General features: G+C 35.5%; 52 protein-coding genes (2 of these 52 cut by a window edge). 37 read left to right on the top strand and 15 right to left on the bottom strand.

Translation table 11 applies throughout. The features are described 5' to 3' along the window. The 3 genes from BUA89_RS18545 to BUA89_RS18535 form a co-directional block, all read right to left on the bottom strand. Nucleotides 1-68: the 5' end (the start) of a MotA/TolQ/ExbB proton channel family protein gene (locus tag BUA89_RS18545; protein ID WP_072962021.1), read on the bottom strand. It extends 796 nt beyond the left edge of the window; 68 of the gene's 864 nt are visible here — the first part of the coding sequence; its start codon is at nucleotides 66-68; its stop codon lies off the left edge, out of view. A gap of 240 nt (nucleotides 69-308) precedes the next feature. Continuing rightward, nucleotides 309-3,122, bottom strand: a complete 2,814-nt coding sequence (gene leuS, locus BUA89_RS18540) for a leucine--tRNA ligase (protein ID WP_072962017.1) — start codon at nucleotides 3,120-3,122, stop codon at nucleotides 309-311. A gap of 178 nt (nucleotides 3,123-3,300) precedes the next feature. Further along, nucleotides 3,301-3,774, bottom strand: a complete 474-nt coding sequence (locus tag BUA89_RS18535; RefSeq protein WP_072962013.1) for a lipocalin-like domain-containing protein — start codon at nucleotides 3,772-3,774, stop codon at nucleotides 3,301-3,303. A 198-nt stretch (nucleotides 3,775-3,972) separates the two neighbouring features. Here BUA89_RS18535 and BUA89_RS18530 point away from each other — a divergent pair, with 198 nt between their 5' ends. Genes BUA89_RS18530 through BUA89_RS18520 form a run of 3 tightly spaced genes read left to right on the top strand, consistent with a single transcriptional unit; the run spans nucleotide 3,973 to nucleotide 6,352 of the window. Beyond that, entirely contained in the window at nucleotides 3,973-4,950 is a 978-nt protein-coding gene (locus tag BUA89_RS18530; RefSeq protein ID WP_072962010.1) for an acyltransferase family protein, read from the top strand. A gap of 8 nt (nucleotides 4,951-4,958) precedes the next feature. Beyond that, on the top strand, nucleotides 4,959-5,717 hold the full coding sequence (locus tag BUA89_RS18525; RefSeq protein WP_072962007.1) for a glycosyltransferase family 2 protein: 759 nt from the start codon (nucleotides 4,959-4,961) through the stop codon (nucleotides 5,715-5,717). Nucleotides 5,718-5,725: 8 nt separating this feature from the next. Further along, a complete protein-coding gene (locus BUA89_RS18520) occupies nucleotides 5,726-6,352 on the top strand; it encodes a deoxyuridine 5'-triphosphate nucleotidohydrolase (RefSeq protein WP_072962004.1) in 627 nt (208 codons plus the stop codon). Here BUA89_RS18520 and BUA89_RS18515 read toward each other — a convergent pair. The 6 genes from BUA89_RS18515 to BUA89_RS18490 form a co-directional block, all read right to left on the bottom strand. Continuing rightward, nucleotides 6,344-7,579: a 3-deoxy-D-manno-octulosonic acid transferase gene (locus BUA89_RS18515; protein WP_072961999.1), complete on the bottom strand. Its 1,236-nt coding sequence runs from the start codon at nucleotides 7,577-7,579 to the stop codon at nucleotides 6,344-6,346. The two genes, BUA89_RS18520 and BUA89_RS18515, sit on opposite strands and share 9 nt — an antisense overlap. An 11-nt stretch (nucleotides 7,580-7,590) precedes the next feature. Continuing rightward, a complete protein-coding gene (locus BUA89_RS18510) occupies nucleotides 7,591-7,929 on the bottom strand; it encodes a cupin domain-containing protein (protein ID WP_072961996.1) in 339 nt (112 codons plus the stop codon). Further along, nucleotides 7,926-8,393, bottom strand: a complete 468-nt coding sequence (locus BUA89_RS18505) for a DUF1648 domain-containing protein (protein ID WP_072961993.1) — start codon at nucleotides 8,391-8,393, stop codon at nucleotides 7,926-7,928. Before BUA89_RS18505 ends, BUA89_RS18510 begins: the two co-directional genes overlap by 4 nt. A gap of 20 nt (nucleotides 8,394-8,413) precedes the next feature. Continuing rightward, nucleotides 8,414-9,130 (bottom strand): C40 family peptidase, encoded by a 717-nt coding sequence (locus tag BUA89_RS18500; protein ID WP_072961990.1) that lies wholly within the window; start codon nucleotides 9,128-9,130, stop codon nucleotides 8,414-8,416. Nucleotides 9,131-9,214: 84 nt separating this feature from the next. Continuing rightward, the gene (locus BUA89_RS18495) at nucleotides 9,215-9,862 is read right to left on the bottom strand and encodes an O-methyltransferase (protein WP_072961987.1); all 648 of its coding nucleotides are present in this window, start codon (nucleotides 9,860-9,862) and stop codon (nucleotides 9,215-9,217) included. A 395-nt stretch (nucleotides 9,863-10,257) separates the two neighbouring features. Continuing rightward, nucleotides 10,258-11,091: an OmpA family protein gene (locus tag BUA89_RS18490; RefSeq protein ID WP_072961985.1), complete on the bottom strand. Its 834-nt coding sequence runs from the start codon at nucleotides 11,089-11,091 to the stop codon at nucleotides 10,258-10,260. An 86-nt stretch (nucleotides 11,092-11,177) separates the two neighbouring features. Between BUA89_RS18490 and tilS the strand changes: the two genes are divergently transcribed. From tilS to BUA89_RS18455, 7 genes are all read left to right on the top strand, one after another. After that, entirely contained in the window at nucleotides 11,178-12,503 is a 1,326-nt protein-coding gene (gene tilS, locus BUA89_RS18485) for a tRNA lysidine(34) synthetase TilS (protein ID WP_072961980.1), read from the top strand. A 1-nt stretch (nucleotide 12,504) separates the two neighbouring features. After that, nucleotides 12,505-14,583 (top strand): protein-disulfide reductase DsbD family protein, encoded by a 2,079-nt coding sequence (locus BUA89_RS18480; RefSeq protein WP_072962074.1) that lies wholly within the window; start codon nucleotides 12,505-12,507, stop codon nucleotides 14,581-14,583. Between the two features lie 285 nt (nucleotides 14,584-14,868). Next, nucleotides 14,869-15,393, top strand: coding sequence for a biopolymer transporter ExbD (locus BUA89_RS18475; RefSeq protein WP_072961976.1), 525 nt, complete (start codon nucleotides 14,869-14,871; stop codon nucleotides 15,391-15,393). A 61-nt stretch (nucleotides 15,394-15,454) separates the two neighbouring features. Next, nucleotides 15,455-15,964: a hypothetical protein gene (locus BUA89_RS18470; protein WP_072961973.1), complete on the top strand. Its 510-nt coding sequence runs from the start codon at nucleotides 15,455-15,457 to the stop codon at nucleotides 15,962-15,964. An 11-nt stretch (nucleotides 15,965-15,975) separates the two neighbouring features. Next, nucleotides 15,976-16,758, top strand: a complete 783-nt coding sequence (locus BUA89_RS18465; protein WP_072961969.1) for an alpha/beta fold hydrolase — start codon at nucleotides 15,976-15,978, stop codon at nucleotides 16,756-16,758. 5 nt (nucleotides 16,759-16,763) lie between these two features. Further along, a complete protein-coding gene (locus BUA89_RS18460) occupies nucleotides 16,764-17,588 on the top strand; it encodes a hypothetical protein (protein WP_072961966.1) in 825 nt (274 codons plus the stop codon). A gap of 48 nt (nucleotides 17,589-17,636) precedes the next feature. Beyond that, nucleotides 17,637-18,434, top strand: a complete 798-nt coding sequence (locus tag BUA89_RS18455; protein WP_072961961.1) for a patatin-like phospholipase family protein — start codon at nucleotides 17,637-17,639, stop codon at nucleotides 18,432-18,434. On the opposite strand, the gene BUA89_RS18450 is transcribed toward BUA89_RS18455, so the two are convergent. Further along, the gene (locus tag BUA89_RS18450) at nucleotides 18,435-19,442 is read right to left on the bottom strand and encodes a DHH family phosphoesterase (RefSeq protein ID WP_072961958.1); all 1,008 of its coding nucleotides are present in this window, start codon (nucleotides 19,440-19,442) and stop codon (nucleotides 18,435-18,437) included. Between the two features lie 237 nt (nucleotides 19,443-19,679). Here BUA89_RS18450 and rpmH point away from each other — a divergent pair, with 237 nt between their 5' ends. Both rpmH and BUA89_RS18440 read left to right on the top strand, forming a co-directional pair. Next, the gene (gene rpmH / locus BUA89_RS18445; protein ID WP_007843334.1) at nucleotides 19,680-19,838 is read left to right on the top strand and encodes a 50S ribosomal protein L34; all 159 of its coding nucleotides are present in this window, start codon (nucleotides 19,680-19,682) and stop codon (nucleotides 19,836-19,838) included. Between the two features lie 153 nt (nucleotides 19,839-19,991). Beyond that, nucleotides 19,992-20,702 (top strand): cell division ATP-binding protein FtsE, encoded by a 711-nt coding sequence (locus tag BUA89_RS18440; RefSeq protein WP_072961956.1) that lies wholly within the window; start codon nucleotides 19,992-19,994, stop codon nucleotides 20,700-20,702. A gap of 122 nt (nucleotides 20,703-20,824) precedes the next feature. Here the strand turns inward: BUA89_RS18440 and BUA89_RS18435 are convergent, their stop codons facing one another. From BUA89_RS18435 to BUA89_RS18425, 3 genes are read right to left on the bottom strand one after another with little or no spacing between them, the layout of a single operon-like run. Then, nucleotides 20,825-21,520 carry a tRNA1(Val) (adenine(37)-N6)-methyltransferase gene (locus BUA89_RS18435; protein WP_072961953.1) on the bottom strand — a complete coding sequence of 232 codons (696 nt, stop codon included), beginning with the start codon at nucleotides 21,518-21,520 and terminating at the stop codon, nucleotides 20,825-20,827. Further along, nucleotides 21,520-22,974: a sensor histidine kinase gene (locus BUA89_RS18430; protein ID WP_072961950.1), complete on the bottom strand. Its 1,455-nt coding sequence runs from the start codon at nucleotides 22,972-22,974 to the stop codon at nucleotides 21,520-21,522. The genes BUA89_RS18435 and BUA89_RS18430 overlap by 1 nt, the downstream gene beginning before the upstream one ends. Before the next feature lie 3 nt (nucleotides 22,975-22,977). Continuing rightward, nucleotides 22,978-23,562, bottom strand: coding sequence for a riboflavin synthase (locus BUA89_RS18425; RefSeq protein ID WP_072961947.1), 585 nt, complete (start codon nucleotides 23,560-23,562; stop codon nucleotides 22,978-22,980). A 48-nt stretch (nucleotides 23,563-23,610) separates the two neighbouring features. Here BUA89_RS18425 and pdxA point away from each other — a divergent pair, with 48 nt between their 5' ends. The 16 genes from pdxA to BUA89_RS18345 all read left to right on the top strand — a co-directional run bounded on the left by pdxA (nucleotide 23,611) and on the right by BUA89_RS18345 (nucleotide 37,471). Further along, complete coding sequence (gene pdxA / locus BUA89_RS18420) at nucleotides 23,611-24,702, top strand: 4-hydroxythreonine-4-phosphate dehydrogenase PdxA (RefSeq protein WP_072961945.1); 1,092 nt, start codon at nucleotides 23,611-23,613, stop codon at nucleotides 24,700-24,702. 84 nt (nucleotides 24,703-24,786) lie between these two features. Next, nucleotides 24,787-25,311, top strand: coding sequence for a YceD family protein (locus BUA89_RS18415; protein ID WP_072961943.1), 525 nt, complete (start codon nucleotides 24,787-24,789; stop codon nucleotides 25,309-25,311). A 59-nt stretch (nucleotides 25,312-25,370) separates the two neighbouring features. Further along, the gene (rpmF, locus tag BUA89_RS18410; RefSeq protein ID WP_039365059.1) at nucleotides 25,371-25,574 is read left to right on the top strand and encodes a 50S ribosomal protein L32; all 204 of its coding nucleotides are present in this window, start codon (nucleotides 25,371-25,373) and stop codon (nucleotides 25,572-25,574) included. Between the two features lie 126 nt (nucleotides 25,575-25,700). Next, nucleotides 25,701-26,183, top strand: a complete 483-nt coding sequence (accB, locus tag BUA89_RS18405) for an acetyl-CoA carboxylase biotin carboxyl carrier protein (RefSeq protein WP_072961939.1) — start codon at nucleotides 25,701-25,703, stop codon at nucleotides 26,181-26,183. A 98-nt stretch (nucleotides 26,184-26,281) separates the two neighbouring features. Then, nucleotides 26,282-27,637 carry an acetyl-CoA carboxylase biotin carboxylase subunit gene (gene accC / locus BUA89_RS18400; RefSeq protein WP_072961936.1) on the top strand — a complete coding sequence of 452 codons (1,356 nt, stop codon included), beginning with the start codon at nucleotides 26,282-26,284 and terminating at the stop codon, nucleotides 27,635-27,637. Between the two features lie 124 nt (nucleotides 27,638-27,761). After that, nucleotides 27,762-28,271: a hypothetical protein gene (locus BUA89_RS18395; protein WP_072961932.1), complete on the top strand. Its 510-nt coding sequence runs from the start codon at nucleotides 27,762-27,764 to the stop codon at nucleotides 28,269-28,271. Between the two features lie 16 nt (nucleotides 28,272-28,287). After that, the gene (locus BUA89_RS18390) at nucleotides 28,288-28,806 is read left to right on the top strand and encodes a hypothetical protein (protein ID WP_072961929.1); all 519 of its coding nucleotides are present in this window, start codon (nucleotides 28,288-28,290) and stop codon (nucleotides 28,804-28,806) included. Between the two features lie 186 nt (nucleotides 28,807-28,992). Further along, on the top strand, nucleotides 28,993-30,237 hold the full coding sequence (rocD, locus tag BUA89_RS18385; RefSeq protein ID WP_072961926.1) for an ornithine--oxo-acid transaminase: 1,245 nt from the start codon (nucleotides 28,993-28,995) through the stop codon (nucleotides 30,235-30,237). Nucleotides 30,238-30,244: 7 nt separating this feature from the next. Next, the gene (locus BUA89_RS18380; RefSeq protein ID WP_072961922.1) at nucleotides 30,245-31,042 is read left to right on the top strand and encodes a glycosyltransferase family 2 protein; all 798 of its coding nucleotides are present in this window, start codon (nucleotides 30,245-30,247) and stop codon (nucleotides 31,040-31,042) included. 2 nt (nucleotides 31,043-31,044) lie between these two features. Next, nucleotides 31,045-31,827, top strand: a complete 783-nt coding sequence (locus tag BUA89_RS18375; RefSeq protein ID WP_083531738.1) for a glycosyltransferase family 2 protein — start codon at nucleotides 31,045-31,047, stop codon at nucleotides 31,825-31,827. A gap of 59 nt (nucleotides 31,828-31,886) precedes the next feature. Next, nucleotides 31,887-32,291, top strand: coding sequence for a sugar 3,4-ketoisomerase (locus BUA89_RS18370; RefSeq protein ID WP_072961918.1), 405 nt, complete (start codon nucleotides 31,887-31,889; stop codon nucleotides 32,289-32,291). Next, entirely contained in the window at nucleotides 32,288-33,502 is a 1,215-nt protein-coding gene (locus BUA89_RS18365) for a glycosyltransferase family 61 protein (RefSeq protein ID WP_072961914.1), read from the top strand. Before BUA89_RS18370 ends, BUA89_RS18365 begins: the two co-directional genes overlap by 4 nt. After that, nucleotides 33,499-33,945 carry an acyltransferase gene (locus tag BUA89_RS18360; protein ID WP_178362473.1) on the top strand — a complete coding sequence of 149 codons (447 nt, stop codon included), beginning with the start codon at nucleotides 33,499-33,501 and terminating at the stop codon, nucleotides 33,943-33,945. The genes BUA89_RS18365 and BUA89_RS18360 overlap by 4 nt, the downstream gene beginning before the upstream one ends. Nucleotides 33,946-34,887: 942 nt before the next feature. Further along, nucleotides 34,888-35,463, top strand: a complete 576-nt coding sequence (locus BUA89_RS22990; protein WP_143152394.1) for a hypothetical protein — start codon at nucleotides 34,888-34,890, stop codon at nucleotides 35,461-35,463. After that, nucleotides 35,456-36,556, top strand: coding sequence for a DegT/DnrJ/EryC1/StrS family aminotransferase (locus tag BUA89_RS18350; protein WP_072961904.1), 1,101 nt, complete (start codon nucleotides 35,456-35,458; stop codon nucleotides 36,554-36,556). Before BUA89_RS22990 ends, BUA89_RS18350 begins: the two co-directional genes overlap by 8 nt. A gap of 9 nt (nucleotides 36,557-36,565) precedes the next feature. After that, nucleotides 36,566-37,471, top strand: coding sequence for a glycosyltransferase family 2 protein (locus BUA89_RS18345; protein WP_072961900.1), 906 nt, complete (start codon nucleotides 36,566-36,568; stop codon nucleotides 37,469-37,471). Between the two features lie 4 nt (nucleotides 37,472-37,475). On the opposite strand, the gene BUA89_RS18340 is transcribed toward BUA89_RS18345, so the two are convergent. Next, complete coding sequence (locus BUA89_RS18340) at nucleotides 37,476-37,820, bottom strand: phosphomannose isomerase type II C-terminal cupin domain (protein WP_072961898.1); 345 nt, start codon at nucleotides 37,818-37,820, stop codon at nucleotides 37,476-37,478. Between the two features lie 95 nt (nucleotides 37,821-37,915). On the opposite strand from BUA89_RS18340, the gene BUA89_RS18335 reads away from it, so the two are divergent. The 3 genes from BUA89_RS18335 to BUA89_RS18325 are packed head-to-tail and all read left to right on the top strand — an operon-like array spanning nucleotide 37,916 to nucleotide 41,614. Beyond that, nucleotides 37,916-38,830, top strand: coding sequence for a glycosyltransferase family protein (locus tag BUA89_RS18335; RefSeq protein ID WP_072961894.1), 915 nt, complete (start codon nucleotides 37,916-37,918; stop codon nucleotides 38,828-38,830). Nucleotides 38,831-38,883: 53 nt separating this feature from the next. Beyond that, complete coding sequence (gltX, locus tag BUA89_RS18330; RefSeq protein WP_072961891.1) at nucleotides 38,884-40,608, top strand: glutamate--tRNA ligase; 1,725 nt, start codon at nucleotides 38,884-38,886, stop codon at nucleotides 40,606-40,608. A gap of 49 nt (nucleotides 40,609-40,657) precedes the next feature. Then, the gene (locus BUA89_RS18325; protein ID WP_072961888.1) at nucleotides 40,658-41,614 is read left to right on the top strand and encodes an acetyl-CoA carboxylase carboxyltransferase subunit alpha; all 957 of its coding nucleotides are present in this window, start codon (nucleotides 40,658-40,660) and stop codon (nucleotides 41,612-41,614) included. A gap of 61 nt (nucleotides 41,615-41,675) precedes the next feature. Here BUA89_RS18325 and BUA89_RS18320 read toward each other — a convergent pair whose 3' ends face one another. Continuing rightward, nucleotides 41,676-42,386, bottom strand: a complete 711-nt coding sequence (locus BUA89_RS18320; RefSeq protein ID WP_072961885.1) for a DUF6759 domain-containing protein — start codon at nucleotides 42,384-42,386, stop codon at nucleotides 41,676-41,678. A gap of 146 nt (nucleotides 42,387-42,532) precedes the next feature. Here BUA89_RS18320 and tsf point away from each other — a divergent pair, with 146 nt between their 5' ends. From tsf to BUA89_RS18290, 6 genes are all read left to right on the top strand, one after another. Then, nucleotides 42,533-43,357 carry a translation elongation factor Ts gene (gene tsf / locus BUA89_RS18315; RefSeq protein WP_072961882.1) on the top strand — a complete coding sequence of 275 codons (825 nt, stop codon included), beginning with the start codon at nucleotides 42,533-42,535 and terminating at the stop codon, nucleotides 43,355-43,357. A gap of 194 nt (nucleotides 43,358-43,551) precedes the next feature. Next, nucleotides 43,552-47,133, top strand: a complete 3,582-nt coding sequence (locus tag BUA89_RS18310; RefSeq protein WP_072961880.1) for a T9SS type B sorting domain-containing protein — start codon at nucleotides 43,552-43,554, stop codon at nucleotides 47,131-47,133. 195 nt (nucleotides 47,134-47,328) lie between these two features. After that, nucleotides 47,329-50,685, top strand: coding sequence for a T9SS type B sorting domain-containing protein (locus BUA89_RS18305; protein WP_072961876.1), 3,357 nt, complete (start codon nucleotides 47,329-47,331; stop codon nucleotides 50,683-50,685). Between the two features lie 78 nt (nucleotides 50,686-50,763). Beyond that, a complete protein-coding gene (locus BUA89_RS18300; RefSeq protein ID WP_072961873.1) occupies nucleotides 50,764-53,913 on the top strand; it encodes a T9SS type B sorting domain-containing protein in 3,150 nt (1,049 codons plus the stop codon). A 243-nt stretch (nucleotides 53,914-54,156) separates the two neighbouring features. Then, entirely contained in the window at nucleotides 54,157-56,985 is a 2,829-nt protein-coding gene (locus BUA89_RS18295) for a T9SS type B sorting domain-containing protein (RefSeq protein WP_072961870.1), read from the top strand. A 112-nt stretch (nucleotides 56,986-57,097) separates the two neighbouring features. Next, nucleotides 57,098-57,671, top strand: the beginning of a protein-coding gene (locus tag BUA89_RS18290) for a T9SS type B sorting domain-containing protein (RefSeq protein ID WP_072961866.1). Its footprint extends 2,828 nt past the window's final position; 574 of the gene's 3,402 nt are visible here — the first part of the coding sequence; the start codon lies at nucleotides 57,098-57,100; its stop codon lies beyond the right edge, outside the window.

Raw genomic sequence — 57,671 nt, 5'->3', positions numbered from 1 at the left:
GCCGGGTTTAAACCTCCTGCTTTTCTAGCAACTACTTGCTCATCATTTTTTGAAACATTCATTTCCATATTTAACTAAATTATATTGTTTTAAAATTTTACAGGGTGTAAATTAAAGGCAAAATTAATTAAAATGCAAGAGTCTGAAATAAACATTTTATATTTTTTTGATAAAGAAAATTTAATACAATTCCGATATTATAATTATTTTTCGAATTTTTAAAAATTTTCTTCAATTTTAACATTTACGTTAAAAAATCAAAAAAATAACCCCTTCATTTTTTTTAAATTACCAATGTTAAATTTTATTTAAATTACTATATTCACAATTCTGTGAGGCACTACAATGATTTTTGTAGGTGTTTTACCTTCTAAAATCTGAACCATTTTTTCGTCCTGAAGTACTAAATCTTCTACTTCCTTCGGTGATAACTGAGCAGAAAGTGAAATTTTAAACTTCATTTTACCATTTACACTTACCGGATAAAGAATCTCGTCTTCCACCAGGTAATCCTCGTTCAGCACAGGGAATTTCTCGAATTCAATAGATGCATTGTGACCTAAAAGACTCCAAAGCTCTTCGCAGATATGAGGTGCATATGGCGAAATGATAACGGCAAGAGGTTCTAAAATATTGCGTTTGTTACATTTTATTTTTTGCAATTCATTTACAGCAATCATAAATGAAGATACAGAAGTATTGAAAGAGAAGTTTTCGATATCGTATACTACCTTCTTTATTAAGGTATGTAAAACTTTGTATTCTGCTTTTGTCGGTTCTTCGTCAGAAACAAAGAAAGTATCCCCGTCAAAATACAGATTCCAGAATTTTTTCAGGAAACCATACACTCCACTCAAACCTTGTGTGTTCCAAGGCTTGGATTGTTCCAACGGACCTAAGAACATTTCATACAATCTTAAACCGTCTGCTCCATATTCTTCACAGATATCATCTGGGTTTACAACATTGTATTTTGACTTAGACATTTTTTCTACTTCACGGCCTGTGATGTATTTTCCGTCTTCTAAAATAAATTCTGCATCCGCGTAATCCGGTCTCCAGGTTTTGAATGCTTCCGTGTCTAATTCGTCAGAAGTTCCTTTTAATAAAGATACATCGACATGGATTGCCTGAGTTGTATAATCTTTTGCTAAATTTTTAGATACATATTGATTAGTCCCATCAATTCTATACACAAAAGCACTCATCCCCAAAATCATCCCCTGATTGATCAACTTTTGGAAAGGCTCATCATGATTAATATACCCTCTATCCTTTAAGAACATATTCCAGAAACGGGAATACAATAAGTGACCAGTAGCATGTTCGCTACCTCCTATGTATAAATCTACCTGTCCCCAATAATCCGAAAGTTCTTTGTTCGTAAAAACTTCTTCATTTTTCGGATCCATATATCTAAGGAAATACCAAGAGCTTCCAGCCCAACCAGGCATTGTAGATAGCTCTAACGGGAAAACCGTTTTTTCGTCAATTAAATTCGTATCAACAACTTTTTGGTTTACTTCGTCCCAGGCAAAAGTTTTTGCATTTCCTAATGGCGGATCACCGTCTTCAGTTGGCAAATATTTTTCAACTTCAGGAAGCTCCAAAGGCAATGCAGAAGTTGGTAATGTGTAAGGCATCCCATCCTTATAATATATAGGAACCGGCTCTCCCCAATATCTTTGTCTTGAAAAAATCGCATCACGCTGTCTGTAGTTCGTTGTTCCGTGACCGATTCCTTTTTTCTCAATCGCATCAATAATTAATGCTTTTGCATCGTTATAATTTAATCCATTTAAGAAATCAGAATTCACGCAAATCGAATCTTTAGAATCAAAAGATGCTTCCTGAACATCTTCGTCAGTTTCTACAACTTTTTTAATTTCTAAATTAAATTTCTTTGCAAATCTGTGATCACGTTCATCGTGTGCAGGAACCGCCATTACAGCTCCCGTTCCGTAACCCATCAAAACATAATCTGAAATATAGATCGGCATTTTTTCTCCGCTGAACGGATTGATCGCATAACTTCCCGTGAAAGCACCGGAAACGTTTTTCACGTCAGACATTCTATCACGTTCTGTTTTTTTGGAAGTTTCTTCAATATATGTATCTACTTCAGCTTTTTGTTCTGATGTAGTAATAGTTTCCACTAAAGGGTTTTCCGGAGCCAATACCATAAAAGTGGCTCCAAAGATGGTATCAGGTCTTGTCGTGAAAACCTCAACAATTTCGTCATGACCATCAACATTAAATTTCACCTGTGCTCCCTGAGATTTCCCGATCCAGTATTCCTGAGAATCTTTCAAAGGTTGTGGCCAGTCCAAAGTTTTTAAACCTTGCAATAATCTTTCAGAGTAAGCCGAAATTCTCATGCTCCACTGCATCATTTTCTTTTGGAAAACAGGGAAGCCTCCTCTTTCGGATTTTCCGTCTTTTATTTCGTCGTTTGCTAAAACTGTTCCTAAAGCAGGACACCAGTTTACAGTCGTTTCTGCTCTGTAGGCTAAACGGTAATTTAAAAGGATATCTTCTTTATCCATTTCAGAAGCATTTTTCCATTCTTCTGCGGTGAAATTCAATTCATCGTTCTGATTGGCATTTAATCCTTCTGTTCCTTTTTCTTCAAAACGTTTAACTAAAGTTGAAATAGCCTCCGCTTTATCTGTATCTTTATTATACCAAGAATGGAACAATTCAATGAAAATCCACTGTGTCCATTTATAATAAGAAGCATCGGAAGTTCTTACTTCTCTGCTCCAATCGAATGAGAAACCGATTTTTCTTAGCTGCTCCTCGTATCTTGTAATGTTTTGCTCAGTCGTAATCGCAGGATGTTGTCCTGTCTGAATCGCGTACTGTTCAGCAGGAAGTCCGAAACTATCGTAGCCAACCGGATGAAGCACATTGAAACCCTGATGTCTTTTGTATCTCGCATAAATATCGGAAGCAATGTATCCAAGCGGATGACCTACGTGAAGTCCTGCGCCTGATGGATACGGAAACATATCGAGAACATAAAATTTTGGTTTGTCTGTGTTATTGGAAGTCTTGTACGTTTGGTTGTCTTCCCAGTATTTCTGCCACTTTTTTTCTATCTGCTGATGATCGTAAAACACTTTATATAATAGATGTTAGATGTTAGACTTTAGATATTAGATTTTTTAATCCCAATTCTAATTTTCACAAAAATAATGAATTTAAAAGAAATGGAAATTTTAATTTTTAATTAAATAAATGAAAACAAAAAAATCTCATCCGAGGACGAGATTTATATGATGTTGATAATTCAGATTATTATAGAGTAACTCTCTTAAGGGTATAGGTTTCAGAATGGAATTCGGTAGGATCTGTTTTATCTTCAAACATAATGTTTACGGTAGTATCGCTGATACTGATAATTTTTCCCTGATCCGGCTCTACAATTCCCTGATATTTTATCTGAATAGCTTTACTATCTTTATCATACGTATAGCTGAAGTTTCTGTCGAAAGTAGGGGTACATGTGCCGGGAGTTGAACTGTCTCCCATATCTTTTCTTTTCCCGTTATTATCGATCCCAAAAACCCATCTTGATGTTTTCTGACAATCCGTATCAAAAGAAATACCGTCCGAAACAGGATCTTCTCCGATAGCAACTACTGTTACTACTTTTTTTACCGGCTGCCAGATCCCGTTAAGAGGAGCTTCCATAACAGTTTCCTCGTCGTCGTTACATCCTGTAGCTACAAATAATGATAAACCTGCAAATAATAATGCTAATTTCTTCATATATCAAATTTTTCAAGCGCTAAAATTATGATTTATTTATATTATTAAACAATTTTTTTAGAAAAATATTATTAAAATTTATTATTTCGTGTCTTTTGACTTTTCAAATGCTTTAATTTACCTTTATTTAACAAACATTCAGGAGCCGGAATAGCCTCTATTCTGTGAAAAAAACTATTTTTGCACAAAACAGTGCAAATGCAAGACATCACGAAAAACAATTTTGACTTCCTCCGCGTTCTGCTGGCTTTTATTGTTTTCCTGGGACATTTAGGAGCTTTAAGTGTTTCTCCGGAACTCAAATTTCTTGAACACAGCCCGATTGAAGTTGCCGTTTTCGGATTTTTTGTTGTCAGCGGATTTTTAATTGCAAGAAGCTACGAAAGATCTTCAAGCCTGAAAAGCTATATTAAAAAGAGAATCAAGAGAATTGTTCCCGCTTACCTGTTGGTTGTTTTTCTGTGTGCTATTTTACTGAGCTTAGTAAGCACGTATTCATTTGCAGAATATTTCAGCAATACACAGGTGTACAAATACCTCGCATGGAATTCCGTATTTTTAAATTTCAAAGCACCCTGGCTTCCCGGAGTTTTCGGAAACCAGGCGGTGAATGGAGCTCTCTGGACTCTGAAAATAGAGATGTGCTATTATTTTGCTGTTCCGTTATTGTTTTTACTTTTCGGAAAGAATAACCAATACAGAAATATCAGTTTAATCATCCTGTATTTTCTTTCGTTGGTTTATCTTAATTATTTCGAATTACAAAATAAAATTTCTTTAGCCAAGCAACTTCCCGGAACACTGTCTTATTTCATTCCCGGAATGCTGATCTATTTTAATTTTGATAAATTCATTAAACATAAAAATTTACTCTTCATCATTGCCATTATTACAGTATGGATTGATCTGTTGATCAACATCCAGCTATTTTCCCCGATGATGATTGGCATTATTACGTTATACATCGCCTATTCTTTTAAATTCTTAAATAATTTCGGAAAATATGGCGACTTCACCTATGGAATCTACATCTTCCACTTCCCCATCATCCGGACTTTTACAACATTAGGCTTATTTAAAGATTACAATCCTTTTGTTATGGCTTTTGCCTGTATGATGGTGGTTATTGCTGTAGGAGTTAGTTCGTGGCATTTTTACGAGAAAAAATTTTTATAAAACACAATATGAAAGAATTAGTTTCCATTATAACGCCATCTTATAATTCCGCAGAATTCATTGAGGAAACCATACAGTCTGTTTTAAGTCAGACCTACGAAAACTGGGAATGGCTGATTTCCGATGACCGTTCGAAAGACAACACCGTTGAAATCATTAAAAAATATAACGATCCCAGAATAAAATTACACGTTCTTGAACAAAACGGAGGTGCAGGAAATGCCCGAAACAAAAGTCTTGAAAGGGCTCAGGGAAGATATATCGCCTTCTTAGATTCCGATGACCTTTGGTATCCTGAATATCTGGAAACCATGACGGATTTTATGAAAAAAAACAACGCAGAATTGGTATACTGCAATTACTCAAGATGCGATGAACATACGATGGAGCCGATCTTGAAAGATTTTGAAGCAGATACAATCGTTACGTTTTCCAATTTGCTTAAAACCTGCAGACTTGCCCCGGTTTCAACGATGTATGACACCAAAAGAGTCGGAAAATTTTTCTTTCCGGTAAAAAGCAAGCGTGAAGATCATGTGATGTGGCTCAATTTGCTAAAAGAAATCCCGAAAGGTTATCCTTTGAAAAAAACGCTCGCAAAATACAGAATGCGCCAGAACAGCGTTTCCAGAAAGAAGAAAAATATTATTAAAGATCAATATTTAGTCTATAAAGATTTTATGGGTTTTTCAACTTTAAAGTCCCTGTACTACACCGCAAACTGGGCGTTGAACGGATTTCTGAAATATTCAAAAATTTTTAATTAAATTTAAAAATGGAATATTCAAAAGAATTCAAAGCGGCGCTCAGCAATTTTTCATCTGTAGAAAAAGACCGTCTGATTTTCAGACTCTTGAAAAAGGATAAACTTTTATCCAAAAAATTATATTTCGAATTAATCGATCCTGAAACCACAGACAACAAACGTGATGCAATGGAAGAAATTGTATCCGAAAAGGTTTTACTGGCTTCAAAATATATCGGCAACCAGAAATATTTTCTGGGAATTATTAGAAAAATCAGTGCAGAAATCACAGAGCATGTAAAGATTACCACCGATAAATTCGGGGAAGTTTCGCTTAATCTGTTACTGATTAATAAGATTTTAGAATACAACGAAGATCTTAGCCGACAAAGGTTTGACAACCTCTACAAACTTTATATTTACCTCATCAATAAAACGGTGAAGTCTCTGCTTTTAACGCAAAAACTGGACGTAGATTACTGGATGGAAATTGATGAACTGCTGGACAGTGTAAAAGAAAAAATTCTTAAAAACCATTATTTATCTAAACTTTTTATCAATAACGGCATCGATTTTAACTGGCTGACGAGCGATAAAATTCCTCAGAATTTTGATGCCATCATTAAAGAAATGAAAATCCAGGGATTTTTAAGATAAAATTTTTCTGATAATCAGTTCTGTAGAATTAGGCTTTTCCGTAATGAATTTTTCTGCATTTTTCGACATTGATTCTAACACTTCGGGATTTTTTAAAAGATAGAGGACAAAATCTGCAGCCATTCCTTCTTTCTCGAAAGCACGCCCTCCGTCTAATGAAATCAACTCATCTGCCTCAGGGTTTTTCTTGTAATGATTTCCAAAAACAACAGGAACTCCAAACGTTGCCGCTTCTAGAATATTGTGCAGTCCCGCATCATGAAAACCACCTCCAACAACAGCAATATCTGCGTAAGAATATAATTTTGAAAGCAAACCTATACTGTCAATTAATAAAATTTCATATTCATGAATGGGCAACTCGGTTTTATGTATTTCGCTATATAAAATAGCCTCAGGAAACAGCTCCTTCAATCTGTTTACTCTTTTCAGATCATGGGGAGCCACAATAAATTTTGTGTAAGGATTTCCCCGAAAAGTTTCCGCCAAAATAATTTCTTCAGACCTCCATGAACTTCCAAAAACAACCACTTTATTATTTTCCCCGATAAATTCTTTAATAAAATCTACATGATTATCCCGGGATCTTAATTGCCTCACCCGATCAAATCTAGTATCTCCGGTTACGGAAGATTTCGTTAAGCCAATACTTTTTGCCAGTGCAAAAGACATTTCCGTTTGATGAAAAAACCAATCAACATTCTTTTGCAGTTGTTTTACAAACCATTTTCCATACGAAGTAAAAAACGATTGACTGTCATAAAACAGAGCCGAAATCACATACGTCTTTGCACCTTGATTTTTTAGTTCACTTAAAAGATGATACCAATAATCATACTTCACCGTAAAATATAGTTCAACAGAAAACTGAGCAACAAATTCTTTTACCAAAGATTTTTTATCAAAAGGTAAATAACAGATGACATCTGCAATATTTTTCTTTTTAATTACATTCTCATATCCCGATGGAGAAAAGAAAGTAACTAAAATTTTGTGTTCAGGAAACTGTTCTTTCAACTGTTCTAAAACCGGCAATCCCTGTTCATATTCGCCTAAGCTTGCAGCATGCATCCAGATCACTTTATCCGACTTATTAAAAGCAGATTTAACCTTCTGAAGAGATTCTTTTCTCCCCTCAACGCCTTTTTTAGTTTTATCATTAAACAACGAAAATACCTTCATTCCGAAGATGAAAAGATTGATGAATATGTTGTAAAGAAAAGCCATCTGATAAAATTTTAAACTTCCTTTCTATCGTTATGGGTTGAAGGATTTGAGATCACTAAAAATTCCAAATCTTCCGCCGATTCATTAGAAATATAATGTTTTGTTTTTGACAAAATAGTAATGCTTTCACTCGCTTTTACAGAAAATTTTTCTTCATTGATATAAAAGATAGCCTCTCCTTTTAAAATATAGAAAAACTGTTCTGTAAATTCATGAAAATGTAATTTTTCCGCAGTACCTGAAGGCATTATTTCCTGCTTAATGGAAAGGTTTTGAGAATCTCTTAAGATCCAGCTGTCGCAGCCGTTTCCCCAAATATAATGTTTGGAATTATTTTTAGATTGGATCATTTGAAAACACCTACAAAAATGAATACTACAATTAAACTTGCAAGTATCGACAAAAATGCCGTTGTCATCGGGATCCTCGGCTTTACCGTTTCATCCACAGCATATCTGAACATATAATCCTGACTGTTTAAAAAGATAATCACAATAAGCAGATAAAGCCATCTCATAAAAATTTTCATGATCAGGAACTGGGCATATTCGTTTTCCGGAGTAATTTCCACAGGATAATTAGCAGAGCCCGGAGATCTCACCGCGTATACAAATAAAACATAAATACCCACCAAGAAACAAGGCATTAAAAAAGCATATTTCTTACTACCAAAATTATCAGCCTTACCGTCAAAATCAAAATGAATGGGAATAGTCTGGGGTAAACTTTTATAGTTTTTTATCGTAAACCACCATAAAAAAACTAATAATCCAAAATTAAAAACATCAAAAACTGTCAATAAAATATCTTCCATTTCAGATTGATTTTAAAAGATTAAAGTACGTTTTTAATCACTCTTAATTTATGGGTATGCTTATTCATTTCTTTATTAAAAATCCCCGTAGAATCCAAGGTATCGATTCTTACTTTTCCTGATGCATGAATGATTCTCTGATTATCCAACATAATTCCCACGTGAATAATTTTCCCTTCAGGATTTTCAAAAAAAGCCAGATCTCCGGGCTGACTTTCTTCAACGAAGCTTAAAGATTCGCCCACATCAACCTGCTGAGAAGTGTCTCTCGGTAATTTTATATTGTGAATTTTGTAAACCAACTGTGTGAAACCGGAACAGTCTACCGCAAAAAAGCTTTTTCCACCCCACAGGTATGGAACATTCAGGAATTCTTTCGCAGTTAAGGCAATACTTTCACGCACATCATGGCTTCTTCTGGAGGCCACCACAGGAAATTCCACTTCGGAACCCATGGAGAGCAACGTTTTTCCGTCATGCATTAAGACAGAAGAAAAATCCTCCGTAACGACCGTAACTTTTCGTTTTGCCAGATTCTCGTCTGTTACAGGCTTTAGCTGTTTCGTATCCATCCATCCTTCATAGCCGTCATAATGCATTTTTATCCTGGTCCAGTTTTTATTTACCTCCAAGATATCTGCACTTTCCCCAAACAATATTTCCGTAACAATTTCCGCTCTGTCAGAACCTTCTGCACGAACGGGCGCTACTGTAACAATACAAATTCCTTTATTCATCTATTTTTTAAATTAAAAGGTTAAGACTTAGTTTCGGTTGAGAAAATAACTTTGTAAAATCTTAACCCTACACTCAACCTCAAATTATTTTCTTCTCAGAAAATTTACCCCATCCCGCAAAGGTAAAATAAGATTTTCAAAATCATCATCCTTCGCAATGATATCATTTAGCTCCTTAATTGCCTGTGTAGACTTCTGCTTCGGATTTTCTTCCAGCACTTTTCCGTACCACAGCACATTATCAAACATGACCACCGAACCGGATTGTGTTCTAGGCTTTATTAATCTGAAATATTCGGCATAATTTTCTTTATCTGCATCGATAAAAACCAAATCGAAAAACTCGTCGGTTTTTTTTAAAAATTCTTTGGCATCTTCAAGCTTAAAATTAATCTGGCTTGAATATTCGCTTTCGGCAAAATATTTTTTAGGTAGATAAGCCAAGTCTTCATTTACATCCAAAGTCGTTATTTTTCCGTCTTTTGCTAATCCTGCCGTAAGACAAAGTGTTGCATATCCCGTAAAAGTACCGATTTCCAGAATATTTTTCGGCTGTATCATTTGGGAAATAATGGTGAGCAATCTTCCCTGCTGATAGCCGGATATCATGTGCGGCTGTGTTGTTTTCTGGTATGTTTCCCTTCTCAGTTTTCTCAGAATTTCAGGTTCAGAGGAAGCGTGTGTTTCCAGGTACCTGTCCATTTCCGGATTTTTTTCTTCAAAAAAGCTCATTCTACAATTTTTAACAGTCAAATTTACTTAAATATAAGCAAAAACTAAGAATAATACAAAAGATTCTAAGCCTTGGGAAAATCCCGATACCAATTACCGTAAAAATACGGATAGCGTCGGATAAAAATAACTGTAACTTTGCAAAGAAGGGTAAAAACACTAATAGGAAAACAAATGAATGCCGGAGAAAAAAAAATTAACCATGAGAATATGAAGAAAACTTCTTTAAAATTTAAAGAAAAAACTTCATCAAAAAAAACTAAGCCGGAAATATCCAATTCATTTTTTCAGAGAATTATTTCTTTATTGAAAAAAGAAGAACTAATTTGATTAATTAAAAAAGAAATCCCGAATGACTTCGGGATTTCTTTTTATTGATTGAATGTTTGTTTTAATTATTTCTTTGGCGCAATGTCCATCAGTTTCATGAACTCATCCAGCTTAGGCATAATGATGATTTCCGTTCTTCTGTTCTCTGCTCTTCCTGAAACGCTCATGTTGGTCGCTTTAGGATTGTATTCGGAACGTCCACCCGCTGTCATTCTTGCAGGATCTACCCCAAACTGGGTCTGTAAAACTTTAGCAACTGCCGTACCTCTCAATGCAGAAAGATCCCAGTTATCTCTTGGTAAAGTTGAAGAATTTAATGCTGCGTTGTCTGTGTTACCCTCGATCAATACAGAATATTTATCGTAATCGTTGATTACTTTAGCTACTTTTCCTAACACTTCCTGAGCTGCCGGTAAAACATTGTAATCTCCTGTTTTGTATAACATTTTATCTGAAAGAGAGATCATTACTACTCCTTTCAATACTTTTACCTGAACATCCTGATCAGTTACATTATCCAAAGATCTTTTCAGCTTGTTTGATAAAGCTAAATTCAAACTGTCATTTTTAGCATTGTTAGAAATCAACTGCTTGATATAAGAGTTTGAAGCATTGATCTCCCCTACTAACTTATCAATATTTGCAGAGCTTTTTCCTGTATTGGAAAGACAGGCATCCAATGAAGATTTTAAAGCATCATGCTGACTTTTTAGTAAATTATTTTCGCTTGTCAGGGCAGAATTCTGAGACTTCAGATCCTGAATTTCTCTCTGTCTTTCCCCTACGTTTTCAATACATTGCTTGTAATTTGAGCTTAGCGCATCGTACTGCTTTTTGCTGATACAAGATGTCATTCCCAGCGCCATTGCAGATACTGCTAAGATTTTAAAAATTTTCATAAATAATCATTTTTAGACCAGCCAAAGGTAGAAAATTCATTTTAATTATATGAATTATCTTTGCATAAAAGAAATTCTCAACATAGATGTTGGAAAAGACAGACTTTAAAAATCGAGTAGAAAATCTAGTTCATTCTTCTGAAAACCACAACTATCTTTTAGCGGTGAGCGGAGGTGCCGACTCCATGGTTTTGGCATATCTGTTTAGACAGTTACAGGATTTTGGATACCCGTTTCAGATTGCACATATCAATTATAAACTTCGGGGAAAAGATTCTGATCTCGACCAAAAAGTGGTTCAGAATTTTTGTGAAAAGAATCATATTAAATTTCATTTATATGAAGTTTCAGATAGGGATCAAAAGCCGGAAAATTCTATTCAGCTTTGGGCAAGGGAACTTCGGTATCGTTTTTTCAAACAAATTCAGAAACAGGAAAATCTGGAGTTTTTAGTGACCGCTCATCATTTGAATGATCAGCTGGAAACTTTCATCATTAATCTTTCCAAAGCGGCGGGAATTAATGGTTTGAGTGGAATTCCTGCAAACGACAATCATATTGTAAGACCTCTTTTACATTTCACAAAAGAAGAAATCTACGAATTCGCCAAAGAAAACAATATTGAATATCGCGAAGATCTTTCTAATAAAAAAAGTGATTACTTAAGGAATAAAATCAGAAATGAGATCGTTCCGAAGCTTTTGGAAACCAACGAACATTTTTTACAGAATTTCAAAAAAAGCAATTCTTATTTAAATCAGACCAAAGATTTTGTTCAGCAGCAGATTCTTGAAATTGAAAATAGACTAACGGTATTTAACCCCAACTACAAAGTCTTATCAAAAGAAAACCTCAACAGGAAAAGCGATTTTGTAAAGTTTGAGATTCTTAAGAAGTATGGCTTTAATCAGGAAGAAGAAATTCATAAAATTTTTAAAGCGGAAAACGGAAGCTCATTTTTTTCAAAAGATTATCAGTTGATTATTAATCGTGATGAATTGATTTTAAAGACGAAGGTGGGAGCTAATAAATTGGAAGATGAAGAAATTCTTTTAATTGAAAATTTTGATTTTTCCGAAAACCAAATTGCCATTAATCTCGAAAATATTATTGACATTGAAGAAATCAATAAAGACCTCGAATGGGAATTTGATGCGGAAAAACTTCGCTTTCCACTGCGATTAAGAAGACAAAAAGACGGCGATGAATTTTATCCCGCCGGATTTTCAGGGAAAAAGAAAGTTTCTAAGTTTTTTAGGGACGAAAAATTATCTATTTTAGCGAGGCAAAAAATCTGGCTCCTGACTGATAACGAAAACTCCGTGCTAGGAATCGTTCCTTTCAGGCAGGACAGAAGAAATTCCAAGGATGAGAATACAAAAAAAATTCTCAAAATTTTTAATAAAAAGTAAAATGAAATTTAGAAACTGGTTTTTATTAGTTCTGTTGTTTTTGGCGACAGGAATTAATGCACAAATCAAAAATCCTGTAAAATTTAAATTTACAATCAACGAATTAGGCGACAACCAATACGAAGCTGTGTTGAATGCCACGATGGAAAGCGGCTGGCATATTTATTCGAAAGACATCCCGGAAGACACAGGAATTCCTACTGAATATAAAGTTTCAGGGAAAAATATTGAACTGATCGGGAAATTCACGGAAGTTGGTAAAAAGCATGAAGAATTTTCTGAAGCTTTCGGTGGAAAAATTATTTTCTATTCCAATTCTGCAGGTTTTAAACAAAAATTTAAACTAAAAGACGGCACAAAGCCAGGAGATGTTGTTGCTGAAATTACGTATCAGACCTGTGATGACAGAGTTTGTCTGGCTCCGAACACCTTAGAATTCAACAAACAGGTTACGCCAAAAGGCGCGACTGAGGAAGCAAAAACAGACGATAAGGCAGAAGCTGCAAAAGATTCTGTTGTCGCTTCGGCTACGACTCAAACTGTTGTTGAAAATCCTGCAAAAGGAGAAATCACTGTAACAGAAACTCCAAAATTAGATCCGAAAAATTTAAAAATCGAATCGATTGACTTCCAAAAACCTTTGACAGATTGCGGAACTGCATCTGCAAAAGTGAGCGAAAATTATTGGACGTATTTATTCTTAGGATTTCTTGGAGGATTAATCGCATTGTTAACACCATGCGTCTTCCCAATGATTCCGTTGACGGTTTCTTTCTTTACCAAAGGAAATAAAAATAAAGCAAAAGGAAAAAGAGACGCTTTGATCTATGGTTTTTTTATCTTCTTAATTTTCGTTTTAATAAGTGTGCCTTTCCATATTATTGACGGAATTGCAGGAAATATTTTTAACGAAATTTCAACCAGCGTTTGGCTGAATATTGTATTCTTCATCATATTCATTTTCTTCGCAGGAAGTTTCTTCGGATACTACGACATTACACTACCAAGTTCAATTGCCAACAAATCTTCAAAAGCGGAAGAAGCAGGTGGAATCATTGGAATCTTCTTCATGGCTTTAACGTTAGTCATTGTTTCTTTCTCTTGTACTGGCCCTATTTTGGGGAGTTTATTAGGAAGTGCAATAACAGGCTCAGCAAACGTTCCGATGCTGTTAACTTTTGCTTTGGCAGGTTTTGGCTTGGCCTGGGCAATTATTTTCGGATTACTGGCTTTATTCCCACAGGCGCTGCAAAGTCTTCCAAAATCGGGAGGCTGGATGAATACCGTAAAAGTAGTTTTAGGTTTTGTGGAATTGGCTTTAGCATTAAAATTTTTATCAAAAGCAGACTTAGTTTCTAAAACATTCTTATTAAAAAGAGAGCTATTCATCGCGATCTGGATTATTGTGGCGTTAGGATTAGCTTTATATTTATTTGGATTGATTAAATTCCCTCACGATGATAAGAAACCGAAAATTTCTATCACAAGAAAGATTTTGGGAGTTTTAGGATTCGGATTTGTTATTTATCTGATTCAGGGATTAATTCCTTCTGACCGTCCAAAACTTCAATTGCTAAGCGGAATTTTACCTCCGTTAAATGTAAGTTATTTCCACGATGAAAAAGACGGAATTTTAGGAATGCATCCGGAACACGACTTCTTCAAAGCCGTTGAATTGGCTAAAAAAGAAGACAAACCGATTTTAATTGACTTCACAGGTTACGGTTGTGAAAACTGTAGAAAGATGGAGGAATTTGTCTGGAGCGAAAGTGATATTTTACCCATTCTTCAAAATGATGTTGTGCTGGCTTCTCTGTATGTAGACGACAAAGAAGAGCTTCCTGAAGACCAGAAAACAAAGATCGATTTGGGTGACGGACAGGTAAAGAAAGTAAAAACTATCGGTGACAGATGGAGCCTGTTCCAGCAGGTTAATTTCAATAATAATTCTCAACCACACTATGTTTTGGTAACTCCGGATGGGAAAGTGATCAACACGCCGGTTTCTGGATACATGCCGAAAGAAGACTTCAAGAAATTCCTGGAATGTGGGGTAAATTATTATAAGAAAAATAAATAAAACTTTAAAATATTATTTTAAAACTCATGTCGAAAGGCGTGAGTTTTTGTTTTTAATCCTTCTTCCTGATAAACAATCATTTATGTTTAAATTTAATTATTAAAGTATCCTAAAATTTTATCGATTTAAAAACATTCAGTTCGCTTTTATGTTAAATTTTAATTGATTTTACAAAATTATTATCATTTTGAATTTTTAGGTATAAACTTTGTATAGTTTCCACCAAAGAATTAGTGAATATTCACGATTCATGATGTACGTTTAACATTTAAAAAACTATTAATTATGGCTGAAGTAATTGCACAAGAGAAGCAAGGAGGAAGCAAACAAAGAAAAAAACTGATTCGGGTTGATATGACTCCCATGGTGGACTTAGGGTTTCTATTGATCACCTTCTTTATGTTTACCACGAATTTCACAAAACCTAATGTGATGGATTTAGGACTGCCCGCAAAAGACCCTAATCATCGTCCAAATGACAAAGTAATTGATGTTAAAAATCAAGTTACATTCATTTTAGGAAAAGACAACAGAGTATTTTATCATCAAAGCAGTAAGGAAGATTTAAATACGGGTAATTTAAAAGAAACCAATTTCAGTGGAATTAATATCACTAAAATTATTTCGGAAGCTTATAACAACGCTCCAAACAAAGAAAATTTCACGATCATTATTGAACCAACAGATGATGCAAACTATAAAAATTTTGTAGATGTTCTGGACAATATTGCAATTTCCAAGAAAGAACGCTACGGAGTTACCGACATCAAGCCTTGGGAAAAGAAAGTTTACGAAGAATTAACCCAATAAAACAGGAAGAGCATTTTCAGGATGCTCTTTTTTTATTTACTTTTGAGTTTAATTTTATTGAATGAAAAACTTTTTAACCGCAATCATCATTTCTGTTATTACTGTTTCATGTTCTAAAAAAGAAGCAACTTCTACCACAAACGCTGTAGACAGCACTAAAATTGTTGATTCCATCAATGCTGCAAGAACCAAAATAAACGACAGCATTAAATCTAAAAATCATTTCAAAGATTTCAGCGGAACTCACAAATTCACTCATAATTTAATTAAAGGCTCAGGAACCATAGATTTCAAAAAAATTGATGGAGAGGCTGATCATTATGATGTTTCAGGAAATATTAAATCGGGAAATAATTCTTTAAAAATCAAAGGCTTCATGGCTGTTGTTTCCGAAAAGCACATTAATTTCACAGGAGAAATTACGCAGAGCATTACCGAAGACAGCAACGGAAAACCTTATGTAAGAAAGAAAACAACGACTTTCATGTCTAAAGACGGCGGTACAACTTACAGGCTACAGGACATGGTAAATGGTTCGGGATTTGTTGATCATATTGATATTCACTTTTAATTATTGAAATTATGTTGAACTTCGAGAGAAAAGGAAACGGAAAAGAAACATTGGTTTTGCTCCACGGATTCATGGAAAACCTTAGCATCTGGAATGATATGGAACCTCATCTTTCCGAAAATTTTTCATTATTAAAAATAGATCTTCCCGGTCATGGCCAGTCGGAAATGTTAGCAGAAGTTCAGACTATGGAACTGATGGCAGAAGAAGTGAAAAAAGTATTGGATGATCAGAATTTAACAAAGGTTCATCTACTGGGACACTCAATGGGAGGTTATGTTTCGTTAGGCTTTGCTGAAAAATATCCTGAACATCTGAAAAGTTTAACCTTATTTTTCTCCACTTATCTTCCGGATGATGCCGAAAAAAAAGAACAGCGCAAAAAAAGCTACAGGATTATTCAGGACGCTTTTGCTCATTATGCAAGAGCAGGAATCCCGAATTTATTTAATCCGAATGAAAGAGATATTCTGGAAGGAAAAATTGAAATAGCCCTTGAGACCGCACTTTCAACAAACAATTTGGGAGCATTGGCGTCAGTAAAAGGAATGGTGGAAAGAACCGACAAGAAGCAGGTATTGGAAAATCTGGATGCCAAAATTTTAGTAATTGCCGGAAAACATGACAATGCGGTAAAAACCGAATTGCTGATTAAAAATCTTCCCGATAAAACCAATATCAAATCGTATATTCTGGATTGCGGGCACAACGGGCACTGGGAAAAACCGGCGATCTGCGCTGCGATTATCAATACAGAACTTCTTCACAATTTACCCAAACATTTAGTTTTTTAGTTTGTATGAAAACAGGATTTTTTTCTCTTCTCTTCGTTGCACTTTTAAGCTGTAAAAAAGAAAATACAGTTTCTGATATGAATCAAAAAGATTCTGCAAAAATTATTTCTGAAAATCGCAAAGATTCTACCACTATTCCGGTTCAGCATAAAGAGGAAATTTTCAATTTCGTGACTGAACTTTGTGAGAATAAAGGACATTTCGATTCCGGAAAATACACCAGAGAAGAACTCGAAGGAACCTATAAGCTCTGGTTCCAAATGGGAGGTATCGCATTAAGTACCCCTTCTGTTTATAATTTTAACGGATTACAAAAAGTCCGTAACGAAAAAGAGGCTATTTTGGCTAAACTTGATCAAGATTTTGCCAGCCAGAAAAGAGTTTTGGAAAACTTAAAACTGGTAAAAGATCCTTATTGGGAAGACATCAGAAAACAGCATTTACAGGAGCTTGCTGAAGAATATGAGTTCAGAAAAACAGAAATTAAAGCTTTTTCTGATCCGTCGGTTCTTGTAAATCATAAGCTTTCTAAAGGATGCGAGAATTTCGTGAAAGCTTTAAATTCAAATGAAGTTCAAATGACTGAAGAATGGCGAAAACTCCGTGAAGAAATGAGCAAAAGAAACAGCGATCCACAAAGGATTTTAAACGAGTTTGAAGAACACTTATATTCATCCGACAAAAAAGATTTCGCTACCATTGATTTAATTACTTTCGGATGGGGAAACTGTGCTAATGATCATATAAAAAGAGTGGAACATGATGAAAAAATGAATAAGAAATTTGAATCACTTTTCATAAAAATCGATTCCGAATGTGACGAACCTTAATATTGCTTTATAAAAATTCTTGTATCTTAGTAAAGATTAAAATTTTCAATGGGTCTATTCTCTTTCAGTAAAAAGAAACCGGTAATCGGCTTGACACTCTCAGGCGGAGGAATGCGCGGAATCGCTCATATTGCGGTATTGAAAGCATTGGAAGAATACGATCTTAAACCGCATATCATTTCGGGAACCAGCGCGGGATCAATTGTTGCCGCATTCTATTCTTTCGGGAAAACTCCTGATGAGATGATGGAAATCGTCAGGCAGACCACTTTTTTCTCAAGGTCATACTTAAGACTTTCGAAAAACGGGATTTTCAGTTCGAATTTCATTTTAAAACTGTTTAAAGATCATTTTCCTGAAGATAATTTTAATATTTTGAAAATTCCCGTCTTTGTAGCTGCCACAGAAATGACGCACGGTATTGTTGATTTCTTTTCGGAAGGAGAACTTTTCACTCCCTTACTGGCTTCTTCAAGTGTTCCTTTCGTGTTATCTCCTGTAAAAGTCGGTGAAAAAATCTACGTGGATGGCGGTGTTTTAGACAACCTCCCTATTGAGCCTATTGTTGATAAATGTGATTTTCTGATTGCTTCACATGTAAATTCTATCAGCTACGACAGCCTTGAAAATATGAGCCTGATGAAGGAATTCGACAGAATACTGCATTTAGCCATCGCAAAATCTGTTTACTCCAAAACAAAATTCTGCGACATCTTTCTCGATCCTCCGAAAATGACCAAATTCAGTCTATTTAACAAAAAATCTTTGGACGTTATGTTTCAGGAAGTGTACGAGTATACTTGTAAAGAATTGGAAAATAAAGGATATAAAAAAACTTTAGGATAATTACAGATTGTCTTCTTCCTCTACCTTCGCTTTAAAAGTAACAATGGTATCCTGCAAAGATTCAAGAGACTTTCCTCCTGCCGCATTAATGTGCCCTCCCCCATTGAAATATTTTCTCGAAAACTGGTTCACATCCATATCATCTTTACTTCTGAAAGAAATTTTAATAAAGTCTTCATACAGATCTTCCATAAAGAAAGCCGCCATTTTTACCCCAAGAATGCTTAACCCATAATTTACAAAACCTTCCGTATCGCCTTTCTGGAAGCCATATTCTTTCAATTCTTCTCTTGTAAGATACAGAACAGCAACTTTTCCATCTTTTACAACCTCAATTCTTCCTAAAATTAAGGCCAATAAATGAAGTCGTGAAACGGTATTGGTGTCCCAGGTATTGGAAGTGATCATTGCAGGATCTGCTCCGTTCTCAATAAGATTTGCCACAATTCTATGCGTCGTTGCGCTGGTAGAACGAAAACGGAAACCTCCTGTATCCGTCATAATTCCCGTGTAAAGACATTCTGCAATATCTTTATTCACCAATTTTTCGTCGTCCATTGCCTGGATAAAATGATAAATCATCTGGCAGGTTGCAGGAATCACCGTATCTGAATAAACGTAATCAAAATTTTCAGGCTGCTGATGATGGTCGATAAGAATTTTCTTAGCCTTTGCCTTTGTTAGCCAGTCTCCCAGCAATCCTATTCTTGAAGGAGAATTAAAATCCAAACAGAAAATAACATCGGCCTCGCTAATCAGATCAAAAGCAACTTTTCTTTTATACTCTGCAATTAATACCTTTTTAGCTTCAGGCATCCACTTCAGAAACTTGGGAAAATCATTTGGAACGATCACTTCGGCAAGAAGTCCTTTCGCTTTTAAATAATGTTTTAAACCAAGGCTGGAACCAATAGCATCACCATCCGGATTGTAATGAGTAAGGATTACTATTTTGCTTTCTGGAGTCAGTAATGTGTTGATTTCTAAAAGTTCTGCAGGTGTAAACATTATTTTTGTTTATTTTTTCTTTAAATTTGGGTTTTCAAAGATAGAGCTTTTAAATAAATCGGGACTATTATTTTTAATTACCTGAGAAATCCGTTTTGTAATCGGGCTTTATAAATAGCTCATTAAAAAAGACATTAAAAATTTCAAAAAAAGATTACTAAAGTTTGCAACTTTTAAAAAAATCCATATCTTTGCAACCTGAAAATTAATAGATAATTACGATTTAAACATATAGTAATGAGTAAAAGAACATTCCAGCCATCAGAAAGAAAAAGAAGAAACAAACACGGTTTCAGAGAAAGAATGTCTACGCCAAATGGAAGAAGAGTTTTGGCTGCGAGAAGAGCTAAAGGCAGAAAGAGCTTAACTGTAAGTGCATCACGCGCTAAGAGATAATCTTTTTATTATCATATACAAATCATGCTTGAAAAGAACTTTTTCAGGCATTTTTTGTTGTTAAAATTTACTAAAATTTAGGTTCTTTATTCTTCTTTTTCCTATTTTTAAAATCTGAAAAAATATTTTAGAAACAGCACTTAAAACCGAATTATGCCACATACCAATATCTCCGGAGATAATATCATAAGTTTACAAAATGCGAAGATTGCACAGAAAAACTTTACCGTTCTTTCTGATGTGAATCTTAACATAAAAAAAGGAAGATTCTGTTATCTTATCGGGAAAACAGGTTCCGGAAAAAGCTCACTTCTAAAGACATTGTACGGACATATTCCGTTGGCTGCCGGACACGGTGCCGTTGTAGGTTTTGACCTTGAAAAGATGAGAACTTCGGATATCCCGAACCTGAGGAGAAAATTAGGAATCGTTTTCCAGGATTTCCAATTGCTTTCCGACAGAACGGTAGAGAAAAACCTGATTTTCGTTTTGGAAGCAACCGGATGGAACGATAAAACAAAAATGGAAGACCGCATCAATGAGGTTTTGGGAAGCGTAAACATGAAAAGCAAAAAGCATAAAATGCCTCATGAACTTTCCGGTGGCGAGCAACAGCGTATTGCGATCGCAAGAGCACTTCTAAATCACCCTGACTTAATTTTAGCAGATGAGCCAACAGGAAATCTTGACCCTGAAACATCCAATGAAATTATGACTTTATTAAAGCAGGTTGCTTTGGAAAACGGAGCCGCTGTAGTAATGGCAACACACGATTACCACATGATCCAAAACTTTCCGGGAGAGGCAATCCGATGTGAAGACGGGAAAGTTTCTGTTTTAGATACTTCTGAATTATTCGAGTAAAAATTTAGCCATTAAGAACATTTAAGGATTAAGTTTCTTCAAGAAAAATAGATTTTTAAAGCAAAGTTCAACTTAATTTCTTAACTCTTAATAATTACCGTTTAATGGTTTAAAAATATAATTTATTTACGAAAAACGTGAAACTCTTTAGTGAGTTCAAGATATTGGTCCGAGTATTGTCTCGGACTTTTTTCTATCACAAAATCAGATTCTTCCAAACCTTTTTCAGTTAAAGAAAACTCAAGAATAAGTCTTTTTGTTTTTGAATTTTCAATGCCTTTGATATTAATTTTTCTTGTTAAAAACAACCGATTTTCCATCGCTATTTTAACGAAATAATTTCCGGCTTCCACAGGAATGATGACCGAAAAAGTTCCGTTTGGGGAAAGCAATACGGAAGATTTAGAAATAAGTTGTTCAAAATTCAACTCGACAGTTTGTCTTGCTATTTTATCCTTCCCGGAATCCGAAACTTCAAAATACGGAGGATTTGAAACAATTAAATCAAAAAGAATATCCGTTTCAAAATTTTTAAAATCCTGATGAATATTTTTTAATCTTGACGAAAAAGGTGAATTTTCAAAATTAAGCTTAGTCAGTTCAGCCGCTTGTTCATTAATATCAATTCCGAAAAATTTTGCCTGAGAATTTCTCTGAGCCAGCATTAATGAAATCAAGCCTGTTCCTGTTCCGACTTCCAACACTTTAGAAACAGTATCAACACTCGCTAAAGCACCCAACAAAACACCGTCCGTCCCTACACGGAAGACATTTTGGGTTTGCTGAATTTCAAATTGTTTAAAAGTAAAAGGTTTCACTATAAATTGGTAGGCAATGTGATGGTGAATGTCGAACCTTTTCCGACTTCAGATTTTACGGTAATTTCGCCTTTATAATCCTCTACCATCTTTCTCACCATGGATAATCCGAGTCCCATTCCGCTATTCTTTGAGGTAAAATTCGGTTCAAAAATTCTTTCGTATATATTTTCAGGAATACCGATTCCGTTATCCTGTACGGATATCATTACTCTTCTCTGATGCTGCTCTATATCGACATTAATGATCAATTTTCTTTCCTCACTCTCCGCCTGCCTCGCATTCGTCACAAGATTGGTAATAATTCTGGCCAGGTAAATCCTGTCCATATTGATCATAATGTTATTTTTATTAGAATGCATGAAAATGCTGTCGTCATTAAAAACCCTCAAAACATCTTCGATTTCATTATTCAGATTGATGATTTCATTATTTTTTTCGGGAAGCTTGGCAAATTCTGAGAAAGCGGAAGCAACAGTCGCAATCAGATCGATCTGGTCTACCATGGTTTTACTCAATTGATTTACCTTTTCCCTGATATTCGGATCTTCCGGATCAAATTTTCTTTCAAAATTCTGAATTGTCAGTTTCATAGGCGTTAACGGGTTTTTCACTTCATGAGCCACCTGCTTTGCCATTTCTCTCCAAGCCTCTTCCGAAGCCTTAAAACGGAGTCTTTCTTTCTGATCCTGAATCTGAAGAATCATTCGATTATAGGCCCGTGCCAGAGCATTCAACTCGTCATTTTTATAATATCGAATTGGCCGCATTTCGTTTTCAAATAACGTAATACGGGTAATCATATCAGAGAACTTCGTAATATTTTTTGCGAGACTGTTAGACATTACCCAGCTGAACCAGATACTGAACAGAATCAATAAAACGTCAACAAGGACAATATATTTCAAATAAACATTAAGAACATCGAAATAAGCAGATTCGTCATGATAAAGAGGAATATATACAATCGCAATCGGTTCAAGCTCATTATTCTTCAATAATAAATAAGAGGATGTAAGTACCGCATCTTTAGAAGTATCATTTCCTTTAATATCATATCTGGCACCGGTAGAAAGTATCTTATTAACAATATTAATCGGAATGTTCTTCTGTTTTACCAGATCCTTGTCCGTGCTTGAAAGCAGATAATTTCCTTTCAAATCATATAAAATGATTTCATGCTTGTTGATATCAGCAATTTCATAAATCTTATTTTCCAGAAGTTCGGGCAAATCTTGTGTCTGAGTACGCTTCATACTCACTGCATAATCCAGATACCTCATAACGGCACCCGTTTTATTCTGCATATCAATCTCACTCTGATGGGCAGAATTTTCCCTTAATACAAAATACGGAACCAGCGAAGAGGCTACAACACTTAAAAGACACACAAGAAGGAAACCGAAAAACACCCGATTCCTTAAACTATATCCTTTATATATATTAATTGACATCTGCTATCTTTTGATTAACTTAGCAATATACTTACCAATTATATCAAATTCTAAATTTACTTTATCTCCCGCTTTTAAATATTTCATATTTGTAAATTCCCAAGTGTAAGGAATAATGGCCACTGAAAACTGAGTTTCTTCGCTTTTTGCAACGGTTAAGCTGATCCCGTTTACCGTAATTGAACCTTGAGGAACCGTTACAAAGCTTCCGTTATCTTCATATTTCATCGTAATAAAATAACTTCCGTTTTTATTTTCAATACTGACAACTTCTCCTGTTTTATCAACGTGACCTTGTACGATGTGCCCGTCTAGTCTTCCATCCATCTTCATGCAACGTTCAAGATTTACGACAGAACCCACCTCCCATTGTCCGAGATTTGTTTTTTCTAAGGTTTCATTAATGGCCGTCACAACATATTGATGTCCGTCAATTTTTACAACCGTTAAGCAACAGCCGTTGTGCGCCAGGCTTTGATCTATTTTCAGCTCATGTGTAAAAGGGCATGTTAAAGTAAAATCAATATTACTTCCGTTTGTTTCAACTTTCTCAATCACTCCAACTGCTTCAATTATTCCTGTGAACATATTATTTTTTGCTAAATTTGTAAATTATAATGTTCAAAGATAATCAAAATGAGCCCAAAAAACCATAAAGTACGAGTAGGAATTTCAATAGGAGATTTCAACGGCATAGGTCCCGAAATCATTATGAAATCCCTTGCAGACAAAACCATTACGGATTTTTTCACGCCGGTAATTTTTGGTTCGGGAAAATTATTTACCTATCAGAAAAATATTTTTAAATTAAATTTAAACTTTAATTATATCAATGAAGCCTCCCAGGCACAAGCCGGAAAACTGAATATGGTAAACCTTGTAAAGGAAAATTCGGTGGTAGAACTGGGAACTCCGACAGAGGAATCTACAAAAATGGCGATTGATTCTCTGGAAGCTGCAACAGAAGCTTTAATGAAAGGAGAAATTGATGTTTTGGTAACCGCGCCGATCAATAAAGATGAAATGGTGAAAATGGGTTTCAAACATGCAGGTCATACAGGATATTTTGAAGAGAAATTCAATAAAAAAGGACTGATGTTTTTGGTAACTGAAGATCTTAAAGTTGCTGTTTCAACGCATCACATTCCCATTGCAAAAGTTGCTGAAAGCATCTCTAAAGAAAAGATTAAAAAGCAAATCAGAGTTTTAAACCAGACTTTAATTGAAGATTTTAATATTTCCAGACCTAAAATTGCTGTTTTGGGATTAAACCCACACTCAGGAGACGGCGGTGTCATCGGAAATGAAGAAATTGAAATTATTTCTCCGGCCATCAAAGAACTTTCCGACAATGGAATTTTAGCTTTCGGCCCCTTCCCTGCAGACAGTTTTTTCCAGCCGGGCAAATACAGAAGTTTTGATGCTGTTTTAGCGATGTACCACGATCAAGGTTTGGCTCCTTTTAAAACTTTAGCTTATGAAGAAGGGGTAAATTACACCGCAGGACTTCCGTTTATCAGAACTTCTCCCGATCATGGAACGGCTTACGACATTGCAGGAAAAAACATTGCCGATGAGCAAAGCTTTCTGGAAGCGATCTTCACAGCCATCAAAATCTATAAAAACCGAAGCGAATACAATGATTTGATGAGCAACCGCATGCAGCCGAGAAGAATGGCGATGGATAACGGAGTTGACGAAGATCTGCCGGAGGAAACTGAAGGATAAATCTTTAATGAAGATTTTAAATTAATTTGTTAGAAATTTTATTTGTTATTATAAAAAAATTGCATATTTTTGCACACTCATTTTATGGACAAGTTAAGAAACTACGACGTAAGCTTTTCCGGACTGAAAACCGGTAAGCACGAGTTCAAGTTTGAGATAGATAAAGAGTTCTTTCAATTATTTGACACTGAACAGGAATTTACAAATCCTAAAATTGCAGTTGATGTTTTATTAGATAAACACTCTACTTTTTTAGAATTTGAGATCAAAGTAAATGGAATAGTGGAATTGGTTTGTGATATTTCAAACGAAAATTTCGACCATTCTATCGAAAACCAAATCAAAGTATTGGTAAAGTTTGGGGAGGAATACGATGACAGCGAAGAAGATGTTATTACCATCCCGACAAGCGATCACGCTTTTAATATTGCTCATTTAATTTACGAAAACGTGATGCTTTCTATACCAATGAAAAAGATATCACCCAACGTAAGTGAGGAAGATCTGAAAATTCTTGATAAATTCAGTCCAAAAGAAGCTGAAGAAGAGGAAGAACACGAAAGCGACCCAAGATGGGACGCACTGAAAAATTTAAAGAATAAAAATTAAATAGTTTAATGATGAGATGATGAATCTCATCGCTCATCAATTAAAAAAGTTATTACAAAATGGCACATCCAAAGAGAAGACAGTCGTCTACAAGAAGAGATAAGAGAAGAACTCACTACAAAGCAGTAGTTCCTCAATTAGCAAAAGATGCAGCAACAGGAGAGCTTCACCTATACCACAGAGCTCACTGGCATGAAGGAAAACTATACTACAGAGGTAAAGTAGTATTGGAAAAAGAAGTAGCAACTACTGAAGAAAACTAAGAGTCGCTTTTCGCTGAAAAAGCCTCATTTTAATACAAAAACCGCCCGATTTTGATAAAATTTGGCGGTTTTTTGTTGTTTTTTGTGTTTTTTTGGTATCTTTGGCAAAAATCAAATATCAAATTTATGGACATTAAAGACATACAAAATCTTATCAAGTTTGTATCTAAGGCAGAGGTTTCTGAAGTGAAGTACAAAACTAAAGATTTCGAAATCACTATTAAAACTCCATTAGCTGGAAGCGAAGTTGCTTATGCGCAGCCTGCAGTTTACCATACTGCTCCTCAACAAGTAGCAGCTGCTCCGGTACAAGCTGCAACTCCTGCTGCTGCACCCGCACAAGCTGAAGCTGCATCTGACGACAGCAAATATGTAACGATCAAATCTCCAATGATCGGAACTTTCTACAGAAAGCCATCTCCTGATAAAGACGTATTCGTAAATGTAGGTGACGAAGTTTCTGTGGGTAAAACAGTTTGCGTAATCGAAGCAATGAAATTATTCAACCAGATCGAATCAGAGGTAAGCGGAAAAATCGTTAAAATTTTAGTGGATGACGCTACCCCTGTAGAATACGACCAACCTTTATTCTTAGTAGATCCATCTTAATTAAAAAGTTAGATGTTAGACATTAGATGTTAGATTAAATTCTACATTAAAATAACATTATCTAATTTTCAAATTATCTAATTTTCAAATTGAAGAAGATGTTCAAAAAAATATTAATTGCCAATCGTGGCGAGATTGCAATGCGTATCTTACGTACTTGTAAAGAAATGGGAATCAAAACTGTTGCGGTATACTCTACTGCCGACAAAGACAGCCTTCATGTAAGATTTGCTGACGAGGCTGTTTGTATTGGTCCTGCGATGAGTAAAGACTCATATCTAAAAATTCCTAACATTATTGCTGCTGCGGAAATTACAAATGCAGACGCCATTCACCCAGGTTACGGTTTCTTATCTGAAAATGCTAACTTCTCAAGAATCTGTCAGAAAAACGGTATCAAATTTATTGGTGCTTCTCCTGAACAGATTGAAAAAATGGGAGACAAAGCCAATGCTAAAGCTACGATGAAAGCTGCCGGAGTTCCTTGTGTACCGGGTTCTGACGGTTTGATCGAGTCTTACGAAATTGCTCTTAAAACGGCTGAAGAAATTGGTTATCCGGTAATGATCAAAGCCACTGCAGGTGGTGGTGGAAAAGGGATGAGAGCTGTTTGGAAAGCCGAAGACCTTAAAGACCACTGGGAATCTGCTATTCAGGAAGCTGTGGCTGCATTCGGAAACGGAGGGATGTACATGGAAAAACTGATTGAAGAGCCTAGACACATCGAAATTCAGGTTGCGGGAGACCAATTCGGTAAAGCTTGCCACCTTTCAGAAAGAGATTGTTCCGTTCAGAGAAGAAATCAAAAACTGACAGAAGAAACCCCTTCTCCTTTCATGACGGATGAGCTTCGTGAGAAAATGGGTGAAGCTGCGGTAAAAGCTGCAGAATTCATTGGATACGAAGGAGTTGGAACGATTGAATTCCTTGTAGACAAGCACAGAAATTTCTATTTCATGGAAATGAACACAAGAATTCAGGTAGAGCACCCAATCACTGAGCAGGTTATCGATTATGATTTGATCAGAGAGCAAATTCTTTTGGCTGCAGGAACTCCGATTTCAGGAATCAATTATTATCCTAAATTGCATTCTATCGAGTGTAGAATCAATGCGGAAGATCCTTACGCAGATTTCAGACCTTCCCCGGGAAAAATCACTGGCTTAAACATTCCTGGTGGACACGGGGTAAGAGTTGATACTCACGTGTATTCCGGATATACAATTCCTTCTAATTACGACTCGATGATTGCAAAATTGATTACGACTGCTCAGACGCGTGAAGAAGCGATTGCAAAAATGAGAAGAGCTTTGGAAGAATTCTACATTGAAGGAGTAAAAACAACGATTCCTTTCCACAGACAACTGATGGATAATGAAGATTATCTTGCAGGAAACTATACAACGAAATTCATGGAGGATTTTGTTATGGATAGAAAATACGATAATCACTAAGATTATTTTAAATACAATTCAAACCGTCTCATTTTTGGGACGGTTTTTTTGTGTAAATACTACTTTTGCGGTATTGCAATACACTATTATGTTAATTAACTTTAAGACAAGTAACTAACACACCATGAAACAATTTAAACTAGTCCAATTTTTATTTTTAATTCTGCTTTCAGGAATTGGGAATATGGCTTTTGCACAGGAAAAAGAAATTGTAAAAATTTTAAACAGAGAACTTAAAAAAGAAGTAAAAAACCAGATAAAATCATCCAACTTTAATGGAGATACGATCAGAATTATTGAAGAGTTTTCTATAACTAAAGATAAAAAACTCACTTTTACCATAAAAAAAACAAGTCCGAATTTCACTGGCTACCAAATCATTAAACAGGAAGTTCCACTCAATAAAATTCTTAAAATCGCTAAAGATCTACAAATAATCTTGGAGACTGAAAGAAATGCAGTTTCGGAAACGTTTATCACTTTTAATGAAGAAAAAAAAGAAGAGAAATTGCAGGGAAGTATGTTTTTTGTTTATTTAACCATCGAAAAACGCAATGAACATTTGGGTGATGAATTGCAGAAAGCATTTGAAAAAGCTGGATACAAAGTCACCAAAGAGTATTGGTATGATTGATTTTAAACAACTTTAAATGAAATTGAAAGGCAAAGAGAAAAATTTCTGGTGGGATTTTGCCAGAATTAAAGACCCAAGAAAAATTCCGGACGAAATCCCCGGATTTACTAGTATTGATTCTATAGACGACGACGAATATCTTGTTCCGCTTTTCGAGAGAGTAAAAATCATCCATTCCCTATATTTTAAAGAAACAAGGATTACAGATGAAACCGTTCGCATGATTTCTAATGTTCAGCAGCTGAAAAGCCTGACCTTAATGAAACATCCGAAAATAACTCCCAAAAGCCTTCCCTATCTCAATCAATTAACAGATCTGGAATATCTGGATGTCTGGAGAACAGAAATTACCCTAAAAGATATTTACCAATTGGATCATCTTAAAAACTTGAAAGAATTGTATGTGGCTTCCTTAGGGTATGAATTCAGCACTCATTCGCAAATGGACAGTGAACTCATTTTAGAAGAAGTTATTAATTTAGAATCTATATTGCCGAATTGTAAGTTTTATGTTGACCATCATCTTTATCGATAAATTTTATCTTGGTCAATATTTTTGCAGAAAGATATTATATCTGCAACACCATATTAATATCGATAATATTTTCAAAGACTCTTATTTTCAGTCTCAAAACGCCCTCAGATATGGTCTTTTCTTAGTATCTACATTCTGTTTAGGTATTTCGTGAATAATGCTTAATTTTGTAGCAAACCAAAATATATGTCAACAGTAGAAACAGTAAAAAATTCACAATATTTTATTGACCTTGAAGATAAGCACGGTGCACACAATTACCACCCTCTTCCGGTTGTTTTAGACAAAGGAGAAGGTGTTTTCGTTTGGGACGTGGAAGGTAAGAAATATTATGACTTCCTTTCAGCTTATTCTGCTGTGAACCAAGGACATTCTCATCCTAAAATTGTTGGTGCATTAGTGGAACAGGCTAAAAAATTAGCTTTAACATCAAGAGCATTTTACAATTCAAAATTAGGAGAGTACGAACAAAAGATCACTACTTTATTTGGGTTTGATAAGGTTTTACCTATGAATTCCGGAGCCGAAGCTGTAGAAACGGCGGTAAAATTAGCCAGAAAATGGAGCTACGAAGTAAAGGGGATTTCAGAAAATGCAGCAAAGATAATTGTCTGCGAAAATAACTTTCATGGAAGAACAACAACGATTGTTTCTTTCTCCAACGATCCTGATGCCAACCAGAATTACGGACCATTCACTCCAGGATTTATTAAAATTCCATACAATGACCTTGAAGCTTTAGAAGAAGTTTTAAAGAATGAAGCCGAAAATATCGCTGCATTTCTGGTGGAACCGATTCAGGGGGAAGCCGGAGTTTATGTTCCTAATGAAGGCTTCCTGAAAAATGCTTCCGAACTGTGTAAACAATACAACGTTCTATTTATTGCTGATGAAGTGCAGACGGGTATTGCAAGAACCGGAAAACTGATTGCCTGTCATCATGAAGACGTTCAGCCTGATATTTTAATTTTAGGAAAAGCACTTTCCGGTGGTATGTATCCTGTTTCGGCGGTTTTGGCAAACAATGAAATTATGAATGTGATTAAGCCTGGGCAGCATGGTTCTACTTTCGGAGGAAACCCTATTGCTTGTGCGGTTGCGGTTGCTGCTTTAGATGTTGTGAAAGAAGAAAAGCTAGCTGAAAGAGCGGAGGAATTAGGAAAATTATTCAGAAGTGAAATTGAAAAACTCATCGAAAAATCTGATTTGATTACCAAAGTAAGAGGAAAAGGTTTATTAAATGCTATTTTAATCAACGACACCCCGGAAAGCTCTACAGCATGGAATCTTTGTTTAAAACTAAAAGAAAACGGATTGCTTGCCAAGCCTACTCACGGAAATATTATCAGATTGGCACCACCTTTGGTGATTACAGAAGAGCAATTGTTGGATTGTGTTAAGATTATTGAAAAGACATTGTTAGAGTTTTAAAAATTATATGAAAATTTCACTTTTAATTTCAACATACAATTGGCCTGAAGCATTAGAGGTATGTCTGAAAAGTGTATTAAATCAGAAAGTTCAACCCTTTGAAATCTTAATTGCTGATGATGGTTCTAAATCTTCGACTAAGGATATAGTAGATTCTTACAAAAAATTATCTAAGATTCCGATAGTACATGTATGGCACGAAGATCAGGGATTTGAGCTTGCAAAAATTAGAAATAAGGCTATTGCACAAGCTCAGGGGGATTATATCGTACAAATTGATGGTGATTTAATTCTTCATCCTTATTTTATATCTGATCATAAAGATTTTGCTAAGCCTAATTCGTTTGTAAGAGCAAGCAGAATTTATATAGACTCTGATTTATCTAAAGAAAAACTCAATAATAAAAACATTAATATTAATCCTTTTTCCAAAGGAATAACCAATTTTTTCAGTTCTTTCCGAATTCCTCTTTTATGGAAAAAATTTGAAACAAATTATAAGAATAGTGGTGATGAAAGGTGGGAAATTCATGGTTGTAACATGGCATTTTGGAGAAAAGATGCAATTGAAGTAAATGGTTATAATGAAGATTTTAAAGGTTGGGGACCTGAGGACAAAGAGTTTGTTGCAAGACTCTTAAATGCAGGAAAGGAAAAAAGGTTTTTAAAAATGGGTGGTTTGGTTTTTCATATTCACCACCCTGTCAACAACAAAGAAAATTTAAAAAAGAACGAAATAATTTTTGATAACACCAAAAAGAATGGAACAAGCTGGTGCGATCATGGAATTGATCAATATCTATAAATATGAAAATCGCCTTATTGATTTCTACTTATAACTGGAAAGAAGCTTTGGATCTTGTTTTACAATCTGTACAAATACAATCTGTATTGCCGGATGAAATTCTCATTGCTGATGACGGATCTAGTGAGGATACAAAAACTCTTATAGATGAGTGGATAACAAAATTTACAATTCCTGTAAAACATTTTTGGCATGAAGACGATGGCTTTAGAAAAACAATTATATTAAATAAAGCTATAAAAGGAACTGAGGCGGATTATATTATCCAGATTGACGGAGATATTATCTTGAGTCCGCATTTTATTAAAGATCATATAGAAGAACTAAAAAAAGGTTTTTTCCTAAATGGAAGCCGGGCATTAATTAATGAGGCTAACACAAAAAAACTTTTTGAAGCAGGCATTCTTGATTTGAATCAAACAAAAAAAAATACCAAAAATAGAATCAATGCTACCCGATTCCCTTTATTATCAAAAATTTTCCGCAAAGATCATCTAAAATCCAGTAATGTAAAAGGCTGCAATTTTTCTTTTTGGAAAAATGATTTTGTGGCCGTCAATGGTTACAATAATGAAATGAATGGTTGGGGGCATGAAGATATTGAGCTTGCGGCAAGACTGAATAATATAGGAGTAAAACAACGTCGTCTTAAAATGAAAGCAGTTTGCTATCATCTCCATCACAAATACTGTGACAGAAAAAATGAAAATAAGAATTTTGACATCTATCAATCAGTTGTTGAAATGAAAATAACAACTTGCGAAAATGGATACGAACAAAGCTAACAACTTGCACGAAACATATTATATTTATTTTCGTTAGAAAAGTTAATAAAAAAAATCACATGAAAGATTATAACACTCCATTTATTATAGAATTCCCGAAAATTGGTAAATCAGATTTAGGTTTTATATCTATTGCCGAAAAAGAAAATCTACCATTTGTCCCGAAAAGAATTTACTGGACATATTATACCCCTGAAGATGTAGAGAGAGGGGGACATTCTCATTTTGATCTCCAGCAGATTCTTGTAGCCGTGGCAGGCAAAATTGAAATAACCACAGAACTGCTAAACGGCGAGAAAAAGAGCTTCATTTTGGAGCGTCCAAATGTTGGACTTTTTATTCCAAAAATGTGTTGGAGAACAATGAAATATACTCACAATGCCGTACAAATGTGTATTGCAAGCAATGAGTACGATGAAAAAGATTATATCAGGGATTATAATGTATTCCTCGAAACAAAATGAGTAAACACGACATTAAAAAAAAACATAGAATCCTACTTTGGAAAAAAATAAAGTACTCTATTAAATCTCTTTTTGTAAAACCTAATGCCCTTTTTGTTGATTTCATACCTTTAGATAATATTGATGATAGTTTTTGTATATCAAAAACCCTCATAAAACCATCTTCAAAAATTAAAACTTATCTCCCAAAAGAAATATCTGAAGAACAAAAATATATCCAAACGTTTTCACCGGATATCTATCTTTTTTTGATGAAAGACGTGATGGTAGCAGGAGATTCTTCATTCTTTGTATCAGTAAATAAAACTAAAATATTTTACGAAAAATTACATACTGATAACAGAACAGTATATTTGTATGAAGATAGGAATCTAGGATTTCATTCAGCGTCTCTGGCGAAAATAAGAAATTACGACGTAAAAGAATATCCTTTTGATGCTATTTATTTTGGAGGAATTTTCACATATAATTATTATCATTTTATAATAGATATCATTTCTAAAACTCAATTTTTAGGATCTATTCCTGAATCAAAATCTTTGACCGTAATTTTAGATTCGTCTATAAAAGAAAATGAAAATCTTAAAGCATTAGCTTATTTTTTCTTAAAAGATTATAAGGTAGAATTTTTAGACAGTGGATATTATCATTCTTTCAAAAATTTATGGTATATAAACACTCCTAATCCTACTATTCCAAACGTAGTTGATGGAACAAAATATGAAGCAGCTTTTACACGGATGTTGCCTGAATCTATCGAATATATCCGCACGATTTGTTTAGAAAACTATGATGTTGAAAAGGTAAATGTAAAAGCTACTTCAAAAGTATTTGTGGCTCGAAAGTCAACCTTTAGGAAGTACAATGAAGAAGAGCTTTTAAATATTGCTAAAACATACGGATTTCAACCGATCTATTTTGAAGATTTAAACCTGCATGAGCAAATTTTCATCATGAGAAATGCAGACTATATTATAGGCTCAAGCGGCGCTGCATGGACCAATATTCTATTTACACAATCAACCGGCAAAGGTTTAATATGGCTAGGAACAGTATGGGGAGATTTTTCAGTTTTTTCCACATTAGCAAATCTTGTAAATTTTGATCTCTATCATTTAAGATATCAAAGCAAAAGTGAAGACTTTCATGAAAATTATATTTTAGATCCTAAAATATTTGAAGAACACCTTATTCAATTATTAAAACTATGATACACCCTACCTCAGATGTACAAACAACCAACATTGGTGAAGGTACAATGATTTGGCAATTTTGTGTTGTCCTAAAGCGTGCCACTATAGGCAAAGATTGTAATATTAATTTCAATGTTTTTATCGAAAATGATGTAACAATAGGAGATCATGTGACAATCAAACCTGGTGTTCAAATTTGGGATGGAACTACAATAGAGGATAATGTTTTTATAGGCCCGAACGTTACATTTACCAATGATAAAAATCCGGTCTCTAAAAATAAAGATTTTAAATTATTGAAAACTATTGTAAAAAAAGGAGCTTCAATTGGAGCAAACTCCACTATTCTACCCGGGATAATAATTTACGAAAATGCAGTTGTGGGCGCAGGAAGCGTTGTTACGAAAGATGTTCCACCAGGTGAAACGTGGTTTGGAAATCCTGCGAAGAAAAGACTGTAATAAAATAAAAAGACAGTATCCCTGCGAAAACTTAGGATGACACTGTTTTTTTAACGATTGAATATATTAAGATATCTGTGCCACATTACTAATATGAATTTTCGTCCTTTGCTTCAACAAAAAAGCGTCAATACTTTATATATAGTATTGACTCTCTTTCCGCTACTTTGTATCATATACCATCTTAAGGACACTTTTTTAGACGACTCATACATAACGCTCACCTATTCAAAACATCTGTTCTACGAAGGTCAGCCTCTATACAATACCGCAGATACAATTCATGGAAATGGGCAGACCAGCGTGTTGTGGATGCTCATTGAAAGTTTATTTTTCTATTTAAAATCAGTAAATCCCATTTATCTGAATAAGCTTTTAAGCTTGCTATTTTCTCTGATAATTTTTACATCTTTATTTGTCTCATTTAAAAAACAGAAATTTTTACCTACAAAATTTTTCATTTTATTATTTTCTGTATTTTACAGTTATTGGTCTGCACTGAATGTTTCTCATGGTTTAGAAACATTACTCTTCGCAGCCACACTCCTACTATTTTTACAACATCGCAGTAAAAGCATTACATATCTTTTGGCATTCTTACTTCCTTTTATCAGGCCAGAAGCAATAGTTATCACATTCTTTTACATTTTTGATACAAAACTGTTTTCGAAGTATTTCTTCTGGCGTCTTTTGATTGTTCTTTCTTCAATATTCACCTATATATTATATCTATGGTTTTTTTACGATTTTTTGATTCCACTTCCCCTTCTTTTAAAAAATACGCAGGAATTTTCGGCTGTAAGAATCCGAAACTTTATTATCATGATCGCCATATTTTCTCCAATATTTTTTTACTGTCTAAAGAATTATAAAACAAAATTCTTTTTTTATTTACCTTTATTTTTTTTTATTGTTTACTATTCATTTTTCATCGATGAGGTCATGAATTTTTTCGGACGTTATCAGTATCCCTTATTTATCTATTTCGTTTATTTTCTACAGGATGAAAAGGTAAAAATTACAGCCCACAAAATCACAGATTCAACACTTTACATTTTAAGTTCCATAGGAATTTATCAATATTACAACTTCATCAACAATCATAAAAATTTTTACGAAAACACCTATTCTGCAGGATTAAAGAACGGCCCTGTCTATCTCGGAACATATTTAAAACAAAGATCTATTCAGGAAAATCAAAAACTAAAAATTATTAATTCTGATGCAGGAGCCATCGCTTATTTTTCGGAATGCTACCTATATGACACCTGGGGTTTGAATAATGCTACATTACTTCAAACTAAGAAAAATAGAAATTGGACTGCTTATATAGCCTATTTAAAAAACATATCTCCTCATTACATTATACTTATTTCAAAAGAATCTCATACTTTTGTTCCAAAATTAGATTTCGAAGATAAAATATATAAGCATTTTAAATTAAAAGATAAATCTCCGGAGCTGATTAGAAAATTCGATAATAATTACTATTATTTTTTATATAAGGTATATGATTAAGTTTCTTGATCTTCAAAAAATAAATCTACTTAACCAAGTAGAAATTGAAGAAAACATATTGAAAACCTTCCAAAGCGGATGGTACCTTTTGGGTGAGCAAACCAAAAATTTTGAAGAAAATCTTTCAAAATATATCGGTGTAAAACATATAATCGGAGTTGCTAATGGTTTAGATGCACTTAGGTTAATCATTAGAGGATATTTAGAATTAGGCTATTTTAAGGAGGGTGATGAGATTATTGTGCCTGCGAACACTTATATTGCATCCATTCTTGCTATCACAGACAACAAATTGGTTCCTGTTTTTGTAGAGCCAGATCCTCAGACGCACAATTTGGATTTTGATAAAATAGAAGACGCAATTTCTGATAAAACAAAAGCTATTATGACTGTTCACCTTTATGGACAGGTAGCTTTTAGCAATAGACTTAGAGAAATTGCAGAGCAACATAAGCTAAAAATTATTGAGGACAATGCCCAGGCAATAGGAGCGGAATATGAAAATATAAAAACAGGTGCTTTAGGTGATGCCGCAGGATTTAGTTTTTATCCCGGTAAGAATTTAGGCGCTTTAGGTGATGGTGGTGCCGTTTCAACTAATGATACAGAACTGGCAAATATTATTCGTGCAATCGCCAATTATGGGTCAAGCCAAAAGTATATCAATACCTACAAAGGCTTAAATTCTAGGCTTGATGAAATTCAGGCTGCCGTATTAGATGTGAAACTAAAATATCTTGATACAGATAATGCTAAGAGAAGAAAAGTTGCCGAGCAATATATTTCACAAATTAAAAACTCTGACATCATTCTGCCAAATGTAGAAGGACTTCCTGAATCTCATGTATGGCACTTATTTGTTATTCGTACAAAAAGAAGAAATGAGCTGCAAGAGTTTTTAAGCAAAAATAATATTCAATCTCTTATACATTACCCTATTCCACCTCATCAACAACAATGCTATACGGAATACAGTGAACTTCAGCTACCAATTACAGAACGACTTTCTGAAGAAGTCATCAGCTTACCCATTAGCCAAGTGATGACTGACGAGGAGATCGCTCATGTAATTACTGTTATTAATCAATTTTAAATTATTTTCATGGCCAATTCTCCGCTTGTAAGTGTATTAATTATCACCATGAATCATGAAAAATTTATAGAACAAGCATGTAGGTCTGTGATATCACAGACCTACAACAATATAGAAATTATTTTTTTAGATAATAAATCGGATGACAAAACTTTTGAGCTAGGAAAAGCGGCACTTACTAAATCCAACATTCCGTTTACGGCAATTGAAAATACAGAACGCTTTGGTGTAGCAAAAAACCTCAATATATTAGTAAGCCATGCTTCGGGTGACTATATATCGATTCTTTCCGGTGACGATTGGTATACAGACAATAGCATTGAAGAGAAAGTAAAATTTATTCAGGAAAAGAATGTGGATTTTGCTTTATCGGATGGGTACAAGTATTTACAAAATGAAGATCGGCTCATTGATGCCTATAGCCTGAAAACCAAAGAAAAAATTATCAATAGTATTCCTAATTTCTTTCATGAAAATGTCACACAAAATATTCCTATAAATGTGGGTGTTTTCGTAAAAAAAGATCTATTAAAAGAATATCCTTTTGATGAAAATATTCATGCCGAAGATTGGGATATGAATCTCAGACTGACTTCTTTAGGTTACCGAATTGGTTTTATAGACAAAAAGTTATTTTATTACAGAATATTATCAAACAGTCTTTCTACAAATTGGGTACTGATGGAGGATGCCTTCCAGAAAATCACAAAAAAATATATTGAGTATATTAATGCGGATAATAAGCTTAAGAAGAAATACACCGTAAATCTTCTTAAACATAAATATGGAGTAAAATTATCCTTGGCAAAATCTGAAAAAGAGAAAAGAAAAATAACCAAAGAATGGAAAAGAGAAAAATATAAAGCAAAATACACACAGCCAATACTATTTTTCAAACTCTTATTCCTGAAATAAATCCTCAGTTACGATTATAATCATCATCCAGCCTTACAATATCATCCTCACCAAAGTAAGTTCCGGTTTGTACCTCTATAAATACCACTGGTTTTTCTGAAAGATTCATGATTCTATGCTTAGCTCCCAGTGGGATGAAAATACTTTCACCATAAGATAATTTTATTTCTTCATCATCTAAAATTATCGTGGCATCACCTTCGATGATTGTCCACTGCTCCTGTCTTTTATGATGATATTGATAGGATAATTTTTGGCCAGGATTTACTTCGATTCTTTTAAGTTTATAATGAGGTTCATCAGCTAATACAAAATATTTTCCCCAAGGTCTTTCGCCAATTTCAAGCATATTATAATCATTATTTCCAACAAAAATAATAATAATCTCATAAGAAAAACTTTTTTTTAAAATTAATTATAGAAATTTGCAGAAAATTATTTACAATGAAAATAAGTGCATTTAGCTACGTGAGAAATGGTTTTTCTTATGGAGTTCCTTTTATAGAATCTTTGCAGTCCGTTTTACCTTTATGTGATGAATTGATTGTTGCTGTAGGGGATTCTACTGATGGTACCAGAGAAGCTATTGTCAATTTGCAAAATCCTAAAATAAAAATAATTGATACTATTTGGGACGAGAAATCTACTAAAGCAGGGAAAATATTTGCTCTACAGGCTAACATTGCATTTATTGGTATATCATCTGATACGGATTGGGTAATACACATTCAGGCAGATGAAGTTCTACACGAAAAAGACTACAATCTTATTCTCGACAGTATAAAAAAAGCAGACAACAACCCTTCTATAGAAGGATTTCTACAGCCATTTTTACATTTTTGGGGAGATTATAATAACATAAGAAATAGCAGAAGAGTTCACCGACATGAAATCAGAATATTCAAATACAATCCTAATATCAGAGCGTATCGAGATTCACAAGGGTTTCGTAAATATAAATCCATATCAAATTACGATAACGGAACCGAAAAAGGTACCAAACTAAAAGTTGCTTACTTGAATGCACCAATATATCACTATAACGGTGTAAGATCTTCAGAAAATATGACCCTAAAAATTAATAATTTTATCTATTATTATGGTGAAAGTAAAGAAATATTGGAAGAACAACCAAAGGTTGCCTACAACTACCATACAATAGATCGAGTTACTAAGTTCGAAGGATCCCACCCTGCCGTAATGTTTAAGAAAATATCAGAATACAGCTACATATTTAACCATGATAAATCTCAGGCAATTTGGAAAAAGAAAGATAAATATCTACAACCTATTGAAGATTTATTAAAAATTAGATTCGGAGAATACAAAAATTATATTCTTGTAAAAAACAAGTCATAATGTTTTTAGATAAATCCAATACAGTATTGTAAATTTGCAAAAATTTATTTAAAATGGAGAAAGTAAGAGTACGTTTTGCTCCAAGTCCTACAGGACCATTGCATTTGGGAGGCGTAAGAACTGCGTTATATGATTATCTTTTTGCTAAAAATCAGGGAGGCGAATTTGTATTGAGAATTGAAGATACGGATACCGCAAGATATGTTGAAGGAGCAGAAGATTATATCGAGGAAGCCCTTGAATGGTGCGGAATCATCGCCGATGAAAGCCCTAAAAAAGGAGGAAAATTCGCTCCATACAGACAATCTGAAAGAAGAGATATTTACGACAGATATACCGAGCAGATCTTAAAAACTGATTATGCCTATATCGCTTTCGATACAGCCGAAGAATTAGACGCCATCCGTGCCGAGTATGAGGCAAAAGGAGAAGTTTTCTCTTACGATAATAAAACTAGAAACCGTTTGAGAAACAGCATTGCACTTTCTGACGAAGAAGTTCAAAAATTATTGGATGAAAAAACACCGTATGTTGTAAGATTTAAAATGCCTGTTGACAGAACTTTAAATCTTGTAGACATTATCCGTGGAAATTCCTCTGTAAACACCAATACTCTGGATGATAAAGTTTTGGTGAAAAACGACGGAATGCCGACGTACCATTTCGCCAATATCATCGATGACCACGAAATGGAAATTTCTCATGTCATCCGTGGTGAAGAATGGCTGCCTTCCTTGGGTTTACATACTTTATTATATGAAGCAATGGGTTGGGAAGCGCCTCAGTTTGCACACCTTTCTTTGATTTTAAAGCCAGACGTATCCACATTAATTAACAAAGAAAATATTGATAGCATTACAAAATCTTTCACAGAAGAATTTGTGGCAAAAAACAGTCAGTTTTCTTTTGATGACTCGGCTGCAATTATTAAATCTTTCTTTTCAGAAGTAAAAAGTCCAAGATTCAAATCTATGTTGGGAGAGAATGAAAAGGATAATGAAATAACAGCTTCTGTAAAACAGTTTTTAAAGAAAGGAATTTCAGGAAAACTAAGCAAAAGAGACGGCGATAAATTCGGGTTCCCGGTTTTCCCATTGAATTTTACAGATCCTGCAACAGGAAATGTTTCCAAAGGTTACAGAGAAAGCGGATATCTTCCGGAAGCTTTCATCAATATGGTGGCACTTTTGGGTTGGTCGCCTGCAGATGATAAAGAGGTTTTATCGTTGGATGAAATGGCAAAAGAATTTGACCTGAATAAAGTTCATAAAGCGGGGGCAAGATTCAGCAAGGAAAAAGCGGAATGGTTCAATCATCAGTATATTCAGCAAAAATCTGATGAAGAGTTACTTAAAATTTTAAAAAATTCAGATTTAAATTTGAACATCGAGGATGAAAAACTATCAAAAATTATTCATCTGATGAAAGAAAGAGCAACCTTCCCGAAAGACATCTACGAAAACGGAAAATTTTTCTTCGAAGCACCTACTTCTTATGACGAAAAAGCATCAAAAAAGGCATGGAATGATGAAACTTCTGCTGTTTTAGGAGAATTGACTTCAACTTTAGAAGGAGCCGATTTCAATGCTGAAAATTTAAAGCAAATCGTTCACGATTTCGCGGAAAATAAAGGTTTGGGAATGGGTAAAGTGATGATGCCGCTGCGTTTATCGTTGGTAGGAGAATTGAAGGGGCCAGACGTTCCGGACATCATGGAACTTATTGGTAAAGAGGAAACTATCTCCCGAATAAGCAATGCTGTAAACAATTTTAAATAAAATTACCATAATTTTTCATACATTTGAAAGATTTAATTTACTTCAAGAAATGGAATATTTAAGTTTCGAACTTCCTATCAAAGACCTAATGGATCAACTTCAAACTTGTTCTTTAGTAGGAGAAGAAAGTGGTGTTGATGTAAAATTAGCATGCAGCCAGATAGAGGATAAAATCATAGACAAGAAAAAAGAAATCTATGGAAACCTTACGCCTTGGCAAAGAGTACAGCTGTCCCGTCACCCGGATCGTCCTTACACATTGGATTATATCAACGGAATGGTGGATAAAGGCAGTTTCTTAGAACTTCACGGAGACAGAAATTTCGCTGATGATCCTGCAATGATTGGTGGTTTAGCCACTTTAGACGGGCAGAAAGTAATGATCATCGGAACTCAGAAAGGAAGAACAACTAAAGAAAGACAGCACAGAAGATTTGGAATGCCGAATCCTGAAGGCTACAGAAAAGCTTTGAGATTGATGAAGCTTGCTGAAAAATTCAGAATTCCTGTCGTAACTTTGGTTGATACACCGGGAGCTTATCCAGGTCTGGAAGCAGAAGAAAGAGGACAAGGTGAGGCAATCGCAAGAAATATTTTCGAAATGACGATGCTTAAAACTCCAATCTTCACTTACATTATCGGTGAAGGTGCAAGTGGCGGTGCATTAGGAATTGGTGTAGGAAACAAAGTATACATGTTGGAAAATACTTGGTACACGGTAATTGCACCGGAAAGCTGCTCATCAATCCTTTGGAGAAACTGGGATCATAAGGAAGATGCAGCAAACGCATTGAACCTTACTCCGAAAGATGCTTTAAGAGAGAAATTCATCGACGGAATCGTGGAAGAACCTCTTGGAGGAGCACATTATGATCCTGAAACAACTTATTTAAATTTGAAAAACTCAATATTGCAAAATATTAAAGCCTTTTCAAAATTCACAGGACAGGAACTTGAAACTCAAAGACAGGACAAATTCATCGCAATGGGTCAGTTTAAAGGATAAAAATAAAAAACGGTTAAGAAATTTCTTAACCGTTTTTTATTTAGTTTTCTTCTTCTATTATTTATTCACTCAAATTCAGTTCAAGCTCTATATCTTTATTAATCTTTTTTAATGATGAATATTTCGCATCACACACCATTGTTGTTAAAACATATTCTCCCTTTTCCACCAGTACAAAATTCTGTCCTTTAGCAGGAACATCAAGATTATAGTATTTTTTTCCGCTGATTTTTACAATCAGATTACATTTTGATCTGTTCTTAATATTAATATAAGCTTCCTTATCCATAGGGTCATCATTAAAAAGGTGCGTCAACATGGCGGCCGTTCTTTTATGTTCTTCACTTGGCCCTGCTGATTTTTTGCTTGATGTACCTACACTTGCATAGTTTACTGTTCTTTCAGTTTTTGCCGCGCCTGCATTGGTTGCAGCTGCAATTGTTTTAGAATTATTCAGGCTGTTGCTTTCCAAAACCATTTGTCTGATTTTATCTTCACTCACCCCTCTTATGGTTGGTTTTGCTTCCGGAGAATTATCTGCCATAATCATGGCTACCAGCTTTCTTTTAAAATGATCTGTTTTGGCGTGCCCGGGATTCTGCTTCAGAAATCCTGCAATCACTCTTGCTTCGGAAGTGGTTTCGGCTTCACTTTCTGTATAAATAATTGCCGTTTCTTTTTCCACAATGGCTTTGGATTTCGTTTTTTTCTTTTTTTGAGAAAAACCGAGCGTGAAAATACACAAGAATATAAGAAGAAATATTTTTTTCATTAAATAGCCCTTTAAAAATTTATTAAATATATAAAATAACGCAAAAAGTCATTTTTTAGTTTATCATTAAAATTATTATCTTTGCACAGCTTTAAAATTAAGCTAAAAATTAATACTAATATTAAATAAAAAAACAAATAGATATTATGTCTTATACACCAGCTGCTGCAGACGTAGCAAAATTGAGAAACCAAACAGGTGCAGGTATGATGGACTGCAAAAAAGCTTTAGTTGAAGCTGAAGGAGATTTCGAAAAAGCGGTAGATATCCTTAGAAAAAAAGGACAGAAAGTTGCTGCTAACAGAGCTGACAGAGAGTCTACTGAAGGAGCAGTAATCGCAAGAGTAAACGAGGATAACACGTTAGGTGCTATTATCTCTTTAAACTGTGAGACTGATTTCGTAGGTAAAAACGAAGCTTTCATCGAGCTAGCTTACGAATTAGCTGAAATGGCGATCTTTGCTGCTACTAAAGAAGAATTATTGGCTACAGATTTCCACGGAATTACTGTTGCTGAAAAATTGATCGAGCAGACAGGTGTTATCGGTGAAAAAATCGAGATCGGTGCATTCGAAAGAATCGAAGGTCCTTATTTAGGAGCTTACATCCACGCTGGAAACAAAATTGCTGCAATCACTTCTCTTTCTGCTAAAGTAGACGGAGCTGACGAAGTTGCCAAGTCTGTTTCTATGCAGGCTGCTGCAATGAACCCAATTGCTCTTGACGAAACTTCTGTTTCTCAGGAAACGATCGATAAAGAATTAGAAATCGAAAGACACAAACTTGTAGAAGAAGGTAAGCCTGCAAACATTATCGACAATATCTTGAAAGGTAAAATGCAGAGATTCTACAAAGACAACACTTTGGTACACCAGGATTTCATCAAAGATAGCTCTATCTCAGTTGCTGACTATGTGAAGTCTGTAAACGGAGATCTTAAAGTAACAGGATTCATCAGAATCAGCTTGTAATCTTTTTAGATTTTAAAAATATAAGTCCCGATGATTTTTTCATCGGGATTTTTTTTGCTTAAAAATATGGTATTCGTTAAATATTAACTGATTATTAAATATTTAGCAATTCGCATTTGTATACAAATCTGTAATATAAAACACTGTAAAAATTGATGATTAATGTTTAGATTTGCAGCCCTTTATTATTAGACATGAAAAAATTTTTACTAATTATCTGCACTTTTTTCTGCATAATTGCTAATGCCCAATTAGATACGGAACATTGGTTTGCGCCGATGTCTGCCAGCTCTCTCCAAGGCACTCCGGAATGCTATCTCTACCTTTCTACCAACGAAACAACTCCCTTTCCAGTACAGATTTACAATAACAATACCATATTTTCTACCGTACAGGTAAGCAAAGGTAATCCTGTACAGGTAACGATCCCGAATAATTTTATGATTGCTTCTACCTTGTCTAATCTTTTTACACAGAGAACGATGGGATTAAACGTAAAAGCGAATAAAAAATTCTTTGCCAATTTCAGGTTTGCCGTTCCCAGCCAGGCAGAAATCATTACGTCAAAAGGATTGGCAGGTATCGGTAAAAACTTTTTTGTGGGAGTATCTCCGAATACCACAGCAAAACCTTACGTAAACTCAACCATCGGATTTGTGGCTACGGAAGACAATACGACAGTAACACTATCCAATTATAACCCAGGAGTTGTTTTCTCCGATGGTGTTTCTGCTTCCTCAAGAACTTTTACCATCAATAAAGGTAAATCTTATATTATTGAAGCCCGAAGCGATTTATCCATCAATAATTTGGCGGGATTAGTCGGAGCAAAAATTACAGCTAACAAACCGATTTCTGTCACCAACGGAAACTTCAACAGTATTTATACCACCCAGAACAACAGTAATGTAGATGTACTGATGGATCAGGCTGTTCCTGTGGAAAGATTAGGTAAAGACTTTATCATGGTGAAAGGAAACGGCCCTGCGAATTCGGGGATGGAAGCAGCCTTGGTCATTGCTACAGAAAACAATACAAAGCTTACGGTAAACGGTAATCTTTTGCCCGGTGTTACTTTAAACGCAGGACAATATTATATGGTACAGGGAACAAATTACATTAATCAGGGAAGTGGTCATTATAATATGAGTATTTCTGCGACGAGCAACGTGTATGTTTATCAGCTTCTTGCAGGAACTTCCGGAAGTACAGTCTATGCAACCGGAGGAATGAATTTCATCCCGCCTTTAAGCTGTTTTTTACCGAAAGAAATTAATGAAATTGGATTTATTAATAAAATAGGATCCGACACATTCAATACAAAACTTAATATCATCACTCAACTTGGTGCAACGGTAACTTTTAACGGAGGAGCAATAGCAGCAGGAAATGGACCTTACCCAGTAACCGGAAATCCAAACTGGGTAAGTTACTCTATTCCGAGTGTGACAGGAAATATTACCGTCAATTCTACACTTCCGGTAACAGCGGGAATTGCCGCAGGGAATGGTGCTGTAGGATATGGCGGATATTTTGCGGGATTTTCTTCTGTTCCTGCCATCACAAAAACAGGAGATTGCTATGCGGGAATTCTTTTGCAGGTTGATAATAATTATGATGCTTACCAGTGGTTTTTAAATGGAAATCCAATTCCGGGAGCAACTTCTTTTTCTATTAATCCTGAACTATACGGAGCCGGAGATTACACTTGTTTAATTACAAAAAACAATTGTGAAACAAGGTTAACAACCCCTTACAATTATACACTATGTCCTCCGATTTCCACAACGACATACAATATCGGATCTTGTAACACAAAAGTAATTGCACCTGCATTTACAAACTCTACACAAACGATTATTCCTTCTCTTACGAATATTATTTCAGCTCCTACATCAGGGACTGCAACCGTAAATCCTGCAACAGGACAAATTACTTATACCCCAAACCCTTCTACAACCAGTACAATCGATTCATTTATTTATTATATTCAGGGAAATGGAAATCCTTTTGATTTTGAATATTTTAAAATTATCATTAACACCAATGTTCTTCAGGTAAACAATGGAACTTTAACCACCTGTTTTGGAACAGCTTACGATCTCACTTCAGTAAGTCTTTCGCCGGATGCAGGTGCTACCGTTACTTATTTTGCAGATTCAAACTTGTCCGCACAGATTATGAATCCGACATATTATCCATCACCTTCGGGAACAGTTTATGCCACTGTAACTTCTCAATATGGATGTTCAAAGCCAGCTCAGATTATATTAGCTGTGAATCCCGCACCGAATGTAAATAATGCAGCTTTAAACTCCTGTGCCGGAGCAGGCGGAAACGGAATTTACGACCTTACTTCAGCAAATATTTCTTCTGAATCCGGAGTTACAGTAACTTATTTTACAAATTCAAATTTAACAGGACAGATCACCAATCCGACAACCTATTCCGGACCTGCGGGAATTGTTTATACTAATGTAACCTCATCTGCAGGGTGTTCAAAAACAGCGCAGATTACATTAACGACAACTCCGGCTCCCAATATCAATACAAGTAACTACAATGCCAATTTGTGTGATGATAATTTAGACGGCGTTATTAATGTAAACTTTTCCACTGTAACTCCGCAGATCGTTACTACTCCTGCAAATTTTAATGTCAGATATTATTTAAATCAGACCGATGCCAATGCAGGAAACAATAATACGTTACCAGCGAACTGGACTTATTCTGCCAACACAACCGTTTATGTAAGAGTAGATGCAATTTCAGGAAGCTGTCCGGCTGTTTTTGGCCAGATTAATTTTAAGATCGGAAATAAAATTACTTTACTAACGAATACAGTAAATACGGATATTTGCGATAATAATCTGAATGGCTCTGAAAACATAATCCTCAACGATTACAAAAATTTATTTACGTCAAATCCTGCCATTACGGTAACCTACCATGCTACCTTAGGGGATGCCCAAAACGGTACGAATACTATATCTCCCAATCAAACGATCACGGCTCCGAAAGCTTTTTACTTAAGATTTGTAAGCGGAACAGAATGTCCCAATACGGGAATGATCAATTTAGCTTTAAAATCTCCTAAAAAATCTGAACAATTGCGTGATTTGGTTGTTTGTTCTACAGAGAAAGTGATTTTAGATCCCGGAACAGGGGGCTTCACTTCTTACAAATGGAGCACAGGAGCAACCACACAAACCATTCTTACAGGTGCGGGAAGCTATTATGTGGATTTAGGTTTTAACGGCTGTGTTTATAGACAATACGTAAATGTAACAACTGCGCAGGCTCCGATCATCACAAGCATTAACGTTACCGGAACAACGGCTAACATTAACGTTACCGGTGGAACTCCGCCTTACCAATATTCATTGAACGGAATTGATTACCAGACATCAAATACCTTTACCAATTTAACACGGGGAGTACATACTGTACACGTTTTGGGAAGAGACGGCTGTCTGCCTGTAATTAAAGAGTTTTTAGTTTTAAATCTTATCAATACCATTACCCCCAACGGTGATGGAATAAATGATGTACTGAATTATTCAGACTTAAGAATAAAGCAAGATGTATCCATTGAAATTGCAGACCGATATGGTGCGTCTGTGCATAAGTCAGCCAGCAATAATTATACATGGGACGGAAAGTCAGACGGCAGAACTTTACCCACCGGAACCTATTGGTATATTCTGAAATGGATAGAGCCCGATACTAAGATACCGGTTTCATATTCCGGTTGGATTTTAATCAAAAATCGATAGAAATTAGCTTTTAAATAAAGAAATATTGATCCCGGTGATATTCGCCGGGATTTCTGTTTAACAATTACGAGATCGCATCACAGATTAAAGAAATATTAAATATTCAATAAAAACACAAATTATAGAAATTGTGTATTAAAATTTGTATAAAAAATTGATTTTTAATACTTACATTTGCATCCCCTATCAAAAAAAATGAAAAAACTATTATTAACCATTTGTACATTTCTTTGTTTATTATTCAATGCCCAACTTGATACAGATCATTGGTTTGCTCCGATGTCTGCCAAAGCGGGAAGTAATAATCTCGACGGATACTTATATTTATCTACCAATGAGGCAACTCCGTTTGATGTTCAGATTTTTAATAATAATACGTTATATACCACAGTACAGGTAAGCAAGGGAAATCCTGTACAGTTGGTTATTCCCAATTACTTCTTAATAACAACCAATCCGGGAGATCTTTTTACCCCTAATGCAATGGGAATGTATGTGAAGGGATCTAAAAAATTCTTTGCCAATTACAGATTTTCTCTTCAGAACCACGCAGAAATCATTACTTCTAAAGGTCTTGCTGGTTTAGGGACAACTTTTTATGCAGGAGTAGTTCCTATTACAGGGATTGCCAGCTATGTGAATTCAACGATAGGAATTACGGCTACGGAAGACAATACATCAGTAGTTGTTTCAGGGTATAATCCTAATGTTGTTTTTTCAGACGGATCATCAAGCCCAAACAAAACTTTTGTTCTGAATAAAGGACAATCTTACATTTTAGACGCCACCAGTACAGACTCTCTGTATAATCTTGACGGGCTTACCGGAGCTAAAATAGAATCTACCAAACCTATTTCTGTTACCAACGGAAATTTTAACGGAATATATACCGATTTTAATTTTACCAACAATGATGTTTTAATGGATCAGGCAGTTCCTGTAGACCGTTTGGGCAAAGATTTTGTGGTAGTGAAAGGAAACGGCAGCAATACTTCCGGAATGGAAACCGCTCTTATTATTGCTACTGAAGATAATACACAGCTTACTTTCAACGGAACAGCTTCAGGAGTTACCCTTAATACAGGACAATATTTCAGAGTTCCGAGCTCCAATTACATTGATCAAGGAGGAGGAAACTACAATATGGGAATTACCTCTAATAAGAATATTTATGTTTATCAGTTATTGGCAGGTGTTTCCGGAGCTACCGGAGCTAATGAATATGCAACCGGAGGGATGAATTTCATTCCGCCTTTAAGCTGTTTTATGCCTAATAAGGTTGATGAAATTGGTTTTATCAACAGAATCGGAAGCCAGACCTTCAGTACCCGACTGAATATCATTACCCAGACAGGAGCCACTGTTACATTAAATTCAAATCCTATTGCTGCGGCAAACGGCCCCTACCCTGTTACCGGAAACCCGAATTGGGTAACCTATACCATCCCGAATGTTATGGGAAATATTACCGTTAATTCTACCAAATCCGTAACTGCAGGAATTGCTGCGGGAAGCGGTGCTGTAGGCTACGGAGGATATTTTGCCGGATTTTCTTCTATCCCTGTAATTTCAAAAACCGGAGACTGCTATCTGGGAGTTTTATTGCAGGTTGACAATACATATGACGGCTATCAGTGGTATCTTAACGGCAATCCTATTTCCGGGGCGTCTTCATACTCTATCAATCCTGAACTATACGGAGCCGGAACCTATACATGTTTAGTCACAAAAAACAACTGTGAATCTAAATTAACAGCCGGTTATAATTACACTTTGTGTCCACCGATTACCACAACAACTTATACTATCGGATCCTGTAATACACAGATGATCTCACCGGCATTTACCACTTCCACACAAACAATCAATCCTTCGCATACAAATATCGTTTCACCTCCTACTTCAGGGACCGCAACGGTAAACCCTACGACAGGACAAATTATTTATACTCCTAATACAGGGCTTACAGCAGATACCAGCGATACATTCATTTATTATGCAGACGGAAATGGAAGCCCGGCAGACTTTGAATACTTCAAAATCATTATTAATATTGATGTTTTACAGACTACAAACGGAACTTTATCATCTTGTGCCAATGCAAGCGGAAACGGAACATTTGACCTTACTTCCGTAAGTGTGACACCAGATTCGGGAACTACCGTTCAGTATTTTACCAATTCTGCTTTAACAGGAACACCAATTGCAGCACCTGCAACTTACAGTGGTCCTGCAGGGACAATATATGCAAATGTAACCTCACAATATGGATGTACAAAAGTTGCCCAGATTACTTTAACCACTATTTCATCTCCAAACATCAATACAGCCAATTACAACGCAACTCTTTGTGACGATAATTTTGATGGAATTGTGAACGTTAATTTTGCAACCGTTACTCCACAGATTGTTACAAACCCGACAAGCTTTAATGTAAGGTATTATCTGGTTCAGGCAGATGCGAATGCGGGAAATGCCAATACGCTACCTGCAAACTGGACGTATACCACAAATACCACCGTTTATGTAAGAGTAGATGTACTTACAGGGAACTGTCCCGCAGCTTTCGGACAGATCAACTTTAAAATCGGAAACAGAATTGCCCTTCTTACAGGATCCGCCAATGTGGATGTTTGTGATAATGACATCAGCGGTTCAGAAAGTGTTAACTTAAATGACTTTAAAAACTTATTCACCACAGGAACCGGTATTACTTTATCATTTTATAATTCTTTAGCTAATGCTCAGGCAGGAACCAACTCAATATCTCCGCTTCAGACAATAACATCTACAAATACATTTTACATAAGATTTACAAGCGCCACGGAATGTCCCAGCACTGCGATGATCACTATTAACTTAAAAACTCCTAAAAAATCTGAAAGGCTAAAAGATGCTGTCGTTTGTGAGAACCAACTGATTACTTTAGATGCCGGAACAGGCTTTACATCTTACTTGTGGAGTACAGGGGCCACAACCCAAACCATAACTGTCGGTGCGGGAAGCTACTATGTAGATTTAGGATTTAACGGCTGTGTATACCGCCAGCCTGTAATCGTAACCACAGCACAGGCTCCAACAATTACAAAAATTGAAGTGTCCGGAAACACCGCTACCATAACCGTATCGGGAGGAACTCCACCATATCAATATTCTTTAAACGGAGTAGATTATCAGAAGTCCAATGTTTTTACAGGATTATCAAGAGGAATGCACAAAGTTTATGTATTAGGGGCGGATGGCTGTTTTCCTGTCATCAAAGAGTTCTTAGTGTTAAATTTAGTTAATGCCATTACTCCAAATGGTGATGGTCTTAATGATGTCTTAAACTATTCTGATTTGAGAATAAAACAAAATGTTTCCATCGAAGTTGCAGACCGCTACGGAGCCGTTATCTACAGATCGGAAAACAAGAATTATATCTGGGACGGAAAGGTAAACGAAAGACCTGTTTCTACCGGAACTTATTGGTACTTATTAAGATGGACAGAACCCGACACCAAATTACCAGTTTCCTATTCAGGATGGCTTTTAATTAAAAATCGCGAATAAAATTATAATTTTCTTTACATTTTTTTAACAATATTTCAAATATTATTTTAATTTTGTAGAAATCCTAATTCCTTATATATGAAAAGATTTCTACTTAGCTTAGTATTAGTTCTTTTGTCAATTAATACGCTCTTTGCACAAAGAGATACAGAGCACTGGTTTGCGCCGATGATGTCCCGGGCGGGCATGGGTTCTCACGCTCAGGCGATCTATTTTTCTACAGATTCCACTACACCTTTTCCTGTAGAAATTTATAACGACAATGTTTTAATCGGGACAGTTACAATTTCTAAAGGTCTTCCGCAAACCTTCAATTTATTAGCAACTACTCCTGCTCCTGGATTGCCGACATCTGCCAATCTTGTTGCTACAACACAGTCTCAGGTGTTTACTCCCATTAACAAAGGTATTTATACTAAAGCTGCAAAGCCTTATTATGCTAACCTAAGACTTTCAATTACCAGCCACGGTGAGATTTTGGTTTCCAAAGGAAAAGCTGGGATCGGTAAAAAGTTTTATGCAGCATATGCCCCCATTACGGAGGCAGGCAATACCCTTTACAACTTTACAACCGGTATTTTAGCTACTGAAAATAATACAGTTGTTACTGTTTCAGGATACTCTTCCAATGTAGTATTTTCTAATGGAACTACAGGAGCAACTACCCCTTCGATGTCTTTCACTTTAAACAAAGGGCAATCTTATATTATTGAAGGGCAAGGTACCCAGTCGGGAAACCAAACAGGGTTTATTGGAGCCAAAATTGAAGCAGACAAGCCGGTATCTGTAACCAACGGTAACTTTAACGGTCAGTTTTCTTGGGGACCGGTAGGATCTAGTTCAGATATTATCATGGATCAATCTGTTCCTGTGGACAGACTAGGAAATGAATTCGTTTTGGTAAAAGGAAATGGTAATGTAGCTGCTCAAATGGAAGATGCACTAATCATTGCTACTGAAAATAATACAGAAGTCCAAATTAACGGAGGTCCTGTAGTAGCCACTCTTAATGAAGGGCAGTTTTACAGGGTAAACGGACCTAATAACACAACTCCTGCAAATAACGTTAATTATATAGATCAGGGGAACGGACATAATAATATGTACATTAAAACATCTAAAAATGTATATGTTTATCAGCTTCTTGCTGGTTTGGCAACAAGTATTGCAACACTTGGATATAATTATATTCCGCCGTTAAACTGTTTCCTTCCTAGAAAAATTGATGAAATCGCTTCCATTAATGATCTTAACGGAACAACCAATGATATTAAACTTAATATTTTAACAGAAGCAGGGGCTACTGTAACGTACAACGTTGGCAGCGGACCTGCAATTACCCCCGCTGCTACACAAGGACCTTATCCGGTTACCGGAACCACAGCATGGGTATCTTATTCAATCCCGGGTTTAGCGGGTAATATCACTGTTACCTCCAGTAAAGCTGTTACTGCAGGTATTGCAGGAGGAAGTGGCGCAGTAGGATATGGAGGATATTTTGCAGGATTCTCATCAATCCCTGTTATTGCAAAAAAAACAGGAGAATGTGTACCTGGAATTGTCTTAGAAGTAGATGACAGCTATGAAGGATATCAATGGTACTTAAATGGTGTAGCTATTCCTGGTGCTACTCAAAATACATACACACCAACACAGGCAGGTAACTATACGGTACAGGTTTCTATGGGAACATGTCCTCCTATTACAACGCCTATCTATAAAGTATTTGCTTGTTTAAGAAATACAACAGCCAACTTAAATGCATGTGCCACAAAGGTAATTACACCTGCATTCTCATTTACTACTTCACAGGTTCCTGTTGCAAGTACGGTAACAATCCTTACTTATCCTACACACGGAACAGCTACATTGAATACTTCTAACGGACAGATTACGTACGTTCCTAACACAGGATATACAGGACCTGATACGATTGTTTATCAGTTCTGCGGAAATGCAGCTGAGTTTATTGATTGCGAACATGTAACTTTAAATCTCAATGTAGTTCCGTTCATTTTAACAGATAAAACGATTAAGACTTGTCAGTATAACGGGAAAGGATTCTTTGATCTTACAACAGCTGAAGTTACTTTATTAGATCCTGTTGTTAAAAAATTCTATCCTACATTAGCCGATCTAAATGCAGGAACTAATCTGATTACAAACCCGACCAACTACCTTTCATCTGCAGGTTTTGTATATGTACAGGTAACGACAACTGAGGGTTGTATTGGAAGTGCTAAAATCACATTGGCATTCTATCCTAGCCCAATTGTAAATGAAGCAACAATGAGCGAGTGTTTCCTTGAAACTGACGAAACAAAAGCAAGCTTCGATCTTACAACAGCCAATGTTTCAAGTGAAACTCCAATCACTAAAAAATACTATCCTACATTTGTAGATGCAAGCAACGGAACTAATGAAATTCTTAACGCAGACACCTACATTTCAGGAAACGGAGAAGTTTATATCAGAGTATACAACGACAACCAGTGTTATGCGATTGCGAAGGTAATCTTAAAAGTTATCCCTCCGAAAAGATCGCCTATTTTGGTAGACAAAATTATCTGTGTTGATGCAAGAACAACTCTTGATGCAGGACCTGGATACATGTCTTACAGATGGAGCACAGGAGCAACCACTCAGTCAATATCAAATGTTCCTATAGGTGATTATTGGGTAATCCTTGAAGATAACGGATGTTTCGTTAAACAGTTGGTAAGCGTGAAAAAAGCTGTAGAGCCGGTAATAACTGAAATTGAAATCTCGAATACTACAGTTACCGTTCATGTTTCAGGAGGAAAAGCACCTTTCCAATATGCGGTAGATGCTCCTACGAACTGGCAGGATTCCAACGTCTTCACAGGACTATCAAGAGGACAGCATACATTCTATGTAAAAGATGCTTACAACTGTAATCCTATTTCTGTAGAAATTACGGTACCAAATCTTATTAATGCAATTACTCCGAACGGTGATAATAAAAATGATGTTATCGACTACAGCGAGCTAGCATACAAGGACAATCTTACTTTCGTTATTTACGACAGATACGGAAATAAGATATTCACAGGGGATAAGTTCAACAATTATAAATGGGACGGTAAACATTTCGACAAAAAAATCGTAACCGGAACCTATTGGTATCACATCAACTGGAATGAGCCAAATAAAAACAAAACTCCAATTAAATATACAGGTTGGATTTTAGTTAAAAATATTGATTAGGATTTCTTACAATAAGTTTAAAACCACGATTTAATATCGTGGTTTTTTATTTTCAATTACTTGTTGCAATCGTAAGAATTAATTCCGTAGTTAAACTATGAAGGATTTAAAAGTTTAAAAAGCAATAACTACAGCAATGGATAGAAATAATTGAAAAAACGATTTTAAAAATCTGCTTTTTTTATATTTTTTATAAGTTTTAAGAAATAAAACTCTATTTTTGCTAAAACTAATCACAAGACTATGAAAAAACAGCTTTATTTCTTGATTTTATTTTTTTGTACATTTATTAGTCTTTCCGCCCAGAGAGATACAGAACATTGGTTTGCTCCATTTTCTTCGGCCGGTTCATTAGGAAGTGCAAAGCAAGCAATTTACCTCTCCACAGATTCTAACACGGCTTTCCCGGTTGAGGTTTTTAATAACAACGTTCTTATTACTACCATTACAATCAGTAAAGGCAATCCTCAGTTTTACTATATCAATACTCAGGATATGATAGGCTCTACTGCTGCCGAGCTATTTACAGTAGGCACAAAAGGGCTTTATCTAAAAGGAACCAAGCCTTTCTTTGCAACATTCAGGTTTACGGTTCCTGCTCATGGAGAGATTTTAACCTCTAAAGGAAAAGCCGGTATCGGAACAAAATTTTATGCTGTAGTTGCTCCGCTTACCAACAACTCAAATTCTATGAACTTTACCACAGGAATATTGGCAACCGAAGACAATACCACGGTTACAATTTCCGGATATTCCTCGAATGTTGTTTTTACCAACGGAACCACTGCTGTAACAACGCCGAGCATGTCTTTTACCTTAAATAAAGGCCAGTCATATCTTGTTGAAGGAAGAGGAAATCAGCCAGGAAATGCGCAAGGCTTTATCGGAGCTAAAATTGTTGCAGACAAACCAGTTTCTGTAACCAACGGAAACTTTTTGGGTGAATTTGGTTTAGGGATTACAGGTGGAGATATCGTGATGGATCAGTCGGTACCTATTGACAGATTGGGAAAAGAGTTTGTTTTAGTTAAAGGATACGGAAATATTTCTGCCCAAACCGAAGATGCGCTTGTTGTTGCAACTGAAGACAACACACAGATTTATGTAAATAATAATCCTCTTCCTGTAACAACAATAAATGAAGGGCAGTATTACAAAGTTAATGAGATTAGCAACACCAATTATATTAATCAGGGGAACGAGCATTATAACATGTACATCCGAACAAGTAAAAATGCCTACGTGTATCAATTACTTGCAGGAACGGCTGCTACCAGCGCAACGATCGGTTTCAATTACATTCCGCCGCTCAGCTGTCTTCTGCCAAGAAAAATTGATGAAATAGGAATGATACAGAATCTTCCTGTTACTCCCAACAATCAATCACAAAATACAATTAAACTCAATATCTTAACTGAAAAAGGAGCAACTGTTCTGGTTAATGGTCTGCCTTTGTCATCCACCGAAGGCCCATACGACGTTACCGGAACAAATGGCTGGGTATCATACTCCAAAACAGCAGTTACCGGAAATGTTACCATTGAATCTACCAAAGCAGTTACTGCGGGAATTGCTGGGGGAAGCGGTTTCGTAGGGTACGGAGGATATTTTGCCGGATTTACATCCGTTCCAGCGATCAGTAAAACAGGAGATTGTGTACCAGGAATTGTTCTTGAAACCGGAGACAGTTTTGAATCTTATCAATGGTATATCGGAACCACTCCTATTCCGGGAGCTACGAGCAATACCTATACTCCTATGCTGCCGGGTAACTATACCGTACAAGTAGGTATGGGAGGATGCTTTGCAGTGACACCCGTTTTTGTTATTGAATCTTGCTTCGAGCAAGTAACAAAAAGTTTAATTATTTGTGATCCTTCAAAGGTCATCGTTCCTAAATTTACCAATCATAATGTACCTGTTATTTTAGGTACTGTACAAATCGATAGCCCGCCAACTAAAGGAACTGCAGTTATTGATCCTGCGACAGGAAATATCACTTATACTCCGAACGCCGGATATGTTGGTAATGATACGCTTATTTACCATTTCTGCGCAAATCCTGCAACGGGTGTAGGCTGTGAACAGGTAACCCTGCAGCTGATTGTAGATCCGAATCCTACTGTAAAAAATGTGGTCATAAGATCTTGTTTCATCGAGGCCAATCCTTCGACGGCACTCTTCAACCTTGAGACGGCACCTATTACAACTCAGACAGGCCTTATTAAAAATTACTACCCTACATTAGCAGATCTTACCAACGGAACTAATGAAATTTCACCAGCTTCGTCTTATATTTCTACCGAGAAGAAAGTATATGTAAAAGTGACTAATTCAAACGGATGTTACAGTATTGCAGAAATCACATTAGCTGTAATTCCACCGGTGAGATCTAATGTACTTACTGATAAAATTATTTGTATTGAAGATACAACAGTCTTAGATGCAGGCCCAGGATTCGACGGATATGAATGGAGTACCGGAGCAACAACTCAAAGCATAACAGCAACAGTAGGTACCTATTGGGTTATTTTAAAAACCGGAGAGTGCTACACAAGGCAGCTTGTAAATGTAAAAGCAGCAATACAGCCGGTAATCTCCAATCTTGAAATAAAAAACAATACCATAACAGTAACAGCAATCGGAGGAAAAGCTCCTTATCAATATTCTTTAGATGGAACCAATTGGCAGGAATCCAACTTTTTCAGTAATCTTCCAAGAGGGGAAAACAGTATTTATGTAAAAGACTTTTACAATTGTGAGCCTATTGATGTAACGGTTACGGTTCCGAATCTGATTAATGCCATTACTCCCAACGGGGATAACAAAAACGATTATATTGATTATTCTGAATTAGCATACAAAAAAAACCTTGTTTTCAACATTTACGACAGATACGGAAACAAAGTTCATCAGGCAAATCAGTTTAATGCGTATAAGTGGGACGGAACCATGTTTGGCAAAAAATTACCTACTGCAACATATTGGTACGAAATCACCTGGACAGAGCCTAATAAAGCTCAAACCCAGATTAAATACTCAGGTTGGGTACTGGTGAAAAACTTTGAATAATAAATTTTAAATAAAACTCTGAAAACCATGATTTTGAAATCATGGTTTTTTGTTTATTTTTTAAGTTCATAACACTTTTTATTATTAAATTTGTGATAAAGGCGTTATCTGAATGAAAAAAATTCTATCTTTTCTATTTATATTTTATTTTTTCACTTCCACATTTGCACAATTGGACAGGGAACACTGGTTTGCACCTATGATTGACAGAACAGGAAATCCTAATCCCTACCAGAAAATATATCTTTCTACCAACCGTACCACTCCTTTTCCGGTAAATATTTACAACAACAACACAATAATTGCTACGGTAACTATAAGCAAGAACAATCCTCAGAGTGTCGATATCTTGAGAGAGTATATCATTACCACGCAGCAGACAGATCTTTTTACGCCAACCACAAAAGGGCTTTATGTAAAAGGTGAGTTTCCTTTTTATGCCAACTTAAGATTTTCAGTATACAATCACGCAGAAATTATTACTTCTAAAGGAATTCCTTCAACCGGAAAACTTTTCTACACTGCGAGCGCTCCAATTACGGTAAATAATTCGATCCTGAATTTCATGACCAGCGTCCTGGCTACGGAAGACAATACCACCGTTACCATATCCGGATATAAGCCAACGGTACAGTTTTCAAACGGAACAACAGGAGCTACAACTCCAACCATGACCTTTACCTTAA

Origin of the sequence: Chryseobacterium arachidis, assembly GCF_900129245.1 — a bacterium.
In the GTDB taxonomy this organism is placed as follows: domain Bacteria; phylum Bacteroidota; class Bacteroidia; order Flavobacteriales; family Weeksellaceae; genus Chryseobacterium; species Chryseobacterium arachidis.
The sequence above is the reverse complement of the archived record's forward strand: the minus strand, read 5'-3'. Positions and strand labels throughout refer to the sequence as shown.

Excerpts from the sequence above, each read along its gene's own strand:
- BUA89_RS18505 (WP_072961993.1), bottom strand. The coding sequence starts at position 8,393 with ATGGAAGATATTTTATTGACAGTTTTTGATGTTTTTAATTTTGGATTA.
- rpmF (WP_039365059.1), top strand. The coding sequence starts at position 25,371 with ATGGCACATCCAAAGAGAAGACAGTCGTCTACAAGAAGAGATAAGAGA.
- BUA89_RS18500 (WP_072961990.1), bottom strand. The coding sequence starts at position 9,130 with ATGAATAAAGGAATTTGTATTGTTACAGTAGCGCCCGTTCGTGCAGAA.
- BUA89_RS18310 (WP_072961880.1), top strand. The coding sequence starts at position 43,552 with ATGAAAAAATTTTTACTAATTATCTGCACTTTTTTCTGCATAATTGCT.
- BUA89_RS18475 (WP_072961976.1), top strand. The coding sequence starts at position 14,869 with ATGGCTGAAGTAATTGCACAAGAGAAGCAAGGAGGAAGCAAACAAAGA.
- BUA89_RS18340 (WP_072961898.1), bottom strand. The coding sequence starts at position 37,820 with ATGCTTGAAATTGGCGAAAGACCTTGGGGAAAATATTTTGTATTAGCT.
- BUA89_RS18495 (WP_072961987.1), bottom strand. The coding sequence starts at position 9,862 with ATGAGCTTTTTTGAAGAAAAAAATCCGGAAATGGACAGGTACCTGGAA.
- BUA89_RS18520 (WP_072962004.1), top strand. The coding sequence starts at position 5,726 with ATGGAATATTCAAAAGAATTCAAAGCGGCGCTCAGCAATTTTTCATCT.
- BUA89_RS18375 (WP_083531738.1), top strand. The coding sequence starts at position 31,045 with ATGAAAATCGCCTTATTGATTTCTACTTATAACTGGAAAGAAGCTTTG.
- tsf (WP_072961882.1), top strand. The coding sequence starts at position 42,533 with ATGTCTTATACACCAGCTGCTGCAGACGTAGCAAAATTGAGAAACCAA.
- BUA89_RS18305 (WP_072961876.1), top strand. The coding sequence starts at position 47,329 with ATGAAAAAACTATTATTAACCATTTGTACATTTCTTTGTTTATTATTC.
- BUA89_RS18530 (WP_072962010.1), top strand. The coding sequence starts at position 3,973 with ATGCAAGACATCACGAAAAACAATTTTGACTTCCTCCGCGTTCTGCTG.
- BUA89_RS18415 (WP_072961943.1), top strand. The coding sequence starts at position 24,787 with ATGGACAAGTTAAGAAACTACGACGTAAGCTTTTCCGGACTGAAAACC.
- BUA89_RS18335 (WP_072961894.1), top strand. The coding sequence starts at position 37,916 with ATGAAAATAAGTGCATTTAGCTACGTGAGAAATGGTTTTTCTTATGGA.
- BUA89_RS18365 (WP_072961914.1), top strand. The coding sequence starts at position 32,288 with ATGAGTAAACACGACATTAAAAAAAAACATAGAATCCTACTTTGGAAA.
- BUA89_RS18370 (WP_072961918.1), top strand. The coding sequence starts at position 31,887 with ATGAAAGATTATAACACTCCATTTATTATAGAATTCCCGAAAATTGGT.
- BUA89_RS18345 (WP_072961900.1), top strand. The coding sequence starts at position 36,566 with ATGGCCAATTCTCCGCTTGTAAGTGTATTAATTATCACCATGAATCAT.
- tilS (WP_072961980.1), top strand. The coding sequence starts at position 11,178 with ATGTTGGAAAAGACAGACTTTAAAAATCGAGTAGAAAATCTAGTTCAT.
- BUA89_RS18295 (WP_072961870.1), top strand. The coding sequence starts at position 54,157 with ATGAAAAAACAGCTTTATTTCTTGATTTTATTTTTTTGTACATTTATT.
- accB (WP_072961939.1), top strand. The coding sequence starts at position 25,701 with ATGGACATTAAAGACATACAAAATCTTATCAAGTTTGTATCTAAGGCA.
- BUA89_RS18325 (WP_072961888.1), top strand. The coding sequence starts at position 40,658 with ATGGAATATTTAAGTTTCGAACTTCCTATCAAAGACCTAATGGATCAA.
- BUA89_RS18480 (WP_072962074.1), top strand. The coding sequence starts at position 12,505 with ATGAAATTTAGAAACTGGTTTTTATTAGTTCTGTTGTTTTTGGCGACA.
- BUA89_RS18430 (WP_072961950.1), bottom strand. The coding sequence starts at position 22,974 with ATGTCAATTAATATATATAAAGGATATAGTTTAAGGAATCGGGTGTTT.
- BUA89_RS18320 (WP_072961885.1), bottom strand. The coding sequence starts at position 42,386 with ATGAAAAAAATATTTCTTCTTATATTCTTGTGTATTTTCACGCTCGGT.
- BUA89_RS18360 (WP_178362473.1), top strand. The coding sequence starts at position 33,499 with ATGATACACCCTACCTCAGATGTACAAACAACCAACATTGGTGAAGGT.
- BUA89_RS18425 (WP_072961947.1), bottom strand. The coding sequence starts at position 23,562 with ATGTTCACAGGAATAATTGAAGCAGTTGGAGTGATTGAGAAAGTTGAA.
- BUA89_RS18535 (WP_072962013.1), bottom strand. The coding sequence starts at position 3,774 with ATGAAGAAATTAGCATTATTATTTGCAGGTTTATCATTATTTGTAGCT.
- BUA89_RS18510 (WP_072961996.1), bottom strand. The coding sequence starts at position 7,929 with ATGATCCAATCTAAAAATAATTCCAAACATTATATTTGGGGAAACGGC.
- BUA89_RS18350 (WP_072961904.1), top strand. The coding sequence starts at position 35,456 with ATGATTAAGTTTCTTGATCTTCAAAAAATAAATCTACTTAACCAAGTA.
- BUA89_RS18465 (WP_072961969.1), top strand. The coding sequence starts at position 15,976 with ATGTTGAACTTCGAGAGAAAAGGAAACGGAAAAGAAACATTGGTTTTG.
- gltX (WP_072961891.1), top strand. The coding sequence starts at position 38,884 with ATGGAGAAAGTAAGAGTACGTTTTGCTCCAAGTCCTACAGGACCATTG.
- accC (WP_072961936.1), top strand. The coding sequence starts at position 26,282 with ATGTTCAAAAAAATATTAATTGCCAATCGTGGCGAGATTGCAATGCGT.
- BUA89_RS18440 (WP_072961956.1), top strand. The coding sequence starts at position 19,992 with ATGCCACATACCAATATCTCCGGAGATAATATCATAAGTTTACAAAAT.
- pdxA (WP_072961945.1), top strand. The coding sequence starts at position 23,611 with ATGAGCCCAAAAAACCATAAAGTACGAGTAGGAATTTCAATAGGAGAT.
- BUA89_RS18380 (WP_072961922.1), top strand. The coding sequence starts at position 30,245 with ATGAAAATTTCACTTTTAATTTCAACATACAATTGGCCTGAAGCATTA.
- BUA89_RS18515 (WP_072961999.1), bottom strand. The coding sequence starts at position 7,579 with ATGGCTTTTCTTTACAACATATTCATCAATCTTTTCATCTTCGGAATG.
- BUA89_RS18390 (WP_072961929.1), top strand. The coding sequence starts at position 28,288 with ATGAAATTGAAAGGCAAAGAGAAAAATTTCTGGTGGGATTTTGCCAGA.
- BUA89_RS18395 (WP_072961932.1), top strand. The coding sequence starts at position 27,762 with ATGAAACAATTTAAACTAGTCCAATTTTTATTTTTAATTCTGCTTTCA.
- rpmH (WP_007843334.1), top strand. The coding sequence starts at position 19,680 with ATGAGTAAAAGAACATTCCAGCCATCAGAAAGAAAAAGAAGAAACAAA.
- BUA89_RS18450 (WP_072961958.1), bottom strand. The coding sequence starts at position 19,442 with ATGTTTACACCTGCAGAACTTTTAGAAATCAACACATTACTGACTCCA.
- rocD (WP_072961926.1), top strand. The coding sequence starts at position 28,993 with ATGTCAACAGTAGAAACAGTAAAAAATTCACAATATTTTATTGACCTT.
- BUA89_RS22990 (WP_143152394.1), top strand. The coding sequence starts at position 34,888 with ATGAATTTTTTCGGACGTTATCAGTATCCCTTATTTATCTATTTCGTT.
- BUA89_RS18470 (WP_072961973.1), top strand. The coding sequence starts at position 15,455 with ATGAAAAACTTTTTAACCGCAATCATCATTTCTGTTATTACTGTTTCA.
- BUA89_RS18460 (WP_072961966.1), top strand. The coding sequence starts at position 16,764 with ATGAAAACAGGATTTTTTTCTCTTCTCTTCGTTGCACTTTTAAGCTGT.
- BUA89_RS18525 (WP_072962007.1), top strand. The coding sequence starts at position 4,959 with ATGAAAGAATTAGTTTCCATTATAACGCCATCTTATAATTCCGCAGAA.
- BUA89_RS18490 (WP_072961985.1), bottom strand. The coding sequence starts at position 11,091 with ATGAAAATTTTTAAAATCTTAGCAGTATCTGCAATGGCGCTGGGAATG.
- BUA89_RS18300 (WP_072961873.1), top strand. The coding sequence starts at position 50,764 with ATGAAAAGATTTCTACTTAGCTTAGTATTAGTTCTTTTGTCAATTAAT.
- BUA89_RS18455 (WP_072961961.1), top strand. The coding sequence starts at position 17,637 with ATGGGTCTATTCTCTTTCAGTAAAAAGAAACCGGTAATCGGCTTGACA.